The following is a 57671-nucleotide window of genomic DNA, read 5'->3' as shown; positions in this document are numbered from 1 at the left end:
GAGACCACCACCTACGCGCTGCGCGAGGGTGAGTCGACACCGGCCAAGCTGGCGATCGCCCGCGAACAGTACGGGTTCAACGACAACACCGTCGCCGATGTGCTCGACCATTGCCGGGAAGCGACCGCAACGCAGTGGAAGACCCCGGTGCCGACGCTGAGCCGGTTCATTCTCAACGTGATCGACGGAATCGTGCTGCGGTGGCTGGTCGACGACGACAGCGAGTCCGTACAGGTTCAGCTCGATCTGCTCGCCGAGATGATCAGCGCGCACGCGGAATAGGTCCGCGCACGCAGCTCAGCCGCGCGGCGCCTGTACGTGGGTGACGTCGCCCTCGCACCACCAGGGGACGTGGACGGTGCCCGAGATCGCCCCGCGCAGATGCACTTCGAGGGTTTCGTGCAGCACCAGCTCGCCGGTGACGTCCTGCGGCGACCACAGCTGACGCAGCACCACACCCAGAGGTTCCGCGGCCCAGGTACTCCGGCGGCCGGTGCCGAGCACCTCGGCGCTGACCTCCTCCGAGGCCAGTGGAAGGTCCAGCAGGGTGGCCAACGCCTCCGCGTGCGCGGTATCGCCGACGACGAGGCGTTGCGACGGGACGACCAGTCCGAAGCAGGGCTGGTCGAGGACCATGACGGTACTCGCGTCGACGACGTCGCCGGACAGTGCGCGGATCTGCTCGGGCAGATCCAGTTCGCGCGGATCGAGGGCGCCGGACGCGACCGCGGCGGCCAGCCGGGCATGGGTTCGGGCGATCACCTCGGGGGCAGGGGATTTCGACGGATCGGCCAGTGCGTCGAGCAGTTCCTCGGCCAGCTCGGCGGACATGATGTCCGGGCGCACGAGAGCGGGACGCAGGGCATCGAGGTCGGGGCCTTCGATGCCGATCGCCGCGAATACCGGCAGGAGACCGTCGAATTCGTTGTCATCAGGGTGGTGGAGCCGGCCCAGCGGGACGCCGTCGAGGTGGGCGTGGCGGTGCAGCCACCAGGCGGTGTAGCCGTCGCGATCGGCGAGCAGGGCGCGGGTGCGTGGCTCGGACAGCAGGTGGCGCAGTGCTTCCGGCCAGCGGTCTTCGTCCACCAGGTCCAGGTCGCGGACCGCGATGAGCTCACGGGGGTCATCGGAAAGGCTGTTCCACCAGGACTGTTCGTCGTCGAGGTCGTGGTCGGGGCCCGTCGGTTCCGGATCGGCGAGCACCGCGAAGCCCCAGCCGACACCGATCGCCCGCAAGGCTCGCTCGCCGTACTCGGCGACGGCGGTGTCGGCGATGGTGCCGAAGGGGGCGTTGGGCGCCAGGACCCCGGCGAGCGGGGCGCCCGGCAGCAGCAGTTCGTCGGCGGGGGTCAGTTCGCCTGTGTCGTCGGGCAGTTCGAGTAGGCCGAGCCAGTCGGGCAGTGAGCCGTGGGAGGCGAAGGGAGCCAGCTGGAGTACCGCGGCGACGGTGTCCGGGTCGGCCGGATCGTGCTCGAGCAGGTCGCGCAGGGCCGGATCGGTGAGCAGGTCGTCCGAACTCGCGCTGCGGGCCCCCAGTCGACCGAGGAGCGGGTGCGTGGCGTCCGGGTGCACCAGGCGCGCCCAGTGCACCGGCACGGCCACGGTGAGCTGATCATCGAGCACCACGGTCCGCGGCCCGGTGACCAGACGTCCGTCGGTGAGCGGCACGGCTAGGGCGCCGAATTCCTCGGCGGCCCTGGTATCGACGACGAACGGCTCCAGGGCGGCGTAGAACCGCCGCCACCACCGTGGTGCGCGTTCCAGTCCGCTCGACAGCTCGGCCACCGCGGCCGGGCCGAGCCGATGGACATCGAGGACCGCCAGCTTGTCCTGACCGGCCCGGCCGGACAGCTCCGGAATCACCAGCGGTCCGGTGATCTCGGCGAGGATCGCGGCCAATTCCGGGGTGAGATCGGGAAATACGCTCGCGCGGGTCGGCGTGCTGCACGGCGAGTCCGCCGCGGCCGGTTCGTAGGTGGGCTCTTCCGATGCGAAAGGGTCGCTGTGCGGTGCGGATTCGCCCGACGCGAAGCGGGCTCCGTCGCCGCCGGTCGCTTCGGCTTCGTCGGAGGCGAAGAGAGCAGCCAGATCTGGCAGGTCATCCGATGCGCCGCGCGCCGATCGTGTCTCGAGCCCGGGTTCGTCGGACGCGAAGAGGTCCTCGAAGTCGGGTGCGTTGTTCGGGGCGGCGTCGCCGGTTCCGAATCGCGCGGGCAGGCCAGGATTCTCGGGCGACGGGTCGGCCACGGCGGCGTCGCGCGTGGCGCACACCGGGAGCCATGGGTTGGTGCGCAGCTCGGTGATGACGGCTTCGCGCAGGATCGCGTCCGCTTCGCTGCGGGCGAAGCCGGGCGTGGGGACCAGGACGAGGCGGTCCCGAGGCGGGAGCACGCGGGCGAAATCCGCGTAGCCCGCGGCCAGTTCGGTGATGCGGGCGCCGGGGAGGAGACGGCGGCGGTCGGGCTGCATCGGGATATCAGCGACCAGGATCGCGGGGAGGGAGAGCTCCTCGTCGGATCGGGTGGGGGCGCGCAGGACATCCGGGGCAGTCGCGACGGGGCGGCCATGACGGAGTGGGAGTAGCCAGCGGGCGCGGGAAGTGCGGTACTGCCACCACGCTCGGCGTGCGCCGGACGGGAGGGTGATCGTCAGCTGGGCGAGTATGCCGGGGCGGTCGGCGGCGGACATGTTCGCGTCGAGCTCGTCCGCGGCGTCCAGTCCGTCGGCTGCGGCTGCGACGTCGGTGGCGAGGGCAGCGGGCCGGGCGGCATCGGGCCGAACGGCGGCATCGGCTCGGGTGTTGGTGGCGAGAATCTCTACCGCGCTGGTGAATTGGTCGGTATCGATGCGGATGTGCTGGAGGGCCGGTAGTTCCAGGAGGAGGTCGGGGGCCTCGGCTCGCATAGCGTCGAGGAGGGCTTCGGGGTCGATGTCGTCGCGCAGGTGTACGACGATCTCGGTGTCGGTGCCCGCGAGTGGGGTGGTCGGCACCGGCCAGGCCAGGCGCAGGACCGGGGGCGCGATAGTCGTGAGGTCGTCGGGGATGCCGATGCCGGTGTCGTGCAAGGCGTTCAGCGTGGCGACGCGGGAGAAGCGGAGGGATCCGGTCGTCGAGCGGACCTCGATCTCGTCGCCGACGGACCGCACCGCGGTGAAGCCGACACCGAAGCGGCCCACCTGGGCCGCGCCCGCCTTTCCGGAGGCACGCAGTGCCGTCAGCGCGTGCACACCGGAAACACTCAGCGGCGCGCCGGTATTCGCGACGTGCAGCCGCCCGTCCAGCACCCGCACGATCAGCTCACCCGCGACACCGGCCTTGGCCGCGGCGTCGGCAGCGTTCTGCGCGAGCTCGGTGAGCAGCCGATCCCGGTAGCCCGCGGCCACCAGATCCGCCTCGCTGGCACTGTCCTCGCGTAACCGCGTCGGCGAATCCCGCCACGCGGCGAGCACTCCGGCCCGCAGCTCGGCGGTGCCGAACGGGTCACCCGCTCCGTTCAGCGCGACACCGACGATCCGTGCTCGCTCAGATCAGGCGATTCCGCCGCTTCGCCGGATTCCGCCCCACCCGACACCGTGGCTTCGCCTACAGCGGAAGCCTCCGTGCCCGACTCCGCAGCCTCGGCGGCGGGTTCGGCCTCCGTGCCCGAGACCGCGTCGGCAGCAGTCGCTACCTCGTCCGACGCGCCCGAGGAGCCCTCGGCATCCGGAGCGGCCGGGGTCTCAGCGGTGGCTGATTCGTCGCCGACAGGGAGGTCGACCTCGGCGGCGGGTTCGGCCGAGACAGTCTCGGCGGGAACCCCGGTATCCGAGGCGATTTCGGCGGTGACGACCTCGTCGGCCGACTCCGGCAGAGCGCCCTCGGCGAGCGCGGAACGCTCCGCGACCGCGGCGGCGACCGCTTCGGCCTCAGCGGTTTCCTGCTGGTCGCCTGCCCGCTCCGCAGCGGCTTCGCCGACCTGGGTCAACGAGTCCGCGGAACTCGGCTCGGTGCCGTCCTCGGTGTCCGAGGTCGCCGGGCCAGCGGCAACCGTTTCGACCGCTACCTCCACGACCTCGATCGCCGGGTCGGCAGACGGCTCGGCGACAACCTCTACGACCGTCGTCGCGGAGTCAGCCTCGGCAGGCTCGGCCGCGACCTCATCGACCACTGATGCGGACTCTTCGACAGCCGCCTGGGGCGCAGCCTCCGATGCCGAACCTTCAGTCGTGGTCTGGGATGCACCCGCTGTTGCCGAGCCTTCGGCCGACGCCTGAGCATCTGCCTCGTTGATCGCGTTCTCGACAGCCGGGCGGACGATCTCGACGAAATCCACCGCGTGGTCGTCGAATGCCTCGTACAGCGGGGATCCGTTGCCGCTGGGGGCGACCACGTCGGAGTGGGCGCCACAGCCGTATTCGATGTGGACGACGTGGCCGTCGGCGCCCATCGCGTTGCCGCAGACGCCGAAGGACTCGCGCAGGGCGCCGGCCAGTGGCAGGTAGAAACCGCACATGCCGCAGGTGGCTGGGGCCGCCTTGGCCATCTCGGTGTCGGGGCCGAACTCGGTGAACCAGCGCTGGGCGGCGTCGGCGCGGCCTTCGAGGCTGAGCACCTGGACGCGGCCGAGGCCGACCTCACGGGCCACCTCGTCGATCACCGGGTCGCCGGTGGCGACGTAGCCGGGGACGAGGCGGGGGTCGTCGGCGGGCGTGGCGAGCAGGTCGCCGGGGCCGAGGTCGCCGGGACGCACGCGCTGGTCCCACGGGACGAAATCGGGGGCGATCAGGGCGTCGAGGGCAGGCAGCAACGCCGACTCGCTCACCGTCGCGTGGTCGGCCCCGGGGGGCGCGGCGACCACGACGGCCCACTGCCAGCCGCGGTAGCCGGGCAGGGTCGCCTCGAACCGGTGGGTGGCCGCGGTGTCGTCCTCGGCGCTCACCCCCAGATGGACTCCTACCCCGTCGGGTTCCAACGCGACGAGCGCACGACGTGCGACCTCGGCCGCGTCGGCCAGAACGGGACGCACGCCGGACTCCGAAACAGATACTGCGCTCACGGCATACATTTTGCCGTATGAAGTGCAATCGCAGTTCGTTGGCCGTCGCAGTGCTGGTCAGTGTGCTCGGCGCGGGGGCTTGTAGCGGTCCCGAGGAGCCCGGACCGACGCGGTTGCGAGTCGAGGTGATCGGCTCGTCACCGCACGATCCGCAGGCCTTCACCCAGGGTCTGGAAGTGGTCGACGGGGTCCGCTACGAGAGCACCGGAATGTGGGGCGTGTCGACCGCGCGGGCCGCCGACCAGCGCACGGGCGCCGAAACAGCGCGCGTGGACCTGCCGGGTCGCGTGTTCGGCGAGGGCATGACCAGGGCGGGCGCGATCGTCTGGCAGTTGACCTGGCAGGACGGTTTCGCCATCGCCCGCGACCCGGTCACCCTCGCCGAAACCGGTCGCGCCGACTATCAGGGTGAGGGCTGGGGATTGTGCGCACAGCCACACCGGCTGGTGATGAGCGACGGTACCGGCACGCTCACCTTCCGCGACCCGGTGACGTTCGCGCAGACCGGTTCGGTGACGTTGTCGGGCTACCGCGATCCGAAGCCGAACGAGCTGGACTGCGCGGAAGACGGCACGGTCTACGCGAACAACTACCCGACGGACGAGATTCTGCACATCGATCCCGAGACCGGCCGGATTCTCGCCGTCATCGAGGCGGGCGGACTGCTCACCCCCGCCGAACGGGCGGGCACCGATGTGCTCAACGGCATCGCTCACCTGCCCGGCACCGATCGGTTCCTGCTGACCGGCAAATACTGGCCGCGCATGTTCGAAGTGCGTTTCGTCGGGAAATAACCCCGGTGTGGTCGACATTGCCGCGGCGCGAGTGAACACGCACAGCCCGAGTGCGACAGAATTGGACTTGTGACTACGCCCCGCGATCCATCCGGTCCTGACCGTGGTCGCCGGGACGGTACTGCCGCCGACCCACACCCCGGCTACGGGCAGTACCCGCCGCGCGCACCGCGCAAGGTCTTCCCCCGGCCCGAACGGCCGCTGCCCACCGAGCCGCCGACGGTCCGGTCGAAGAGCCTGTTCCGACGCCACCGCCCCGTCGACCCCGGCGCCCCCACCACACCGGTGCCGAACGCGACACCCGCCGGACGCGCACCGGACGACTATCCGAAGAGTCGGCCGTCCTTCGGCGATCGGGGCCGACCGGCCGCACCACGCGCCGAGCATCCACACGACCGCCCGCCCGCCGCGTCACGCGACGAGCAATGGCACTCCGACCAGCCCGGGGGCGACACCGGCCCCGCGGGTACCCGTCCCTTCCCTCGCGACGAAGGCGTCGACGACCCGGTCAACCAGCGCGTCCCCCGCAAACTCACTGTCACCCGGGTAGCCGCCATGCGCAGCCGCGAACTCACCGAACGCGGCATCGCCACCTTCCAGCGTGCCGCCAAGGCCGACGGCGCCGACCAGTCCGGTCTGACCGCGCTGACCTACGCCACCATGGCGAACTTCGCGCTCGACGCCGCGATCGCCGTCGCCCTGGCCAACACCCTGTTCTTCGCCAGCGCCACCGCCGAATCCAAAACCAAGGTGGCCCTGTACCTGCTGATCACCATCGCGCCGTTCGCGCTGATCGCGCCGCTGATCGGCCCGCTGCTCGACCGGCTGCAACGCGGTCGCAGGCTGGCGCTGGCGACGACCTTCGGCCTGCGCGCGGGTTTCGCGCTGCTGTTGATCTTCAACATCGACACCTGGGGCCTGTATCCGCTCGCCCTGTGCATGATGGTCGGCTCGAAGTCCTTCGCCGTGCTCAAGAGCGCGGTGACGCCGCGCGTGCTGCCACCGGATATCGACCTGGTCCGCACCAATTCCCGGCTGACCGTGTTCGGGCTGGTCGGCGGCACCATCGGCGCGGGCGCGCTCGCCGCGCTCGCGGCCCTGATCGCCGATTCCACCGGCGCGCTGATCTTCGCCACCGGCATCGCGATCGCGGGCGCGTATCTGAGCCTGCGCATTCCGCGCTGGGTCGAGGTGACCGAGGGCGAGGTCCCCGCGACGCTGACCTATCACGGCCCCGACGCCCATACCGAGGTCATCGAACGCGGTCAGGAATCCTCGGTGCCGCCACGGAAACGACGGCAGCCACTGGGCCGAGCCGTGGTCACCGGTCTGTGGGGCAACAGTTCGATCCGCGTGCTCACCGGCTTCCTCACCTTCTACATCGCCTTCGTCGCCAAGGGTTCGGGCGGTAGTCCCACCGAGCAGGCGGCGATGCTCGGCCTGGTCGGCGCGGCGGCGGGCCTGGGCAACTTCGGCGGCAACGCGACCGGCGCCCGACTGCAACTGGGCAGGCCGTCGCCGGTGGTGCTCGGCTGCACCGGCGCATGCGCGGTGGTCGCGGTGTTCGCCGCGTTCACCGGGAATCTGTTCGGCGCCGCCGTCGCCGCGCTGGTGGCCTCGGCGGCCAGCGCGCTCGCCAAGGTCTCCCTCGACGCCGCCATCCAAGACGATCTCCCGCCGGAGTCGATCGCGTCCGGGTTCGGCCGCTCGGAGACCGTGCTGCAACTGAGCTGGGTCGTCGGCGGGGCGGCCGGTGTGCTGATGCCGATCGAATACTGGAAGGGTTTCGCCTTGATCAGCGTGATCCTGCTGGCCGGACTGCTCCAGACGTTCGTCAGCTATACCGGGCACTCACTGCTGCCGGGCCTGGGCGGCAATCGCCCCCAGCACGTCGAGCAGGAAGTGCCCAACACCCATCCGAGAGGGACAGGAGACCCCACCTGGTGAGCAAGCTCAACGCTCGAACGATCGTCGCACTGGTCGCGGCCGGACTGTTCGCGGTCGTCGCGGTGACCGCGGTGTGGGTGGGGGTGGCGGTATCGAAGGCGCCCGCGCACACCCCGCAGCTCACCGCGTACGCGCACGGCACGACCATCACTGTCGACCCGTTCATGTATTGCACGGTGCGGATGGAGAACTGCCGGTACGGCGAGACCACGCCGCTGGAGGTCCCCGCCGGTGAACCCGTACAGCTCTCGCTGCCCGACGCGGTCGCCGAATCACCCTGGCTCATCCAGCTGATCTACCAGCGCCCCAGCGGCGAACAGCTGGACCGGGTGCTCAGCTTCGCCGATTACCCGGACCGCGCCAGGGCACTCACCATCGAGTCGAAGCCGGAACCGGACCTGCGCCTGATCGGCATCGAAGTGCAGCTCCCGATCCTGGCCCGTGACATCGCCACCGGGCAGGAAAGCTACATCCCGCACGCTGCCTGGTCGATCGTCACTCCCGAGCCCGAGCCTCGCGAGTCCTGAGCCCGAAAACGAAACCGGCCCCGAACGAAATTCGTTCGGGGCCGGTTCTGTGAAACCTCAGTGATCGAGTTCGCGAGCCACGGCCCGCACGACCTCGGAAATACGCTGGGACATCTTGCGATCCGGGTACTTGCCCCGCCGCAGATCCGGCTGCACGGTGCTCTCGAGCAGCGTGATCATGTCCTCGACCAGGCCGTGCAGTTCGTCGGGCGACTTGCGCGGCCCGGCGTCCTTGCGCGCGGGCGCCTGCCCACGGTCACGATCGCGGGCGACGGTCGGCGGCGCCTCGAGCACCGTCACGCTGAGCGCCTGCGGCCCACGGCGGCCTGCGGCCATGCCGAATTCGACACGCTGTCCGGGCTTGAGTCCCTCGACGCCCTCGGGCAGCGCGGACGAGCGGACATAGACGTCCTCGCCCTCGTCTTGAGACAGGAAGCCGAAGCCCTTCTCGACGTCGTACCACTTCACCCGGCCGGTCGGCACTGCGCTCACCCGTTCATCATTCGGCACCCGAACCCTTGTGGCCCGGGTTACACAATTTTGCTTGTCGCGAAAAGAACGCGCCCCCCAACAAGGCGGGACGCGATGTGGTGCGAGTCTACCCCGGTGCCTATATCGCGAGCACATCAGTTTTACGGTTCATCGGTGACGAACTCACCAGATCCGGCCTCGCCCGGTCCGCGACGCTCCGGCGATCGCCTGCTGCACGTAGCCCTCGTCCTGTTCGGTATCGGAATTCTGGCGGTGATCGGAATCTTCGTGACGCCGATCGTGTCCGACAGCGATCCGGGGCTGTGGCTCTACGGCCTGGCGATGCTCGCACCTGCCGGGTTCCTGCTCGCGCTGGTTTTCGCGTTGTGGTCGGGCCGACGCGCGCGTTGACGCGTCAACCGAATGCCCCACCGAATATCATCCAGCCAAACATGTGACCTTCGTCACATAACGGCGCGGTCACGAAGTGAGCGCACAGCTGTCGCGCACATTCGGCACCGCGACTACCTGCGCGGACACATCAGGGCTCACCCTGAGACGACCCCGAGACCCACCGGGACCCGCCGGTTACCAAATAGTGACATTCGCCGCTGACCGTCGTACCGTTTCTCTCAGCCGGGGTAACCCCCGGAACCACCGGCCCGCCGCACCGAACCTCACCCCGCGGGTACCGGACCCCGATTGGAAACAAGGGATGAGGGCGGACCGGGAGACCTCTCAGTCCGGGCCACATGCAGGTGCGAACGAGAGGAAGAAACCCGATATGAGTGGACGCCACCGCAAGCCGACTTCCACCGGGCGCACTGCTGCCAAGGTCGCCGTCACCGGCGCGATCTTCGGCACCGCAGCCGCTGCCCTCGCAGGAAACGCCAGCGCGGCCCCTGACTCCGACTGGGATCGCCTCGCACAGTGTGAAGCCGGCGGCAACTGGGGCATCAACACCGGCAACGGTTTCCAGGGTGGGCTGCAGTTCTCGCCCTCCACCTGGACCGCACACGGCGGTGGCGAATACGCCGCCTCCGCCAACCAGGCCACCCGCGAACAGCAGATCGTGGTCGCCGAAAAGGTTCTCGCTTCCCAGGGTTGGGGCGCTTGGCCGTCCTGCTCCTCGCAGCTGGGTCTGAGCAGCGGACCGTCCGAGCGTGTCGCTCCCACGGCGCCGAGCTGGGCTCCGCAGGTCACCGTGCCGCAGGTCCAGGATCCGAGCCACGAAGTGTTCTCGGCCGTCGACCGCGCACTCACCGTCGTGCAGCAGCAGGGCATCGCCGTGCCGCAGCAGGCTCTCGACTTCGTCAACGCCGCCAAGGGTTCTCAGCTGGACCCGGCCGTCATCGACTTCTTCCAGGCGAACAAGGGTCTGCTGCCCTCCTGATCGCCCGCATACACAACAAGAGCCCGCATCCTCGAGGATGCGGGCTCTTGTTTTTCTCGTCCGAATTACACCCGGTTGATGGTGGTCTGGGGGTGTACGTACGGCAGCGTTGCGGCCGGGACGGGAAACTCGGTGTCCTCACCGAAAGGCGAGAGATTACCGGCACGGGTCGACGACAGTTCGGTCACGGCGTGCTCGCCGTCGGCCACCTCGGGCCAGCCGTTGTCGACGTAGGGTTTCTTCGATTTGTTCACCACCGGCTCATTCAAGCACACCGGCCACGGTGCCCATCAGCGGCTGGCGCCGCAGTTCCCGGCCCCGAGGCCTCGATCTTCCCTCCCTCCGGGCACTCCTTCGTCGCACCCTCCGCTCAGTCCAGATCACGGCGGCCGAGAACTGTAGGCTCGATCGGTGATCGCGACAGACTCTCTCGCCGATTGGCTCGGTGCGCGCACCGATGCCCAGCTGGTGAAATTGCTGCAGTTGCGGCCCGACCTGGCGGTGCCGCTGCCCGCGTCGATGTCGGTGCTCGCCGTGCGCGCTCAGCAGCGCGCATCGGTGTTGCGTGCCGCCGACGATCTGGACACGCTCGAGTTCGCGATCATCGAGGCACTGACGGCCAATGAGGACGCCCGCACGATCGGCGCCGAACTCACGCCGCTGACTCGCACCACCCTGCACGCGCAGCTCAAGGATCGCGTCACCAAGACCGCGGTCACCGCCGCGCTGACCCGTCTGCTCGACCGCGCCCTCGTGTGGCAGGTCGGCGACGACCTCGACCTCACACCCAGTGCCGCCGAAGCCCTTCCCTGGCCGCTGGGCGCCACGACAGCGCTCCCCGACGCCCTCACCGAGCCCGAGGTAACGGCCGCGCTGGCCAGGGTGAGCCCGCCCGAACGCGCGCTGCTGGACAAACTCGCCACCACCGGACCCCGCGGTCGCACCAGGGACGCCACCCCCGGCACCGACCCGGACCGGCCAGTGCCGCGCCTACTGGCCGCCCGGCTGCTGCACTGGATCGACGACGAGACCGTGGAGTTGCCCGTCACCGTCGGCCAGGTCCTGCGCGGCGAGCCCGTCACCGATCCGCACGCGCTCGCCCCGCCCAAACCCGCCCTCGTGAAGAACGCCGCCACCGAGGTGAACGCCGTCGGCGCGGGCGAGGTCGGCGAACTGCTGCGCGACGCGGGCGACCTGATCGACGCGCTCGGCGCGCTGCCCGCCCCCGCCCTGCGCGCGGGCGGACTCGGCGTGCGCGAATTGCGCAGACTGGCCAAGCAGACCGGCATCGACGAACAGCGCACCGGCCTGCTGCTCGAATTGCTGGCCGCCGCGAAACTGGTCGAGAAGGGCCTGCCGGAACCGACCCCCGACCTCGACTCCACCGACGACTTCTGGGCCCCGACGCCCGCCGCGGATTCCTGGCTCGACGCCCCGCCCTCGACCCGCTGGGTGACCCTCGCGCAGGCGTGGCTGGAGCTGGATCGGATGCCGTGGATGATCGGCCTGCGCGACGCCGCCGACAAGCCGATCGCGGCCCTGTCGGCGGAGCTGCGCGTGCCCCACGCGGTGCGCGACCGTGCGGCGATCCTCGGCCTGCTCGCCGAATATCCGACCGGCACCGCGGTGACCCCCGCCGACATCGGCAAGCTACTGGCCTGGCGAATGCCGCGCCGACGCAGGCACTTCCGCCTCGACGCCGTCACCGCGACCCTCGCCGAGGCGGCGGTCGTCGGCCTGCTCGGCCGTGGCGCGCTCGACTCGGCGGGCCGGGCGCTGCTGCACGGTTCTGTCGCCGACGCCGAATCGGAAATGGCCGCGGCACTGCCGAAACCGGTCGACCACGTCCTGGTCCAGGCCGACCTGACGGTGATCGCCCCCGGTCCGCTGGTACCGGAACTGCGCGCCAAGATCGCCCTGGTCGCCGATGTCGAATCAGCGGGCGCCGCAACGGTGTACCGGGTCAGCGACGCCACGGTCCGCCGCGCACTCGACGCCGGCCTCACCGCCGCCGAACTGCACGCGTTGTTCGCCACCCACTCCCGCACCCCCGTGCCGCAGTCGCTGACCTACCTCATCGACGACGTCGCCCGGCGTCACGGCCAGCTCCGGGTCGGCATGGCCCAGTCGTTCCTGCGCAGCGACGACCCGGCGCTGCTGGCCCAGGTCCTCGCCGCTCCCGTGGCCGAAACCCTGGCTCTGCGCGCCATCGCCCCCACGGTGGCGATCGCCCTGGCGCCCCTGGCCGAGATGCTCGACCAGCTCCGCAAAGCGGGCTTCGCCCCCGCGGGCGAGGATTCCGGCGGCGCCATCGTCGACCTGCGCCCCCGCGGCGCGCGGATCTCGGTCCGCCCGCTGGCTCGCAGGCCCTACCGCCCGACCCCGCCGAACGACGACCAGCTCTCCCAGCTGGTCACCGAACTCCGCGCGGGCGAACGCGCCGCGGGTGCCCGCACCGGCCGCTCGGTGCGCACCGACGGCACCCGCACCGGCACCGCGGCCACCCTCGCGCTGCTCCAACTGGCGGCGCGGGTCGGCCGACCGGTGAACATCGGCTACGTGGACGCCCAGGGCGTGGCCACCCAACGGGTGGTCGAGCCGCTCCGGGTGGGCAACGGCCAATTGGACGCGGTGGATCCGGTGAGCGGGGCCACCCGCCACTTCACCCTCCACCGCATCGCGTCGGTGGCCCTGCTCGATTAGGGCTTGGCCAGGCAGAAGGTCGTCTTCGGGTCGGGAACCGTCCGGAACTGCGTGGCGTCCGCGCCACACAGCAGTTCGTCGGTCTGCCCGTCGATCCGCTTGACCACCTTGAACGAAGCCTCGGCCGCCGTACAGTCGACCGACTCCGCGGGCCGCTTCCCCGCCTCCGCGTAGCAGCTGCCCTCGGCGAAATTCGGCGCCAAGCACAGCGTGCTCTTCGCGTCCCCGACGGTGCCGTTGAACGCGGCATTGTCGGCGGCGCAGTCCGCCCCGACCTTCACGATCCGGTAGTTCGACTTCGCCGCCGAGCAGTCACCGACCGTCGCCTTCATCGCGTCGGCAGCGTTGTCACTGACCTCCACGCACGATCCCACCGCGACAGCACCGGCCGACGACGAATCATCGGACGAGCACGAAACCACCGCACCGACCAGGGCCATCGCGGCCACCGGCCCGAGCACGATCCGCGCCAACAGCCGCTTCTCCGGGAAAATCACTGAAAACCTCACTCACCGAACGGTTCAGGGTGAACACAACCGCCGGTGACGATACCCAAGTGCCCCGCGCCCGCGCTCCCCCGTCGCGCAACCTGTCTACCATCACAAAGATGACCCTCGACGACGTCGCAGGCGAGCTGTACACCCTCGACCCCGGCGACTTCGTGTCAACCCGCGCCGAGCGCGCCGCCCAGGCCCGCGCCGACGGTGACCGCGACCTGGCCAAGGCCATCACCGCCCTGCGCAAACCCACGGTCGCGGCGTGGACGGTCAATCTGCTGGCCCGCCACGCACCACAGGAGATCGCCGCCCTGCTCGATCTGGGCGACGCCCTGCGGTCGGCCCAGCGTCAGCTCTCCGGCGACAAGCTGCGCGCCCTGGGCACCCAGCGTCAACAGGTCGTGAACGCGATGACCAAGCGCGCCGCCGAACTGGCCGCCGAGCACGATCGCCCGGCCAACGAGCAGGTGCTGCGCGAGGTCGGTCAAACCCTCACCGCGGCGCTGGCCGACCCCGATGTCGCCGACCTGGTTCGCGCCGGAGTGCTGCCAACCACCGTCACCTATGACGGCTTCGGCCCGGCCGGTCTGGTCGCGATCACCGGCGGCAAGGCCACCCCCGAGCGCGCGAGCAAACCCCGCTCGACCCCGAAGGCCACCGAAGCCGAGCGTCGCGCGCAGGCCCAGCAGGAACTCGATGACGCCGAATCCGGCCTGGCCGCCGCCCGGACCGATCGCGATGAGGCCGAAGCCGCTGCCGCGCAGGCGAAGTCCGACCTCGACGAGATCGAAACCCGCATCGCCGACCTCCGTACCGAACTCGAGCACGCGGAGCAGCAACGCCACTTCGCCCACACCGCCGAACATCGAGCGCGCGGCGAATTCACTGCTGCGCGTAGTCAGTTCGATCGCATGCTGCGCTGGGTCGAGCGCGCCCGCGCTCGGCTCACCGACGACTAGGGGTGCAGGGTGCCCGGGTAGAGGAACGCGTCGCGCGGTGGTCTGGTCCCGTCCAGCCATTCGGCCAGGAACTCGCCCAGCGGCATCGAGGTTCGGCTCTGCAGGAACTCCCGGAACTCCGGCATCGAGGCGTGTCCGTCGCGATGCGCGTTCACGAAATCCTTGATCGCGGTGAAGAACACGTCCTCACCGATCAACTTGCGCAGGGCGTGCAGGAACAGCGGCCCGCGATAGTAGACGGACGTGAATTCATCGCCCGCGCCTGGCGCGGCCAGCGCGATCTTCCAGAACCCGGGCTCGTCCAGGTTTTTCGCGATGGTCTCGCGATATTCGGTGTCCACGTCGGCCTGGTCGATCCGCTCCGGCCACAGGTAGTCGGCGGTATAGCTGGCGAAGCATTCGTTGAGACAGATGTCGGACCATTGCCGCACCGACATGGTGTCGCCCCACCATTGATGGGCCAGCTCGTGCACCACGGTGTTCAGATCGGTCCACGGCGCGTAGGTCGGCCGGGTCTGGGTCTCGAGCGAGAACGGCAGCTCCGTATCCACATAGATTCCCCCGGCCACATCGAAGGGGTAGGGGCCATAAAGATTTTCGAGGAAGTCGAGGATCTCGGGCAGCCGCTGCTCGTCTTCGCGATTGCCGTCGGATTCCGGCGCGAACGCGCTCAGCACCGGGGTTCCGTTCGCGCGCCGCTGTTCGAGGAAGGTGAAATGGTCCACCGCGACCGTGGTCAGGTAGCCGATCGTGGGCTGTCGGGTTTCCCACGTGGTGTGCAACCGACCGTCGCGCACCACGTGCTCGGTGCGATCACCGGTCGACATGACCTCCCAGTCGGCGGGCACCGTGGCGTGCAGCGTGAAAGTCGCCTTGTCCAAGGGGGTGTCGTTGAGCGGGTACCAGGTGCTCGCGCTGTGCGGCTCGCCGACGGCGAACGCACCGCCGTTGGGCGCGTGCGTCCAGCCTTCGCCCTCGGTGTCGGCGGCCTCGCCGGCGTAGTCGACGATGATCCGCATCGGCAGCCCCGGCGGCAGCGGCAGCAGTGGCGTGAGCACGAGCTCGTGCGCACCGTCGTGGGCGAATCCCGCGGGCTGACCGTTGACGGTCACCATCAGCACCTCGGGCCCGCTGTAGTCGAGGTTGAACTGCGCCAGCGGCTGGGTGACGCGACCGTCGATGCGGGCCGTGCCGCGCAGGTGGTGAGCACCGGGTTCGTAGTCGATCGACACGTCGTAGTGGGTGACGTCGTAGCCGCCGTTCCCGTCGAGCGGATAGTACGGATCACCCAGCCCCGCGGCCCCGATCAAGGCCGAATCCGCCGCTACCGGAGGAACTCCCAGCGCCACCAGCGCGAACACCACGCACAACCCGGCCGACCAGCGCATGTCGAGGACACCTTTCGTCGACCGGATCGCACGGACCGAACCATCGTCGCAGGTGCGCCGTTAGCCCAGGTCGGAGGGCAGGTGCTGTGGGTCGAGCAGCAGGCGCTTGGTCGCGGTGCGTTTCACTCGCGAAGCCAGCGCCAGGTTCTGTGTGAGCAGCCGCCATTCGACCTCGTTGATGGCGTCGCACGCCCGCCCGATCACCGCGTCGTCGCGCGTGCCCCAGGCGATCGGCATGGCGGTGACCAGCTGCCAGCGTTCGCCGACCTGGCGCGGAGCACGGTCGGTGCGCACCGCGACGGCGGGCACCCGCTCACCTCGCCGCGGCGTGTGTCCGGGCAGCGTGCGCACCTTGCGGGTGATCAAGGCCCAACTGCGCTCCGGCGCAGCGGGTTCGGCGATATCGACCAGGGCGAGCAACACGATGGCGCCCGGCTCGGCATCGCTGACGACGGCGGGGACGAGCACACCGTCGTGGTAGAGCTTCTCGATGCTGGAGCGATGCGGCGTCCACAACGCCACCCACAGCGCGATGGCCGCGATGAGCACGCACACCACCGCGAGCAGAAAACCCCACGCCTGCCCGCTCCACACCAGCGCCGCCGTGGCCGCGACGGCGAGACCGGCGACCAGCAGGGCCACCAGGCGCAACCGACGTAACGCGGTGAACGTCTCGTTCACCGCGTGAGCGTGTTCACGGTCGACCACGAATTCGAAGCGGCGCACGCCTTCCTTCCTAGCACAAGTTGTGGAGGAAATTCCTCCACTTATCTGCCGAGGGGTTCGCACACCGCACGCTACCCCCCTTTGACCTGGCGAACAGTCCTACACGCCGTCCCCGATCGGCGGACCCAGGAGGTCGTCGGCGTCGACGATGCGGTAGGCGTAGCCCTGCTCGGCGAGGAAGCGCTGCCGGTGCGCGGCGTATTCGGCGTCGAGGGTGTCGCGCGCGACCACCGAATAGAAATGCGCCTGTCCCCCATCCTGTTTCGGCCGCAACAGCCGGCCGAGGCGCTGGGCCTCTTCCTGCCGGGAACCGAAGGTGCCCGAAACCTGCACCGCCACCGAGGCTTCCGGCAGATCGATGGAGAAGTTGGCGACCTTGCTCACCACCAGCACGGGGATCTCGCCGGAGCGGAAGGCGTCGAACAGCGCCTCGCGTTCCCTGTTCTTGGTGGCGCCGGTGATGACCGGTGCGTTCAGGTCGACGCCGAGCTCGTCGAGCTGATCCAGGTACGCGCCGATCACCAGGGTCGGCGCACCCGGGTGCCGGGCCAGGATGGACTCGACCACCGGGATCTTGGTGCGCGCGGTGGAGCACAGCTTGTAGCGTTCCTCCGGCTCGGCGGTGGCGTAGGCCATCCGCTCCGCGTCGGTGAGGGTCACCCGCACCTCGACGCAGTCGGCCGGCGCGATCCAGCCCTGCGCCTCGATGTCCTTCCACGGCGCGTCGTAGCGTTTCGGGCCGATCAGTGAGAACACGTCGCCCTCGCGGCCGTCCTCACGCACGAGCGTGGCGGTGAGACCGAGCCTGCGGCGCGACTGGAGATCGGCGGTCATCCGGAAGACCGGCGCGGGCAGCAGGTGCACCTCGTCGTAGATCACCAGGCCCCAGTCGCGGCTGTCGAACAGCTCGAGGTGCTTGTACTCGCCCTTCGATTTGCGCGTGATGACCTGGTAGGTGGCGATGGTGACCGGGCGGATCTCCTTGCGCTCGCCGGAGTATTCGCCGATCTCCTCCTCGGTGAGCGTGGTCCGCGCCAGCAGCTCGCGCCGCCACTGCCTGCCCGCCACGGTATTGGTGACCAGGATCAATGTCGTCGCCTTGGCCTTGGCCATCGCGGCCGCGCCGACCATCGTCTTGCCCGCGCCACACGGCAGCACGACCACACCGGAACCGCCCGCCCAGAACGAATCGGCGGCCATCTCCTGGTAGTCGCGCAGGTGCCACTTGCCCTCGGTGTAGTCGAGGCCGATGTCGTGCGCCTCGCCGTCGACATAACCGGCGAGGTCCTCCGCGGGCCAGCCGATCTTCAACAGCATCTGCTTGATGTGGCCGCGCTCGGACGGGTGCACGATCACGGTGTCGTCGTCGATGCGGGCGCCGAGCATGGGTGCGATCTTCTTGTGCCGCAGCACCTCCGCGAGGACCGCGCGATCCAGGCTGACCAGGCACAATCCGTGCGCGGGGTGCTTGACCAGCTGCAACCGGCCGTAGCGGCCCATCGTGTCGACGATGTCGACCAGCAGTGGCTGCGGCACGGCGTACCGCGAGAAGTTCACCAGCGCGTCGACGACCTGCTCGGCATCGTGGCCCGCCGCGCGGGCGTTCCAGAGCGCCAGCGGCGTGATCCGATAGGTGTGCACATGCTCGGGGGCGCGCTCCAGCTCCGCGAACGGGGCAATGGCCTGCCGGGCGTTACCTGCCAGCTCGTGGTCGACCTCGAGCAGCAGAGTCTTGTCACTTTGCACGATCAGCGGACCGTCGGTCACACGTTGCTCCTGTGCTTATAGGCGGCGGGCGCCGCGGGTTTTCGGCCTCGTAACCTCGGATCCGAGGGGCGATACTCCGGCTTCGCCGTTACGTCTCGCCCCTCGGATCCGGGGCGGCCGAAAACGTGGTGGGCGAGTTGGGAGTCCGTAGGTGGGCTCGTCGGGTGCGGCGTTTCACTCGTGGGGGAACCCCGGATCCCGGGTGAGGAAACGTGGCTTTTGTCGATTGTACGGACCAGGACCGACATGACCTGGGCGGACGAACAAGGACAGCGATGGCCGGCCGGTCCAGCAGGTGTCGACTGGACCGCGACAAGGCGTTCCTGACCGGGGCAAACTCGGTGCATGCTTCAGACAACGGCGGTTCTCGGGGTGGCGGCGGCGGCGCTCGGCATGGTGCTGACGCCGGGGCCGAACATGATGTATCTGGTCTCGCGCACCGTCGCGCAGGGGCGTCGGGCGGGGATGATCTCGCTGATGGGGGTCGCGGCGGGCTTCGGTGTCTACCTGATGGCGGCCGCGGCGGGGATCACGGCGGTGTTCGCCGTTGTTCCCGGGTTGTATCTGACGGTGAAGCTGGCGGGGGCGGCGTATCTGCTGTGGCTGGCCTGGCAGGCGATCCGGCCGGGTGGGGTGTCGGTGTTCGCGCCCGCCGACCTGCCGCACGACCCCGCACGGCGCCTGTTCACGATGGGGTTGGCCACCAACCTGCTCAATCCGAAGATCGCGATCATGTACATGGCGCTGATCCCCCAGTTCGTCGACCCCGCTCGCGGCGCTCTCTGGTTGCAGAGTCTGTCGCTGGGAGCCATCCAGATCACGGTCGCTCTCACCGTCAACGCCATGATCGTCCTCGGCGCCGCGGGCCTGGCCACCTTCCTCGCCGCGCGCCCACTGTGGCTGCGCACCCAGCGCTACCTCATGGGCACCGCGCTCGGCACCATCGCCGTCCTGCTCGCCACCGACAAGGCCCGCCCCACCCCCACCTGAGGTGCTTGCCGCCGTCGCATCCCCACCCGGAATCGGATCTCCACCAGCGCGTGGGCCGGTCGCCGTCGCCGCGCGCCTGCGTGTCACGCTGCTTCGGAGCAGCGAGGCGGAAGGATTGCGTGGTGAGCGTAGGTGTGCTGGTGGCGGCCTTGGCCGGGCCTTCGGTCAGCGAGCTGGACTCGGCCGTGAACGCGGTGCATCGGGGCGGCGAGATGATGGGGGTCATCTCCTTCGCCGCGTCGGGGGCGCTGGTCGCGGTGCGCAAGCGACTCGATCTGTTCGGGATGGTGGTGCTGGCGTGTGCGACCGCGCTCGGCGGCGGCATCGTGCGTGACCTGCTGATCGGGCGGACTCCCCCGGCCGCGTTCACCGACCTGACCTATCTGTCCGCGTCGATAGTGACCGCGCTGGTCCTGTACTTCATCGCGCCATCGCGCCGGCTCACCAAGGGACCGCTCGAAATCGCCGACGCGATCGGGCTCGGGCTGTTCTGCGTCACCGGGACCGTGATCGCCGACTCGGCCGGGCTAGGCGCACCCACCGCCGCCCTGCTCGGCATGACGACCGCCATCGGCGGCGGGGTGATCCGCGATGTGCTCAGTGGCGAGGTGCCCACCGTCCTACGCCCGGACCAGGACCTCTACGCGATCCCGGCGCTGTTCGGCGCGGCCGCGACCGCCGCGCTGCTCTCGTTCGACCTGTACCAGGCGTGGACGGGACTACTCGCCGCCGCGGGGGCGGTGGGTTTTCGCCTGCTCGCCCGCCGCTACCAGTGGCACGCGCCGCTGGCCCGCCACGCCCGCGACTGACCAGCACGGCGATCCAGCGCGAATCAGCTGTCAGCGCACCATCATTCCGGCCCGAAGCCGACGTACCCCTTCGTCGATCGTCTCGTCGCGCTTGCTGAAGGTGAAGCGCACCAGGTGTTTCCAGTCGGCGGGATGATCGGCGAAGACACTGACCGGCACAGCGGCAACCCCGAGTCGCGCCGGGAGTTCACGGCAGAACGACAGTCCGTCCTGCGCGCCGAGCGGTCGGATGTCGGCGCAGACGAAGTAGCCGCCATCGCTGGCCGAGACGGTGAAACCGGTGTCGCGCAACGCCGCCGAGAGCCGCGTTCGCTTGTCGGCCAGACTGTCCCGCTGGGCGTGTACCCAGTCCAGCTCCGCATTGATCGCCTGCGCGACAGCAGGCTGGAACGGCCCGCCGCCGACAAAGGTGAGGAACTGTTTGGCCGTGAGCACACCGTCGAGCAGCGGCGCGGGCGCACAGGCCCACCCGATCTTCCACCCGGTGACATTGAACGTCTTCGCCGCGCTGGACACCACAACGGTGCGCTCACGCATCCCGGGCAGCGTGGAGATGCTGATGTGCTCGGTGCCGTCGTAGACGAGATGCTCGTACACCTCGTCGGTCAGCACGATCAGATCGTGTTCGACAGCCAACGCGGCGATCGCGGTGAGGTCGGCGCGGTCGAGCACGGCGCCGGTGGGGTTGTGCGGCGAATTAACCATCAGCATGCGGGTTTTCGGTGTGATCGCGGCGCGCAAACTGTCCAAGTCGAGCACGAATCGGTCACCGTCGGGCACCAGGCGCGCCGTTCGTCGCTGTGCGCCGGCGAGGGCGATCGCGGCGGCGTAGGAGTCGTAGTACGGCTCGATCAGCACCACCTCCTGGCCGGGCTCCACCAGACCGAGTACGGCGGCGCTGATGGCCTCGGTCGCGCCGACGGTCACCAGAATTTCGGTGGCCGGGTCGTAGGCGGTGCCGTAGCGGCGGGCGCGGTCATCGGCGATCGCCTGACGCAGCACCGGCATCCCGCGGCCGGGCGGGTACTGATTGAGCCCGTCGGCGATGGCCGCGCGCGCCACCTCGAGCATGCCGGCGGGTCCGTCGGTATCGGGAAAGCCTTGGCCCAGATTCACCGCGTCGTGGCGGACGGCCAGTTCGGTCATCTCGGCGAAGATGGTCGATCCGAAGGGGCGCAGGCGGGCGACGGTAGGCGGCACAGGCGGCATCTCCGCAGCGTATCCCACTATTCGCCGACGTTGCCCAGCGATAGCGAACACACATGTTTCACAAACGTTTTCCTGCGTTGACCTGCGCTATTGTGCGTTTCCCCAACCTCAGCTAGCCTCGCCGTGTTCTACCTCACACACCACTGCGTGGTGGTATATCGAAAGGGGCTCACATGGCCTCACCTCTGCTCGACTTCATCCTGCAACCGGCTGCGTCGGAGGTAGCCGGTTCGGCGCTGCGGTTCATCCACGATCACGTCGCCAGTCCGATCGTCGACTGGTTCACCGGTTCGGCGACGCCGAACAACAACATGGGTTCCTCAACGGGGGACTTCAACCTCGGATCGTCGACCGGCGATCACAACTGGGGCTCCACTTACCCGTAGCAGTCAGCGATGCACGCCAGTCCGCATCGCTACGCCGATCAGCTCAGTGCTGAGAAGTAACCGCTGATCTCGCAGGCCTCGACGGTGCTGCGAGGTCAGCGGAGGCGGGCGCCGGACAGTTTCGTCACGTTGGCGAAATCGTAAGCCGCCCAGATCTTTCCGTCTCGCACCGAGAACGCGAGCACCCGCACCGGTCGCCCGAACGGGGAGTTGGGATCGGTGAGCACCAGCCCCGATTGCCCGTTCACCGTGGCCGCGCCCAATTCCAGGCCGGGTTCTTCCTGATGCCTGCGCCAGAGACCGAGCGCCAAGCGGGCGACCTTCTCTTGTCCGGCAACAACATTCAGGGCCGTCTTGGTGGTGCCACCGGCATCCGCCGTGAACGTCGTGTCCGGATGCAGCGTCGCGGCCACCGCGGCGACATCACCGGTGGCCAGTGCGGCGAGGAACCGCTGCACCGCCTGATCGTGCACATCATCGGCGACCGGTTCCGGCGCCTTGGCCACCGCCCGGCGTGCGCGGACCGCCAACTGTCTCGCGGCATCGGCGGAGACGCCGAGGATCTCGGCGATCTCGTCGAAGGGCACGCCCAATCCCTCGTGGAGCACCAGCGCCACCCGCTGCTGCGGCGTCAACGCGTCGAGCACCACCATCGCCGCCATCCGGCTGTCCTGGTCGCGCACCACCACGTCCAAGGGATCGGGTGTGCGCGATGACGAGAACGCCGAGACGATCGGTTCCGGAAGCCACTGCCCCACATAGGTTTCGCGGCGCACGGCGGCGCTTCGCAAGTGGTCGAGGCAGATTCGGCTGACCACGGTCGTCAGCCAGGCGCGCAGATCATCGATCTCGGACTGGTGCACGCCCGCCATCCGCAGCCAGCTCTCCTGCACCGCGTCCTCGGCGTCGCCGACGCTTCCGGTGAGCCGGTAGGCGACCGAAAGCAAGTGCGTTCGATGCGATTCGAACAGGTCGGCGAGAAACGGGGAAACCATCGAATCAGATCCTACGGAGTACCCACTCGCGCTCCGCCCCACGGGTCGGCTCCGGTGATTCTGCGCACGTCATGTCGTCTGTACAACTACTACTGCCTACGCGAAGGACGGCGCTGCGTGACTACACCCGAGGTTGTGCTGGAGGGAATCGTGTTCGGCGAGTCACCACGCTGGCACGACGGTCGGCTGTGGTTCTCGGACTGGGGCGCGAACCAGGTGATCGTCCTCGACGAGGATCGTCGACCCGAGGTCGTCGCCCAGATCCCGTCGTTTCCGATGTGCATCGACTTTCTCCCCGACGGGCGATTGGTGATCGTCGACTCCGCGACGCGCAGGCTCCTGCGCCGCGACCCCGACGGATCGCTGGTGGCCTACGCCGATCTCTCACCGGTATCGGACAAGCCGTGGAACGACATCGTCATCGACGATCGGGGCAACGCCTACGTCGACAACATCGGCTTCGACTTCCCCGGTGGGGAGTTCGTGCCCGGCTTCATCGCGCGCATCACGCCTGCCGGTGAGGTGCGTCAGGTCGCCGACGGGCTCGCCTTTCCCAACGGCATGGCGATCACCCCGGACGGCGCGACGCTGATCGTGGCCGAGTCGTACGCGAATCAGCTCACCGCCTACGCCATCGCGGCCGACGGAGGGCTGCGCGATCGCCGGGTGTGGGCGGCGACTCCGGGCGATCACCCCGACGGGATCTGTCTCGATGCCGAGGGTGCGGTCTGGTACGCGGATGTGGGCAATCAGCACTGTGTGCGGGTTCGGGAAGGCGGCGAGGTGTCGGCGCGGGTCCGGCTCGACCGCGGTGCGTTCTCGTGCACGCTCAGTCGCGACGGAGATCCTCGGTTGTACGTCGTCGGGCAGAGCTGGGGTGATGCCGAAGCGACCGGCCCCACCGGACAGGTAGTCGTCTTTCCCGCCCCCGCGCCCGGCGCGGGCAGGCCGTGAAAATCCGGCGAGAATTTCGGCCTCGACTGTCAGGATGGCCGGATGTACGAGCACACGCTCACCGACGGCACCGTCTGGCTCACCCGCCCGACCGGGGCCGATATCGACCGCATCGTCGAGTGCTGTCAGGACCCCGATGTGCAGCGCTGGACCACGGTCCCCGTCCCGTACCACCGCTGCGACACCGAGGAATTCCTCGACCGGGTCGTGGCCCCCGGCTGGGCGGACAACGCGCCGGTCTGGGCGATCCGCACCGCCGGGGACGGCCGGGTCGAAGGCATGGTCGGCCTGCATACGCGCGGGCCCGGCGCCTGTGAGATCGGCTTCTGGCTCACCCCCGCGCACCGTGGGCGCGGGCTGATGTCGCGGACGATCAACCTGGTCTGCGACTTCGGTTTCGCCGCCGACGGTCTCGCCCTCGACCGGATCATGTGGCGCGCGATCGTGGGCAACATCGCCTCGGCCGCCACCGTCCGCCGCAACGGCTTCCACTACGAGGGTCTGGCGCGATCGGGCGGGGTGCAGCGCGGAGCGCGAGTCGACGAATGGGTCGCGGCGCGCCTGCCCACCGACCCCGCCGTGCCGGTCGACGGGTGGCCGACCGAGGTCGGTGCCGATGGCCGATGACGCGCGGTTCGACTGGTTCGCCGACACCATGGGCGTGCGGGCCGGCGAGCACGTGCTCGAGGTGGGGCCCGGTTCCGGCGCCTCGCTGACGCGGATCGCGGCCCGGCTGGGAAGCGGACGGATCGTCGGCGTCGACCGCTCGGCGACCGCGCTCGCGCAGGCCGAGCGCCGCTGCGCCACGGAGATCGCGGCCGGGCGGGTCCGCCTGGTCGACGGTGAGATCGGAAAGGTCAGGGCCGACCGGCTACTGGACCGACTGGACCCCGGCCGGCGATTCGATCTGATCTTCGCCGTCAACGTCAACCTGTTCTGGACCGGCCCCGCCACCGCCGCCTGGTCGACGATCCGCGCATGCCTCGCCCCCACCGGCCGCATCTGGCTCTGCTACGGCTACGGCACTCCCCACAGCCCCACCCCGCCCACCGGGAAACTCACCGAACGCTTCGCCGCCGCCGGCTACCGGTGCACAACGGTCACCACCGACACCCTCCTGGCCGCCCGAGCTACACCACTGCACTGACGATCGAGTTGGCTCCACTCACGGAAACCCCACCGGGGGAATGCTTGCGCCATGATCGATCGCCCTGCGGCGAAGGAGCCCTCGTGCACTCGCGTCGCGCGCGTTCGGCGTCGGCGAAACCCTGCGGTGAACGGTCAGGTCGGGCGGTTGGTGGCTCGTCGGGCCGTTCCCCGGTGCGCGGAGATCGTGGTGGGGTCTTCGGGCCAGGCGTGTTTGGGGTAGCGGCCGCGTAGGTCGGCGCGGACCTGGGGCCAGCCGTTCTTCCAGAAGGAGGCCAGGTCGGCGGTGACGGCGACGGGGCGCTGAGCCGGGGACAGCAGGTGCAGCAGGATCCGGGCGCGGCCGTCGGCGAGGGTGGGCGGGTCGGTCCAGCCGAAGACCTCCTGGACCTTGACGGCGAGGATCGGCTGATCGGCGGAGTAGTCGAGGCGGACGCGGCTGCCGGAGGGGACTTCCAGGCGTTCGGGGGCCAGTTCGTCCAGGCGCGCGGCGGCGGGCCACGGGAGCAGGCGGCGCAGCGCGGTGCCCGCGTCGACGCGGGCGAGGTCGGAACGGCGGCGGGCGGTGGACAGTTCGGGGCCGAGCCAGGTGTCGAGGTCGGCGAGGAGTGCGTCGTCGTCGACGGCGGGCCATGGCGCGCCGAGGGTGCGATGCAGGAAGCCGAGACGGTGACGCAGGCTCCGCGCGTCATCGCTCCAGCGCAGCAGGCTCACCCCTTCCGACTGAAGTCCTTGCCGCACAGCCTGTTCCACCAGCGCCTTCGGAGGCTGACGTAACGGCTTCTCCGACAGGATGATCGCGCCCAATCGCTCCACCCGCCGAGCCACCACATCACCGCCGTCCCACCGCACCTCATCGGCCACGACCACCAACCCCGGCGCGGCTTCCCGAGCGAGATCCTCATCGGCGACGGCCGCCAACCGAATTCGCCCCTCGGCCCGCCCCGGATCACGATCGGCGACCGCCACCGCGAGCCACTCCGCCGCCGCCAGTCCCGACCCCGGCGGCAGCGTCATCGCGGTGCCGCCCGCCATGAGATAGGTGGACGCCCCGCTCGCCCGACGCCGAGCCAACCGCTCCGGCTGCGCCAGCGCGATCAACAGCGCCGCGACATCCGTTCCGGAGCCGCCACTGTCGTTCCTGACATCACCGGCGACACCATCACCCGGCCGACCGGCCACCGCGCCCGAGTTCGACCCACCTGACGAGACATCGACCCGCGGCCCGCCGGAGCTCGACCCCGCACGCCGACCCGCCCCCCGCGAGACGTCAGCCGGTGTGCCGCCGGCAACCGGTTGGCCGGGCTCGTCGCCCGATGACGTGTTCGTGATGAGTCGTGTCAGGCGCTGGACTTCGCGGGTCCAGCGGGGTGGGCGTTCGATGCGAAGGGTACGCAAGGCTGCCGCCGCGTCGGCGGTGCCGGCGAGGGAGTCGTCGTCCATCAGGACGACCATTTCCGCGGCGGCTTTCGCACCGACGCGGGCGGCGCCGTCGAGGAGCGCGCGGGCGAGGCGGGGGTGAAGGCCCAGGTCGGCCATGGCCTTGCCGCGCGGGGTGATGTGGTCGGCATCGTCGAGGGCGCCGAGGGCGCGCAGGACGGTGCGGGCGGCCGCGAGGCCACCTTCGGGCGGGGCGTCCCACCAGGCGAGGCCGGTGCCGTCGGGGGTGCCCCAGCAGGCCAATTCCAGCGCGAGGCGGGTGAGTTCGGCGGTGCGGATCTCGGGTTCGGGATAGGCGGGCAGGGTTTGGTGTTCGTATTCGGGCCAGCACCGCCACGCGTGGCCGGGTGCTTCGCGGCCCGCGCGGCCCGTTCGCTGTTCGGCCACGGCAGCCGAAACACGCACTGTCGCAAGGCCGGAGAGTCCGCGCCGGTGATCGACACGGGAGACACGGGACAGGCCGGAGTCGACGACAGCGCGCACGCCGGGAACGGTCAGGCTGGATTCGGCTACGGCAGTGGACAACACGACTCGCCGCCGCGATCCCGGCCGGAGTGCGAGGTCTTGGGCCGCGCCCGCGAGTCTGCCGTGCAGCGGGACCACGTCGACCCCGTCGAGATCGCGCAAGAGCCCCGCCGTCCGGTTGATCTCGCCGACACCGGGCAGGAAGACGAGCACATCACCGTCGATGGTGGCCAGCGCCGTGCGGGTAGCCCGCGCGACCTGCGCTTCGATCCGCTCGCGGGGCAGGGCGGGCAGGTAGTCGACCTCGACCGGATAGGTCCGCCCGTGTACTTCCAGAACCGGGGCACGCGCACTTCCGGGCCCGGTCTCCCCGGTGCCGAGCAGCTGTGCCAGACGATCCGCGGCCACCGTCGCCGACGTTGCCAGCACCCGCAGATCCGGTCGCAACCCCGACCGCGCGTCGAGCAACAGCGCCAACAGCAGATCAGCGTCCAGATGCCGCTCGTGACATTCGTCGAGCACCACCGTGCCGACCCCCGCCAACTCCGGATCGCTCTGCAACCGTCGCACCAACAACCCCGAGGTCACCACTTCGATCCGCGTCCGCGCGCCGACCTTCCGATCCCCGCGGACCGCGTACCCCACGGTCTCCCCCACCCGCTCCCCCAGCAATGCCGCCATCCGCGCCGCCGCCGCCCGCGCCGCCAACCGCCGCGGCTCGGCCACCACGATCCGCCCCGCCGACCCGGCCGCCAGCGCCAACGGCACCAACGTGGTCTTGCCGGTGCCCGGCGGCGCGACCAGCACCGCGACACCGCGCTCGGCCAGCGTCGAAGTGATCCGGTCCAGCGCCGGTCGCACCGGAAGGTCAGGCAGTTCGGGAAGCTTCATCACCGACCAGTCTGCCGGAAAGGTATTTCCCGATCCGCGATCGCTGGTTACCCTGCGGGAGATGAGCATCGAGTTCGCGTTGACCACGCTTGTCATCGTCGCCACGCCGGGTACCGGCGTTCTGTTCACCCTGGCGGCGGGGCTTTCCCGAGGGACGAGGGCGAGTGTGATCGCCGCCTTCGGGTGCACGTTGGGGATCGTTCCGCACATGATCGCGGCGGTCACGGGCCTGGCCGCACTGTTGAACACCAGCGCGGTCGCGTTCCAGACATTGAAGTACCTGGGTGTCGCGTATCTGCTGTACATGGCGTGGAATACGTTGCGGGACAAGGGCGCACTGGCGATTCCGGAGGAGCGCGTCGCGGTGCGACCCTCGGCGCGGCAGGTCGTCACCTCGGCGGTGTTGCTCAATATCCTGAACCCGAAGCTGACGATCTTCTTCTTCGCGTTCCTGCCGCAGTTCGTGCCGACCGGCGCACCGAACGCGCTGGGCCGCATGCTCGAGCTCAGCGGGCTGTTCATGCTGGCCACGTTCGTGGTGTTCGCGGGCTACGGGGCAGTCGCCGCAGCGATGCGCACCTATGTGCTGTCGCGGCCGGTGGTGGTCCGGTGGATGCGGCGGGTGTTCGGCGTCTCCTTCGTCGCCCTCGCGGGACGCCTCGCGGTACAGAACCAGTAGACACAGCAGTGCGGGCCCCGGAATCCGAGGCCCGCACTGTCGATCGAGGTGTTACCCGCGGCGGGTGGCCACCGCGTCGGCCAAACGGTCGAGCTGGGTGGCGGTGGTGTTCCAGTCGATGCACGCGTCGGTGATGGACTGGCCGTAGGTCAGGTCGTCGGCCTTGCCGAGGGTCAGGTCCTGGCGGCCCGCGACGAGGAACGACTCCAGCATCACGCCGACCACGCCCTGCTCGCCGGCGGCGATCCGGTCGGCGATGTCGGTGACGACGTCGACCTGCTTGTTGTGGTCCTTGTTGCTGTTGCCGTGGCTGGCGTCGACGACCAGGCGCTGGGCCAGCGACGACTTCTCCAGGCGCAGCTTGGCCTCGGCGCAGGACGCGGCGTCGAAGTTGGTGCCGTTGCTGCCGCCGCGCAGGATGACGTGGCAGTCGGGGTTGCCCGAGGTGCGGATCAGCGCGGAGCGGCCGTCGAGGTCGGTGCCGGGGAAGACATGGCTGGCGGCGGCGGCGCGCACACCGTCGACCGCGACCTGCACGTCACCGTCGGTGCCGTTCTTGATGCCGACCGGCATCGACAGCGCCGAGGACAGCTGCCGGTGCACCTGGCTGGCGGCGGTGCGGGCACCGATCGCGCCGTAGGAGACCAGGTCGGCGATGTACTGCGGGGTGATCGGGTCGAGGAACTCGCACGCGACCGGCAGGCCGAGGGCGGTGATGTCGACGAGCACCTTGCGGCCGATGCCGAGGCCGGTGTTCACGTCGAACGAGCCGTCCAGGTGCGGATCGTTGATCAGACCCTTCCAGCCCAGCGTGGTGCGCGGCTTCTCGAAGTACACGCGCATCACGATGTGCAGCCGGTCGCTCAGCTCGGCGGCCTTCTCGGCCAGCTTGCGGGCGTATTCCAGCGCGGCGGCGGGGTCGTGCACCGAACACGGGCCGACGATCACCATGAGGCGGTCGTCGTCGCCGTTGAGCACGTCGACGGTGGCCTTGCGGCCCGAACGCACGGTGTCGGCGAGCGCGTCGGTGATCTGGTGAACCATGCGGACCTCGGCGGGCGAGCGCAGAGGGCTCACGCTGAGGGTGCGCTGGTCGTCGAGGTCAGAATGCCGCGAGTCGACATCGGCTGCGGTGGTCATGAGATGTGGGTCCTTTGCGTTAGGAGGCCGACCCACGGAAATCGCTACCGTCGAGCCGGGCGTTATCCGGCTCGAGGTGGAGGAAGTCAGCGCGCAGGGTCGCAGACCGGCCCACCCAGGGCCGGATAGCTAAACCAGAAATATGCGCGCTGCATGCCGTGGACTGTACCACCGGTAAAACGCCGAAAGGTGAGCCATGGTTGCCCGAAGTGTGGACCGTCACATCGCGCCCCTCCGCGGAACCGACGCGAAAGTCCTTGACCTCTACCTTGCTCGAGCTTCTAGCGTCGGGGGTCGAGGAAAGGAAAACGACTGTGACAACACTTGTTACGGGCGCGACCGGCAACACCGGCCGCCAGGTGGTACGCGAACTCGTCGGCCGTGGCGAGAAGGTCAGGGCGGTGACCCGCGATGCCGACGCCGCCCGCGCGCTCCTCGGCCCGGCGGTGGAACTGTTCACCGGGACCCACACCGCGCCGTCGACGCTCGACGATGCGTGGCACGGCGTCGAGCGGTTGCATGTGACGGTGACCGATGGGCTCGCCGACGTGGGCGCCGAGCTGATCGGTCAGGCGGTCGACGCGGGCGTGCGGCGCATCAGCGTCGTCTGGGGTGGCGGGGTCGGCCCGGTCGAGCAGGCGATCGCGGAGTCCGGCGTGGAGTGGACGCGGCTCGAGCCGCAGGAGTTCATGTCGAACACGCTGACCTGGCTCGCGACGATCCGGGCCGACGGCGTCGTGCGGGAGCCGTACGCCCATCCGAGCGCGCTGGTGCACGAGGCCGATATCGGCGCGGTGGCCGCCGTCGCGCTACTGGAAGACGGGCACGCGGGCCGCGCGTACAACCTCACCGGTCCACAGGCGCTCACACCGCCGGAGCGGCTGGCGATGCTGGGGCAGGCGGCGGGCCGCGAGATCACCTTCGCCACGATCACCCACCAGGAAGCGGTCGACAGGCTGATCGCGACGGGTGTCTCGAAGGCCGACGCCGACTACGTGATCGGCTGGTACGCCGAGTCGAGTCCCGAGTCGTACACGGTCGACCCGACGGTGGAACAGGTGCTCGGCCGACCCGCGCGCACCTTCGCGCAGTGGGCGGCCGAGCACGGGCACCTGTTCGGTTGATCAGCTCCACTGACCGGGGACGTAGTCACCGGCCGGGGTGTGGGCGATGGCGTTGAGCCGGTTCCAGGCGTTGATCATCGCGATGGCGGCGATCAGGCCCGCGATCTGGTCGTCGTCGTAGTGCTTGCGCACCTGGTCGAAGGTGTCGTCGGAGACGTGACCGCCGTCGGCGGTGCGGGTCGCTTCCTCGGTGAGGGCGAGGGCGGCCCGCTCCGCCTCGGTGAAGACGTTGGCCTCCCGCCAGGCGGCGACCAGGTTGATCCGCACCGCGGTTTCGCCCGCGTGGGCGGCGTCCTTGGTGTGCATGTCGACGCAGAAGCTGCAGCCGTTGATCTGCGAAGCCCGGATCTTCACCAGTTCATAGGTGGCCTTGGGCAGCGGTGAATCGTCGATGACCTTGCCCGCCATGACCATTCGCTTGCTGAAGCTCGCGGTGATGGCGTTGCCGTAGAGGTTGAAGCGCGCTTCCATGATGACTCCTTCGTCGTGGGGGTTCACAGAGACGACGAGGCAGCCGTTCGCGGTGTGACATCAGCGCATGTGACGCCGATCACCGAATCAGATCAGGCCGCAGAGCTTCTCGGAGAGCTCCCACAATTCGGCCGCGACCTTGCGATCCTTCGCCGAGCGCGCACTGCCCGCGCGGGCGGGGTTGCCGCGCAGCCCGAGGAAACCGTCGGGGCCGTAGAACGCGCCGGGCACCACGTCGGCGGTGGCGGCGAACAGCGTGGGCAGCGCACCCTCTTCGGCGGTGGGGGCGAGCGTGCGGTTGCCCAGCCACATGATCGCGTCCTGGATGGACTCGGTGTGCGACATGAGTTCGGTCGCGGCGTAACCGGGATGCGCGGCCACCGAGATCACCGCGGCGCCCTCACCCGCCAGGCGACGCTGGAGTTCGTAGGCGAACATCAGGTTGGCCAGCTTGGACTGGCCGTAGGCGAGCCAGCGGTCGTAGCGGCGCTGCTCCCAGTTGGGGTCGGCCAGATCGATCTTGCCGATGCGGTGCGCGACGCTCGACACCGTCACCACGCGATCGGTGACGCGGTCGAGCAACAGGTTGGTGAGCGCGAAGTGGCCGAGATGGTTGGTGCCGAACTGCATTTCGAAACCGTCGGCCGTACGACGCAGCGGCAACGCCATGACACCGGCATTGTTGATCAGCACGTCCACGCGCTGGATCGAATCGGCGAAGGCGCGCACCGAGTTCAGGTTCGCCAGGTCGAGTTCACGGACTTCGGTCGCACCGCGCAGCCCCGCGGCCACCCGCTCGGCCTTGGCGGTGTCGCGACAGGCCAGGATCACGCGCGCACCCGCCTCGGACAGCGCCCGGGCGGTGGCGGCGCCCAGACCGCTGTTGGCACCGGTGACGATGATCGTGCGGCCGGTCTGCTCCGGCAGGTTCGCGGTAGTCCACTTGCTCACTGGTGAAAGTCTAACGACGCTGGGGAAATGCGCGAATCGGCAAGGGCCGGTGCGGGGTTCGCCCAGCGTCACGTGTCGCCATCAGGACTGCGCGAGGATCTCGGCGTCGGTCATCGCGGCGACTTCCAGATACATGCCGGCGACCGCGTCCAGCCTGCCGGTGTCACCGGATTCCGCTTCCCGCCGCAACATTCGTGCCGCGAGACCTTCGATGGTGCGGGCGGTGAACAGGTCGGCGACGATGGTGTCGGGGGCATCGAGCCATTCGCGGATGCGGGCCACCGCGGTGGTGGCGAGCACCGAGTCGCCGCCCAGGGCGAAGAAGTCGTCGGTGACACCGATCTGCTCGGTGACCAGCACCTCGGCGATCACCGCGACGAGCGCGCGCTCGAGATCGGTGCGCGGCGCGACGAATTCCTCGGTGCCCTCGCCCTTGTCGAGAACCGCGCGGATGGCCTTGCGGTCCGGCTTGGCGTTCGAGGTGAGCGGCAGTTCGGCCAGCAGTTCGAGCCGGGTGGGCACCATGTAGACCGGGACCAGCTCGGCGGTCGCGGCGAGCACCGTGTCGACCTCGAGGACCGTGCCCGGGGTCGGCACCACCAGCGCGACCAGTTTCGGCGCGGCCGTTCCGACCACCGCGGCGACCGCGTGGCGAACACCGGGCACGGCGCGCAGTGCGCTCTCCACCTCACCCAGTTCCACCCGGTAGCCCCGGATCTTGACCTGGTGGTCGGCGCGGCCGAGGAATTCCAGGCCGCCGTCGGGCAGGTAGCGGGCCAGGTCGCCGGTGCGGTACCAGCGCAGACCCTCGTGGGTGACGAAGCGGTCGGCGGTACGTTCCGGGTCGCCGCGATACCCGGTGGCCACACCGTCCCCACCGATCCACAGCTCGCCGCTGACCCAATCGGGGCAGTCGTTGCCCGCCGGGCCGACGACGCGGCACTGCACGTTGCGCAACGGGGTGCCGTAGGGGACGGCGGCCCATTCGACGGGGACCCGCGCGTCGACGACCTCGCAGATGGTGGAGTGGATCGCGGTTTCGGTGGCGCCGCCGAGCCCGGCGAAACGGCTGTTCGGGGCCACCGCGGCGAGACGCGCGGGGAGGGCGACGTCAACCCAGTCACCGCCGAGGATGACCGTGCGCAGTGAGGCAAGGGGCTCGGCGCGCGGGTCGGCGAGCTGCGACGACCCCGGCGCGGCGGTGAGCAGCATGTCGAGCAGGCTCGGTACGCAGTTGAGCAGCGAAATCTGGTGGCGGCGAACGAGCTCGACCCAGACGGCGGGGTCGGTGCGCTGCGCGTCGTCGACGGTGACCACCGCACCACCGGCGGCGAGCAGGCCGAAGATGTCGTAGACGGAGAGGTCGAATTCGAGGGCCGAGAGGGCCAGCGCCCGGTCGGCGGGGCCGAGGTCGAAGCGCTCGTTGAGGTCGTCGATGGTGTTCATCGCGGCGCGATGCGGCACCTCGACGCCCTTGGGCTTGCCGGTGGAGCCGGAGGTGAACAGCACGTAGGCGATGTTCTCCGGATCGCCGAAGAGGGGGCGCGCCAACGGTTCCGCGTGCGCGCGAGCCTCGGCGAGGTCGATCGCGCGGGCATCGGGAATCTGCGTACCGCCGATCGTGAGCACGGCGACAGCGTCTGCGGTGCTGAGGATTTCGGCGCGACGAGCGGCAGGCTGATCGAACCCGATCGGCACGTACACCGCACCCGCCGCGAGCACACCGAGCACCGCGACGATCTGGTCGGGACCCTTCGGAAGCTGTACCGCGACCGAATCACCGGGCGTCACACCGGCTTCCCGCAACGCGCCGGCCACCGCCAGCGCGTCGAGGGCCAGCTCGCCATAGGTCAGCTGCCCGGTCGGCTCCCACAGCACGGCGGGCGCGGACGGATTCGTCGCCGCGTTCGCGAAGAACCCGGTGTGCAGCAGCCCGCCGCTCACCGGACCCGCGGTGGAGTTCACGCGCGCACGAGTAGCGGCCTGCTCCACCGGAATTCGCACACCGGCCTCGGCCTGCCACCCCGCTCCCCCGGTGAACCGAGTGCGCCCGGCCGAAACCGCGGCTGCGCCAGCGGGCACCACCGGCAAAATCTCCTCGGCCCGAGCGGGCTCGACCGCTGTCGGCTGCGCATCGCGCGACTCCGCTGCCTCGGCGAGCTCGGAAGGCCGGCCGCCGAGACGTTCGATCGCTTCGATGTAGCGGGCGAACATGGCATCGACCACGCCCTCGGGGAACGCGGATTCACGAATGTCCCAGTTCAGCAGCAGACCGCCGCGGACCTCGGTGATCTGGGCGTCGAGGAGGACCTGCGGGCCCTGGGAGATGATCCAGACGGGGTCGCCGAAGGTATCGGTGACGGTGTCGGGGAAGAGTTCGCCGAGGTTGAGGGCGCTGGTGTAGACGATGGGAGCCAGGACCGGTTCGCCGCGGTGACGGCCGAGGTCGCGCAGGACTTCCAGACCCGAGTACGCGGAGTGCGCGCCCGCTTCGTGGAGGCGTTGCTGCAGGGCGCGGGCACGGTCGGCGACGGTGGCGGGCGCGGTGACATCGACTTCCAGCAGGACCGAGGAGGTGAAGTCACCGACGACACCGTCGACCTGCGGGTGCACCGGTTCACGATGGAACAGCGGCAGATTCAGCAGGAAGCGGCGCTGGGCCGACCAGCCGCCGATGGTTTCGGCGAACACCGAGGCCAGGGCCATCGCCGGGGTGATGCCGCGGGCGTGGGCGGCGTCGAAGACCTGCGCCTTGGACTGCGGGGAGAGCCAGCGGTGCAGACGGATCGTCCGGTTGGGTTCCGAGATGTGCTGGGCCAGTGGCAGTTCCGGCGCACCCGGCAGCTCGCTCAGGCGATCCTGCCACCAGGCACGGTCACGGGCCCGCTCGTCGGCGATGGCGCTCGCGCCCTGCCCGTGCTCGGCCAGGTACTGACGGAAGGTGTAGTCCTGCGGCGGAAGCTGTTCGCCGTGGTAGAGCCGGGCGAGGTCGGTGATGAGGATGCGGTAGCTCATCGCGTCGGCGGCGAGCATGTCGACATCGAGGTGCAGGCGGGTGCGACCGTCGGCGAGGCGGGTGAGCGCGATATCGATCACCTGACCGTCCTCCACCGCCATCCGCTGATGCGTCCGCGCGCTGCGCAACTGCGCCAGCCGCCGCTCGGCTTCGTCGGCGGAGGCCTCCCGCAGATCGGTCACGCCGAACACCGCGCGACCGGGCCGGTCGAGAGTCTGCTGGGTGCCGTCGGGCAGGAATCGGGTGCGCAGCATGGGGTGGCGCGACAGCAGTTGCTCGACCGCCCGCTCGAGCCGCTCGGGATACACATCGGCACCGTCGAATTCGACGTAGAGATGCGCCGCGACACCGCCGAGTTCCTGCGCGTCGGAGCGCCCGATCCAGTAGGCGTGCTGCATGGGCGCGAGCGCGAACGGCGTGCCGTCGTCGGGAACGATCAGGGGTTCGCTCGCGGACGCGTCGACCTCGCGTGCGGCGTCCCCGGCGGCCGAGTCGACGGCGTCCGGCACACCGCCGCCTCCCGCGAGGTCCTCGGGGTCCGCCCCGTTGAGGAGGGCGTGCCAGGCGTCGACCGTGGGGTGGGCGGCCAGCAGGGCGAAGTTCACGGCGATGCCGCGTTTGCGCCAGGCGCCCGCGAGCTTCATCGTGCGGATGGAGTCGAGGCCGAGCTGGATCAGGTCGTCCGCCTCGGCGACGGCATCGGCGGTGATGTCGAGATGGCGGGCGATCGCGGCACGGATCTCGGCGCGGTCGATTCCGGCGCCGCCTGCGGGTGCTGTCTCCATCTGCCGATCACTCCTTGCTCGCCGCCCAGCCGGGACGGATTCGGTACTGCCCGGCGGCAGCCTACTCCATTGAGATAGGGTTGCCTAACCTTTGCAAGTGTAGCGAGACTCGAGTGAGGCAGTACGTGACGTCGACATCGGCAACCGGCCACCGCGAGGGCTACGTCCCATTTCCCGAAGCCGCCGCGCGGGAATACCGGGCGGCGGGCTATTGGACCGGGCGAACGCTCGGCGACCTCCTGCGCGACACCACGCGGACCCAGCCACAGCGACCCGCGGTGCTCAGCGACGCCGGCGCGCAGACCTACGCCGAACTCGATGCCGCCGCCGACCGGATGGCGCACGGACTGCTGGCCCTCGGCATCAATCCCGGCGACCGCGTGATCGTGCAACTGCCGAACATCCCCGAGTTCGCGACGGCCCTGTTCGGTGTGCTGCGCGCGGGGATCATCCCCGTCCTCACCCTGCCCGCGCACCGCCGCGCCGAGATCGAGCACCTGGCCGCGCTGTCGGAAGCGGTCGCCTATCTCATCCCCGACCGCCTCGGCGACTTCGACTACCGCGAGCTGGCCACCACCGTGCAGCAGGCGGTTCCGAGCCTGCGCCACGTCCTGGTAGCAGGCGATCCGGACACGGGGGGCGGCACTACATCCGGGTTCGTCGCCCTGGATTCGGTTGCTCGCGACGGTGATTCGCTGCCCGAGATCGACCCGTCCGACATCGCGGTGATGCTGGTCTCCGGCGGCACCACCGGCCTGCCGAAGCTGATCGCGCGCACCCACGACGACTACGTCTACAACGCGACCGCCAGCGCGCAGGTCTGCGAGCTCACCCCCGACGACGTCTACCTCACGACACTGCCCGCGGCGCACAACTTTCCGCTGGCCTGCCCCGGCATCCTCGGCACCGTCGCGACCGGCGGCGCCATCGCCTTCACCCTCGACCCGAGCCCCGAGGCGGCCTTCGCCGCGATCGAGAAGCACCGGGTGAGCGTCACCGGCGTCGTGCCGCCGCTGGCCCAATTGTGGAGTGCGGCCGTGGATTGGGAAGACGCCGAGCTGAGCTCGTTGCGCTTGCTCCAGGTGGGCGGCGCGCGACTGGCCGAGGTGAACGCCCGCGATGTCGAGCCCGCGCTGGGGTGCACCCTGCAGCAGGTGTTCGGGATGGCCGAGGGGCTACTCAACTACACCCGTCTCGACGATGACAAAGAGCTGGTGTACACCACCCAGGGCCGCCCGCTCTCCCCCGCCGACGAACTGCGCGTCGTCGACGCCGAGGGCAACGATGTCGCCCAGGGCGAAGAGGGCGAACTGCTCACCCGCGGCCCCTACACGCTGCGCGGGTATTACCGTGCGCCCGAGCACAATGCGCGCGCCTTCACTCCCGACGGCTTCTACCGCAGCGGCGACCTCGTCCGCCGGCTGCCCAGCGGCCACCTCGTCGTGAGCGGCCGGATCAAGGACGTGATCAACCGCGGCGGCGAGAACATCTCCTGCGATGAACTCGAGGAGCACCTGCTCGCCCACCCCGCCGTCCGCCATGCCGCCGCGGTCGGCCTGCCCGATGCCTCGCTGGGCGAAAAGGCCTGTGTGGTCCTGGTAGTCACCGGCGAGCTGCCCGCCCTCGGCGAGATCAAGTCCTTCCTCACCGAGCGCGGTCTGGCCACCTACAAGCTCCCGGACCTGGTCCGGCAGGCGGACGCTCTGCCGATCACCGCGGTCGGCAAGATCGACAAGAAGGCCCTGCGCGCCCTGCACGGCTGACGCCCGACACCGGATACGCGAAACGGCGGCCCACCCCGCGAAGGGTGGGCCGCCGTTCGATTCCGAGACTCAAGCCTTGTAGGCCTTGACCACGTAAGGCGCCACGCTGCCCAGCTTCTCGCAGGTCTCCTCGAACTCACGCTCGGGACGCGACTGCCCCACGATCCCGGCACCGGCGCGCAACCACGCACCCGCACCGGTCTGGTAGATCGCCCGCAGCACCAGCGTCGCCTCGAGCGCGCCGGTCGGCGAAACGCAGACCACCGCACCGGAATACAGCCCACGCGGATCGTGATCGTTGCGGAACACCGAGTCGACGCCCGCGCGCTTGGGAATGCCGGAGGCGGTCACCGACGGGAACAGCACCTCGAGCGCGTCCCACGCGGTGCGGTCGGCGGCCAGGGTGCCACGCACGGTGGACGCCAGGTGCTGCACACTGCCGCGCTCGCGCACGGCCATGAAATCGGAGACCGCGGACGTGCCAGGCACGGCCACCTCCGCGATCTCGGCGAAGGAGGTCTGCACCGAGATCGCGTGCTCCACGATCTCCTTCGGGTCGGCGAGCAGATCGGCGCGGGCGGCATCGTCGGCCTCGGCGCCGAGCCCGAACGCCCGCGTACCCGCCAGCGGTTCGGTGGTGACGACGCGATCGTCGTCGACCGAGGCCACCAGCTCGGGGCTGAACCCGGCCGCTTCGAGTCCACCCAGCCGCAGCAGGAACGAGCGGGCGGGCGTGTTGTTGGCCCGGCCGAGGCGATAGGTCGCCGGCACGTCCACCGGGAACGGCAGCTCGACCTTGCGCGACAGAATCACCTTCTGGTAGCTGCCGGAACGGATTTCGGCGACCGCCGTGGCCACGCGCTCCTGGTAGTTCGTCGGGTCGGATCGCACGTCGACCGGCGTCGGGGCAGGCAGGTCGATACCTTGCGAGCCGGCGATCAGATCGTGGATGTCGCACGCCTCACTCGGGGTGGCGCCGCTGATCCGCACGCCGGTGGCGTCGATGCGCACCTCGATCCGCGGAATCATCAGGTGCGCCAACGAGGTCAGCGGATTGAGATAGTGCGTCGCCGACAGCGAGTAGGCGCAGAATTCGAAGCCGATCCAGCCGTAGGCACTGCGGCCGTCGAGCGGTAGGCCCGCCAGCGCGGTGTCGATGGCGGTGGCGGGGCTGCCGGTCCAGGCGCGAGCGGTGGTCTCACCACCCCAGACGGTGCGCAGCTCACCGGCGTCGAGTTCGACGCTGCCGAGCGGATCGGCGGCGAACACCCACACCCCGGGCTGTTCGTACATCACGTACTCACCGAATCGATCCGAGACGGCCAGACGTGACATCGCTGCCGCCGGGTCGGTCACATACTCCACCCGTACGGGTTGTTCCGTCGACGACAACGATCCTCCAAGGTAAAGCTGACCTAACTTTGCTCGGTTAGGTTAGCATTACCTCGCCGTTTGGCCAGACTCATCCTGGGTATTCTTCGCCACTCCCGCTCCACACCGAGCAAACCTCCAGCACCGCGCTCGCGCCGCATATCCACCGCGGCGCGCGCGCCGCGCAACGCGCTGTGGCCCAAGTTCGATGCGCCGAACCAGATCTGCGGCTTGAATGGAGCAATGATCGACAAAGGTGGGCGGCGCGGCCCGCAGGCAGACTCGGTGGTCGCCCTGGTCGACGCGGCCTCCGGCGTCGAACGCGAAGTGATCGGCGACTGGATCGCCCAGGGCGGCCTCGGCGGGGAGATCGGCTCCACAGCCCCGGTGACCCAGCTCGACCTCGACGCCAAAGCCATCACCAAGCGCCTCGTCGGCAGGACCGACGACCCGCTGGTGGTGCCCGTCCGAGTGCTGTGGCTGCCGCCCGAACGCGACGGCGTGCGCCGGGTGACCTTCGCCGACCTGGCGATGCTCACCAACCCGCGCAAACCCAACCGGCTGGTCCAGCGCAGGCTGCTGCGCACCGAACCCGACCGCCACCGCGTGCTCGTCGGCGCGCCCGCCCGGCTCAGCGCGCTGCGCACCAACAATCCCGAGGCCGCGGCGCTGTTGCGCGCGGGCTCGGCGGATCCGTTCGCGCGCGCGGTCGTGCGCGCCGCCGTGGTGGCGCTCGAACGCGCCGAACGCACCGTCATCGGCGATCGGTACAAGGTGCCCCAGCTGGTGGCCGAGGAGATCCTCGACTCCCCCGAATTCCAGCGCAAGCTCGACTACATCGCCGACGAGATCGGCTCCGAACCCGACCAGGTCTATCGCAACGCGGAGAAGGCGCTGCGCGAACTGGTCGCCGCGCAGAGCCGGCTGGTCTCGGACCTGTTCACCCAGGCGATGCGACCGGTGCACGCCTCGACCTGGAAGGTCGACACCGATCTGCGCGGTCTCGACGCGTTGCGCAAGCTCAACCGCAAGCACCCACTGGTGTTCCTGCCCTCGCACCGCTCCTACGTCGACGCGTTCGTCCTGGGTGACGTGCTGGCGCGCAACGACTTTCCGCCCAACCATGTGATCGGCGGCGCGAACCTCAACTTCTGGCCGATGGGACCGATCGCGCGGCGCACGGGCACGGTGTTCATCCGGCGCAGCTTCGGCGACGACGAGGTCTACAAGGCGGTCGTCGAGGAGTACTTCGCCTACCTGCTGGCCAAGCGATTCAATATGGAGTGGTACTTCGAGGGCGGTCGCACCAGGACGGGCAAACTCCGCCCGCCGCGCTACGGGCTGCTCAATTACCTGGCCGCCGCGGTCCGTTCGCGACGGATCGACGATGTGATGCTGGTGCCGGTCTCGATCACCTACGAACGACTCAACGAGCTCGGCGCGATCGCCAGCGAACAGGCCGGTGGCAAGAAGAAGCCGGAGGGCATCGGGTGGCTCGCGAGATATGTTCGCAGCCAGCAACACTCGGCCGGACGCGTGTATGTGCGCTTCGGCGAGGCAATTTCGGCACGCGAGCGGCTGGGAGTGCACGGCGATCCACTCGATCGGCGGCCGGTGACCATTCCGCTGCGCGACACCGAGACCGGTTCGGCCAGCGTTCCCGACGAGAAGACGCTGGCCGACGCCGAGCACAAAGCGGTGCAGCGCTTGGCTTTCGACGTCGCGGTCGGCATCAACGAGGTCACCCCGATCACCGTCAACGCGCTGGTCACCCTGGCGCTGCTCGGCGTGCACGAGCGCGCGCTCACGCTCGGCCAGGTGCGCACTGTGCTGGATCCGGTGCTCGGCTACATCGTCGGCCGTGGACTGCCCAGCGGCGAACTCACCACGCTGCGCGATGAACAGGGCCTGCGGGTGGTGCTCGAGCAGCTCGCGCTGGCGGGCGTGGTCACCGTGTATCGCGTTGGGCTGGAACCGGTCTACGCGATCGAACCGGGCGCGCACCTCGAGGCGGCGTTCTACCGCAACAGCGCGGTGCACTGGTTCGTCAACCGCGCCATCCTCGAGCTGGCCGCCCTGACCGCCGTGGAGCAACCGGGTGACGACCCGCTGCGGTCGGCGTGGAAGGCGGCGTTCGCGCTGCGCGATCTGCTCAAGTTCGAATTCTTCTTCCCGGAGCGGAAGGAGTTCGCCGATCAGATCATCGAGGAAGTGCGGATCATCGTGCCCGAGTGGGACGAGCACACCCCCGACGACCGGCTGGATCGCCAATTCCTCGGCGCTGTCACCGAATCCGGGTTCGTGATGGCCCATCGGGTGTTGCGCTCGTTCTTCGACGCGCAACTGGTGGTGGCCGAGCGGCTGGTGGCCCGCGCTGCCGACGCGACGATCGATCGCAAGGAGTTCATCGACGAATGCGTGGCGGTGGGCAAGCAGATGCTGTTGCAGCAGCGGTTGCACAGCCCGGAATCGGTGTCGTCGGAACTGTTCACCAGTGCCTGGAAACTGGCCGACAACCACGGCCTCATCGCGCCCGCCGCCGCGGGCGCCGAGGCCGAATTGATCGACAAGCGCCAGGAATTCGCCGACCAGCTGCGTGATCTCGGAGAGCGCATCGCCCGGGCGGCCTCGCTCGATCCGTCGAACAGGAACACGAACTGATGAGCTCACTCGCCGAAGCCGTGGCCGCGATCCGCTCGGGCCCGCAGGGCGCGCAGGTCGCCGCGGTGTTCGATTTCGGTGGCACCGTCGTCGACGGTCTGCCACGACGTGGACTGGCGCGCAAAGTGTTGCGTCGTGGCGACGATCGCCTGGCCACCCTGCTCGGCGGCATCCAGCGCGGCGGCAACGACGGAGACTACGGACGCTTCCTGCACGCCGTGGAACAGACCTGGGCGGGCGCCTCGGAATCCGAGCTCGAACAGCTGGGCCGCAAGGCTTTCGCCAAGGAGATCTACGGGCGAATGTTCCCTGAGGCGTGGCAGCTCGTCCGCGCGCACCAATTGGCCGGGCACACTGTGATTCTGGTCAGCGAGCTCACCCGATTCCAGGTGCGGCCCGTGGCCGAGCGGCTCGGCATCGACAACGTGCTGTGCACCGAACTCGCCGTCGAGCACGGCGTTCTCACGGGCCAGACGGCGGGCGACCCGCTGTGGCGCGGCGGAAAGTCCACGGCAGTAGCCGAATTCGCCGCGAACCTCGACATCGGCTATGTCTATTCCGACAGCGTGACCGACCTGCCCCTCCTCGAACTCGCCGCCCGGCCGACCGTGATCGACCCGGACCCGGCGCTGGCCGCGATCGCCGTCGGCAAAGACTGGCCCACCCTGACTTTTCGCCTGCGCCGCGCCCCGCGCCCAGTCGACTACCTGCGCACCGTCGTCGGCTTCGCCGGACTCATCGGCGGGGCGCTGATCGGCGTACTTCGCAAGTCCTACACCGGCAAACGCCAGACGATGGCCGACGCGCTCATGCACGACGCCACCACCGCCACCCTGCGCGCGATCGACGTCCAACTGCGCGTGGTCGGAGCCGAGAACGCCCGCGCGCCCAGGCCCGCGGTGTTCCTGTTCAACCACCAGAGCCAGTTCGACGTGATCATCGTGCCGAAGGTCCTCGACGGCGCGGTGACCGGCATCGGCAAGAAGGAACTCGCCAACCACCCCCTGTTCGGCCCGCTGATGCGGTTCGTCGGGGTCACCTTCATCGATCGCACCGATACCGAGCGCGCGAAAGCCGCACTCGCCCCCGTGGTCTCGACCCTGCGCGACGGGCTCTCCATCGCGGTCGCGCCAGAGGGAACGCGCTCGTTCACCCCCGGCGTCGGGCAGTTCAAGAAGGGCGCCTTCCATATCGCCATCCAGGCGGGCGTGCCGGTGATTCCGGTGGTGGTCCGCAACGCGGGCGAGATCGCCTGGCGGGATTCACCGATCGCCCGCTCCGGCATCGTCGACGTCGCGGTACTACCGCCGATCGACGTCTCCGGCTGGGACCCGGCCGACATGGACGCCGAGGTAGAAGGCGTTCGGCAGCTGTTCGAGACCACCCTGCTGAACTGGCCGGAACCCGACTGAGATCCGGCCGGGCGCGGTGGTGCGCCCGGCCGGACTCCCTCAGCTCTCGAACAATTGCTGCCCGAGGTAGTTCCCGGCCGCGGGGACGCCGGGCGGGATCGCGAACACGGCCGAGCCCACCGGTGTCGTCCATTCGTTCAGCGCGTCGAACTCCGCCAGCCGCTGCTGCACAGGCAGAAACTGGGCGTCGACGTCGCGCTGGTAGGCAACGAACAGCAGTCCCGAATTCGACAGCTGCCCCGGGGCGGGCGCCTCGTCGTAGTTGAAACCGCGCCGCAGGAACCGCTCACCGTCGTGGGTGTGCCTGGCGCGGGCGACATGCGACGACGGCGGGATCACCGGGATGCCGTTACGGTCGACCGCCGCGAGATCGGGTTCGTCGTTCTCGGCGGTGCCGGTGAGCGGCGCACCGGTGGTGACCCTTCGGCCGACGGTCAGTTCTCGACCGTCGGCATCGAGTTCGTCCCAGCTGTCCAGATCCATGGCGATCCGGCGCAGCACCAGCGAGGTGCCGCCGGTCAACCACGGCGTCGACGCTCCGTCGTCCCACACCAGACGATCGAAATCGACCGTGCGCGGGGCGATATTGACGGTGCCGTCGACCTGGCCCATGAGGTTGCGCATGGTCTGGCCACGTGGCGCGTCCCGGAAGCCGCGCTGCACCCACCGCACCGTCACCAGCGACTTCACATGCTTGGACAGCACCCGCACCGCGTGCGCGACCGTCGTCGCTTCCCCAGCGCAGACCTGGAGTACCAGGTCCGCGCCGGTGTAGGCAGGCTCCAGCCGGTCGACGGGAAACGGCGGTAGCTGCCGCAGCCAGCTCGGTCGTCGTGCGGTGAGACCGGTGACGGTGAACAACTCCGGGCCGAAACCGGCCGTGACTGTGAGCCGGGCAGGCCGGGCCGCGAGTTCCGGTTCCGTGTCGGCCAGCGCCGGAATGCCCTGGGTGAGCCGCGACGCGTCGTCGGTCCAGATCCTGAGCAGGCCGATGACGTCCTCGCGTCCGACGCCGGGCGCGAGGTCGAAACCGGCGAAGGCCACGTGACCGGGTGGCATCGTCTCGATGCCGGCCTGGTGGGTGCCGTAGAACGGAACAACGTCGCGCCCGACGTCGGGTTCTCGTTCCCGATCCCGGAGACCGGCCGCGCCCCAGCCGATTCCGGCCGCGCCGACGACGCCCGCCGCCGCTCCCCCGCCGAGCAACCGGCGGCGGGAGAGCCCGGCATGCGGATCAGCCACCGTGCGTCGGGTTCTCGGCGCCCGGCGTGTAATTCTCCTTGCCGCCGGCGAAATCGCGCACCTGGGCGCTGACGACGGTGCTCGAGCCGTCGGAGAAGGTCAGGGTGAGCGAGGTTTCCGCGCCGGTACGCAATGGCTGCTTCAGATCCATGAACATCAGATGCTCGGCGCCGGGCTTCAGTGTCACCTCACCGTGCGCCGGGATGGTGATGCCGCCTTCCTTGGGACGCATGGTCTTGGCCCCGGTGCTGTCGGGCACGACCTCGTGGATCTCGACCCGGTCCGAGGCCGGGCTGGTCGCGGCGACCAGGGTGACCGGCGCGTCCCCGGTGTTGCGCAGGTTGCCGAAGGCGGCGGACATGCCGGAGTCGGCGGCTTTGATCCACTGGTCGCTCATCGTGATCCGGTCACCCGCCGATGCGGTGGCGGCGGGTGCGGGTTCGGAACCCGAGCAGGCGGTGGCGAAGAAGGCGAGGACGGACAGTGCGGTCGCGGCGCCGAGACGGCGGGCAGCGCGGGGTGAACGCAGGTGGGTACGCGTGTACGCGGACATGGAGAACTCCGATCATCGGGTGAGGTGGGCCCCGGACCGGTCTGTAGGCACAGCGAATCATCCACCGGGACGGTGGGATTCAGCGGCGTCGAGCTACGCCGGTACGGGGGTGAGTGCGGTCGCGCCCCTGCGGGGGCGGACCACGTAGCCCGATATCCGGTCGCAGGAGGAGTTGCCGGACTACCGCGCGCTCGTCGGCGGCGGGTAGCCGGACCGGACGCGCGGGAGGGCACACGACCCCGGCCACCACGAGAACCAGCTGACGCACGCTGGTGATCGCCCGGCGTACACCGACTTCGGCGGCGCGAATCGCGATCGCGCCGACCGGGATCGCGACCAGGTGCGCAAGCGCCATCGCGGCCGAAAGGCGATGGTGCTGGACATGTCCCAGCGACATCGCGGTGTGCCCGACGCACTGGCCGACAGCCAGCACCGCCATGGTCGACACCGGACTGTTCCCGCGCGGCAGCGCGGAGACCACGACACCGATCAGGGCGCAGGCGGCGAACAGCAGAGCCATCGACGAGCCGGCGGGAAGGGCGGTAGCGCCACCGAGTCCGTGCGCGAGCACGGCGACCGCACCGGACGCGGCACCCACCGCCGCGCCGCGTAAGCGCGCGGTGTGATCCGTCGGTGAACGCACCCAGCCATGCTACGACTACGTGTCGTAGATATCGGGATCAGGGCGTATGACCGGGATCTCATCGGCGCCGCACCCGAATTCCGAAGAAAGACTTGACCTTAACCATTGTTTGGGTTTGATGATGGTCTCACCACCGAATGAGGGAGAACATCATGACCACCACCACCGCCCCCGCCACCTACACCGTTCCCGCACTGAACCGGCCCGTGGCCGTGCTGGGCGCCGCTGCCGCCGCCGTGGTGCTGAACCTGATCGTCTGGGCCATCGGCGCCGCCGCGGGCGGAACGTTCACCACGATCGCCGACGGCAAGGTCACCGATGCCGCACCCGGCGGCGTGATCATGATGTCGGCGGTGCCGGTGCTGATCGGGCTGACCGTCGCCGTGCTGCTGTCCTACGTGTGGACCGGCGTGCTGCGGACCGCCGCCGTGGTCGGATCGGTGCTGTCGATCGCGACCATCGGGCTGACCGTGGCCGCCGACTTCGACACCGCCTCCACCATCGCCCTGTCGGTGATGCACGTGGTGCTGGTGCCGGTCATGGTGATCGCGCTGGAAGGTGTGCGCCGCAGCATCACCGCGAAGTGACCCGAACACACAGCGAAGGCCCCGCCGAGAAAACGGCGGGGCCTTTCGCGTGTCGAGTTCTAGACCGAGCGGCCGAACAGCAGCTTCCACGGCATGAGCGCCGATTCGAGCTGCACCTTCAGGCTCATCTTCGACGCGCCGATGGTGCGCTCCTCGAAGCGGATCGGCACCTCGGCAATCGTGTAGCCCTTCTTGATCGCACGGTAGTTCATCTCGACCTGGAACGAATAGCCGTTGCTACGGATCGAGGCCACGTCGATCGCGCGCAGGGTGTCGGCCTTCCAGGCCTTGAAACCGGCGGTCGCGTCCTTCACGCCGAGGCGCAGGATCAGGTTCACGTAGAAGTTGGCCCAGGCCGACAGGGCCTTGCGGTACCACTTCCACTCCGCGGCGGTGGAGCCACCGGGCACGTAGCGCGACCCCAGCGCCACGCCGACATCGTCGGAGCTCAGCTTCTCGAGCATCGACGGGATCACTTCGGCGGGGTGCGACAGATCTGCGTCCATCTGGATCACCACGTCGGCGCCCTCGTCGAGCGCCGCGGTGATGCCCGCGATGTAGGCGCGGCCGAGGCCGTCCTTCTCGGTGCGGTGCAGCACGCTCACGACATTCGGCAGCTCAGCGGCCAGTTTGTCGGCGACGTCACCCGTGCCGTCGGGTGAATTGTCGTCTACTACCAGCACGTGCAGATCGGACACCGGCAGAGCCGTCAGCCGCTCCACCGCCACCGGCAGATTTTCCCGCTCGTTGTAGGTCGGCACAACAACGGTAACCCTCAAGGGTCGCCCTCCCTGCTCACCTGGATAGCCCCGCGGCCCAGGATGCGGGCACGGGGCATGTCATCGATTCGTTATGACGGTACTCGATGGTCCTGACGCTTTCCTGAGTGGCCGTGCGGGCGCTCACCACAAACGACCCGCGTGGACCAGCGCGTCGATGATCAATCCGATGCCGAACACGACGAAGAGCACCCTGATGACCGGCGGCCCGAACCGGGTGATGCCCCGCACGAGCAGGCGGTATACCCGCCGCGCGCGCGGTGTCCGCCGCATGGCCACCGCGAGCACGACCAGCGGCAGGACCAGGGCGATCGCGCAGTACCCGACCACGATCACCGGCCACACCACCGGCAGCGGGCGCTGCGCGGACAGCAGCGCGAGGGCCGCGAGGTAGGGCACCGAGGTCGGCACCTTCGCCAGACCCAGCGTGAAGCCGATCACGCCCATCAGCCACGGACGCTTGCGCACCGGCTCGACCCAGCGACCACCGGTGGGCGCGGTGGTGTCCACCGGCAGCACGGCGACCGCGATCAGCACCAGACCGATCACCAGCTCGCCCCAGTACCGCAGCGTCGGGGTCAACTCGAAGTCGAGGAGCCGGACCAGGAAGTCGATGCCGAGCACGGTGCACACGCCGAAGACCACGGAGATCGCGAAAACGCCGCCGAGGAAGCTGAGCACACCCGTCATCGGCGAGCGCCGGGTCAGCCTGGCGTCGGCGACCACGGCCGTGGTGATCGCCACCAGCAGCACGTCGAGCGCGTCGAGCAGAGCGAACCCGAGCAGGGCCAACAGTCGATACCCATCCATGACGTGGCTGACCCTACTCGCCGGTCATATTTCGATCGCCGACCCGTCAGTCACACCAGCACCACCCGAACGTCGCGACGAAAGTCCGTGACCTGCGCGGTCGCGAAATCGATCCTGCCATCTGGACTGGACTCCCCCGCAAACCGCGCTCGGTGGTTACGCTTTTCAGCACCGGCCGTGCCGGGATCCGCGATCGTGAAGGGGCAGACATCGTGGCAGAAATGTCATTCGACCCGTCAGCGCTCGACGCTTATCAGCGTGCGGCAGCTCGGGTTTCCGAACTTCTTGGCACAGCGGCCACCGATACGACGACCGCGGCCGGGGTCGACCTGTCCGGGCTCGGCGTGCTCGGGCGTGAATTCGCCGCCGCCTGGACACAGGCCGCGGGCGACCACGCGTCGACGCTGAGCACGGCGGGCAACCTGGTCACCGCCTATCAGGACATCTTGAATCGCTTCGGCGCCAGCGTGACCGGGATCGACACCGGGCTGGCGGGCGATCTGCGGGCAGCCGAGGGAGAGGTGGCGTGATGCGTTCCAAGTCGCTGGTCACCGAGACCACGGTCAGCACGATCACTCCCGCCGAGGCCGAGGCGAAGATCGAGCCGGTGATCGCGCTGCTCGAAGTGCCGTTGCTCGAATTGCGGAGATCGCTGGGCAGCAACACTTCCGCCGATCCCGACGCGTCCGTGGTCGCCGCGCTGACGTCGGCGTCCGCCGCGACCACGGCTACCGAAGACCCGCATCGACTCGGGCTGTACGCGCTCGAGTCGACCGAGACCGCGGCACCGGCAACGCCCGCGCTGCGGCAGACCGCCACCGAGGTCTCGGCCGCGGCCGATCGTGGGACCAGTTTGAGCTCGCTGCTCGGGCAGGCATATTCGACACAGTCGACCGCGGCCGCCAAGGTCGACGCGATCATCGCCGACTTCCGGGCCAAGGCGAAGAAGGCCGCGCCCGCGGTGAACGAGAACAACCTGGACGCCATCGTCGAGCTGGCCGAAGAGGCCATCTCGGAAGCGGTCGGGGTGGTGGGCAACGCCAGCACCGAGATGGACCAGTACACCCGGGACACCAAGGGGCTCACCAGCGATCTCGGCGGGACCAACGGGGTGACCGTCCCCACCGGCGCGACGGAGGTGGCGCCCGGGGTCTACGTGCTCGGCACCGGCGGGTCCGATACCTCGTCGTGGGACGACTCCTCCTGGGATGACGACGACGACAACATCGATCCGGCGACAGCGGCGCAGATCGCGTTGCAAGAGGCCTTGATCGACGGTGGGGTGTCGTTGGGAACCGCGGCGATCGATGCCGGTGTCACCTTCGGGACGCATCTGATCGACAAGATCGCCGAAGTCGCGATGCACGGAATCGACAAGGGCTCCGAGTTGGCGACGACCGGAATCGACACTCTCGCCGCGAATGCCACCGGCACCGAGGGCGCCACCTCCACCACCCCCGCGGGCACCGCACCCACCTCGCCGTCGACCAATGGCGGTGGCACCGGCACGAACACCTTGTTCGGCGGATTGGGCGGCGGCACCAGCACCGGGGGTGGCACCAGCACCGGCGCCGGCGCCAACACCGGCGCCGGGGCGAACAACGACAGTGGCGCGTCGGCGAAGCCGGACAGCCCCGCGCCGTCCGCGCCGTTCCAGTCGAACCAGGCGCCGAAAACCGAACAGCCCCAACAGGCGCCGAGCACACCGGCGCCCGCCCAGCAGCCGATGCAAGGCGGGGTGGTTCCGCCCAGCAGTCGTCCGCAGCAGGATCAGGAGACCGAAAAGCCCTCCGCCGCACCTAAACACGGTCAACCGGGAGTCGTCCCGGCGCCGGCGTAGGACCCCCGGATGGAGAATCCGTTCGGTGCCTACTTCACGTCGCCGGACGCTACGCCGCCCGGTCGCCGTCGCCCGCAGGGCAAACGGCGACGCAGGCGGCGACGCGAGGCCGAGCCGCAGACGATCGGCACGAACCCCGAGACCTGGCCGCCACCCGACCCGGAACCGTTCGACGACAACGACCCGTTCCAGCCCGCACCCGTCCAGCCGGTGTATCGAAACCCCGCCGACGACGACGGGTTCACCGGCGACTGGAACGACTGGAACGACGGCGACGCGCCGGTCGAGACGCAGCGCGGCGACGATGTCGACTGGAACGACTGGGCCACCGCCACCGCCACCGAACAGAGCGGGGACCACGTCGAGATGCCGGTGTTGCCGCGCCTCAAGGACTTCGGCGGCGGCGGCCAGATCGCGCGGCGCCCCCGCAAGAACTTCGACGACGAACGCTACGACGACAGCGGCGGCCGGGCGAAAGCCGCCGCCGCGATCAAGGGTGTGGTCGGCGCGCTCGCCTTCGTCGTCGTGCTCGGCGTGGCCGCCACGATCTTTCTCGGTCCCGCCGACAAGACGAGCACCACCACCCAGGCCGCCGTCCCCGGCTCGCGGGCGACCACGTCCACCGTGGTGCCCCCGCTACCCGCCCACGCCCTGTCCGGCTGCGAGTCCTTCCGCACTCCCTCGATCACCATCAGCGCCGAGCGCGGCGACACCGCCAGCCCCGAGGGCGCCATCCTCGGCTTCGAATACAGCTACTACGTCGACCGCGACGCCGCCAAGGCCCGATCCTTCGTCACCGACAACGCCCACGTGGGCGATGCCTCCGCCCTGGCCGAAGGCATCGGCTCGCTACCCCTCGACGTCAGATACTGCGTCCACATCACCAAGGCCGACGCCGCGGACCCCACCCTCTGGAACGTCACCATCCACCAGAAATGGCCAGGCGACGCCACCACCGAGAAAATCAACCAGGTCATGCGCACCACCGAGGTAGCCCCGGGCCGCCACCGCATCACCAGCATCGACCACCGCACCTGAGCACCTCCTCGAACGCAAAAGTCCCCCGCACCGGATCGGTGTGGGGGACTTTGTCGTGTTGCGACCCTGACGGGACTCGAACCCGCGACCTCCGCCGTGACAGGGCGGCGCGCTAACCAACTGCGCTACAGGGCCTTGCTTGTTACGTGGGGGGATATTACCCGGTGGGTCGCGGTTTCGGTAACCGAACAGGTCAGGTGGTGGATCGGGTGTTGACATTGACGTCAACGTCAACAATGCTGTGACGGTGACCACAAGCGAGGCGCAGGAGCGGGCCAGGTCGGCGCGCAAGGACAGCGCGGGGCCGCGCCGGGGCGAGTTGCTGGACGCGGCGGCGCGGTGTTTCGCCGAGTGGGGGTACGACCAGACCTCGGTGGAGACCATCACCACGCGGGCGCGGGTCTCCCGGGCGACGTTCTACGCGTACTTCTCGTCGAAGGACGAGGTATTCGGGGCGATCACCGAGCGGGTGTGCGCGCAGTTCCTGGCCGCGCAACTCGTGGTGGACGTCGAGGTGAGCACGGCCGCCGAGGTCATCGGGGCCACCACGCGGGCATTCGCCGAAGCCGTGTTCGCCAACGGCGCGCTGGTGGCGCTGATCGAGCACCGGGCGGGGATCGATCCCGCGATCGGCGCGCAGTGGTCGCAGGTGCGCACTCGTCTGCGCAAGCGGTTCACGGCGTTTCTCGAACGCGCGGAGGTGCGCGGCGGGATCGATCCGTGTGCCCCGCCGTCGCGGATCGTCGAGACCCTCGCCGACGCGCTGCTGATCGGCGCCTCCCGGCTCGCCGGAGCCGACCCCGACCGGCACGAACAGTTCATCACCGACCACATCGCCATCGCCGAACGACTGATCGGCTTCACCAGCTAGACCCGCACCGGAACGGATGGGCCCATGACCGTCGAACCACCTACCGTCGCCCCGCCCGCGCTCGACACGGCGCTCGCACAGATCCGACAGCTCCAGTCCGCGGCGTGGCCCGCACAGGTTCCGCGCACGGTGGAATATCCGATCGCCTCGATGGCCGTCGTCGACTACCTGCGGCACTGGGCCGCGCTACGACCGGAAGTCACCGCGATCGCGTACTACGGCCGCGACCTCAGCTACGCCGAATACGACGAGCTCTCCGACCGTTTCGCCGGTTGGCTGCTCGCGAACGGCGCGCAGGCGGGCGATCGGATCGGGGTCTATCTCAGCAATTGCCCACAGTTCCTCGTCGCCATGCTCGGCATCCTGAAGATCGGCGCGGTGCACGTGCCGATCAATCCCCTGTTCCGCGCCCATGAACTGCGCCACGAACTGCTCGACGCGGGCGTGACGATCCTGCTCGCCCAGGACAATCTGGCCCCGCTGGTCGACGAAGTGCGCGCGGACACCCCGGTGCGCCTGGTCGCGCTCACCGCGCTGTCCGACATGTTCGTCGCCGAACCCGCTGTCACCGCACCCTTCGACACCACCCCGGCCGACACCGACTGGCACCGGATCATCGAAAGCCCACGCGCCCCGGCCCAACCCACCGATCCGGACGCACTCGCCGCCCTGAACTACACCGGCGGAACCACCGGCATGCCGAAGGGCTGCGAGCACACCCAGCGGCACATGGTCTACACCGCCGCGACCGCCACCGTGGCCAACGGCTTCCGGGTGGGCGAACGCCCGCTCGTCGCGCTGAACTTCCTGCCGGTGTTCTGGATCGCCGGCGAGGACTTCGGGATCCTGTTCCCGCTGGTCAACGGCGGCACAGCGGTGCTGATGAACCGGTGGGACGCCACGACCGCACTGCGCCTGCTCGCCCGCTACCGGGTCACCTCGATGATCGGGATGATCGACAACTACGTGGAGATGATGGACCACCCGGCATTCGACCCGGCCGAACTCGCCGCGCTGGAGAACACGACGGGCGTCTCGTTCGTGGTGAAGCTCGACACCGAAATCCGCGCCCGCTGGCGCGCCGCCACCGGACTCACCCTGCGCGAGACCAGCTACGGGATGACCGAGACGCACACCGCCGACACCTTCACCCTCGGGCTCCAGGACGACGATTACGACCTGTGCAGCGAGCCGGTGTTCTGCGGCCTACCGGTTCCCGGTACCGACATCCTCATCGTCGACGAGAACGGCGCACCGGTCCCGATCGGCACCGAAGGTCAGATCATCGTGCGCAGCCCTTCGATCCTCACCCGGTACTACCGCAATCCCGAATCCACCGCGGCGACGGTGCGGGAGGGCTGGTTGCGGACCGGTGACGTCGGCAAGCTGAACGAGCGTGGCGCACTGCACTATCTGGCGCGTGACAAGGAGATGATCAAGGTCAACGGCATGAGCGTGTTCCCCTCCGAGGTCGAATCCCTGCTGATGCTGCACCCGCAGGTACAGACGGTCGGCGTGGTGCCCAAGCCCGATGCCGCGCGCGGGCAGGTACCGCTCGCCTTCGTCGTGCTGATTCCCGAATCCTCGCTCGCACCCGCCGAATTGCGGAGCTGGGCACAGCAGAACATGGCCACCTACAAGGTCCCCGAGATCGAGATTCTCGACGAACTGCCGATGACGGCGACCGGCAAGATCCGCAAGGGCGACCTGTTCACCATGACCGAGCGCATCGCCGCCACCGAATCCGAGGACATCCAGTGAAGCTGCTCATCGCCAACCGCGGCGAGATCGCCCTGCGCGTCCTGCGCACCGCCGCCGAACTCGGCATCGACACCGTGGCGGTGTACGCCGAGGACGACGCCGACAATCCCGATGTACACGCGGCGGGCGAGGCGATCCGGCTGGCGGGCACCGGCGCGACGCCCTACCTCGACCACGCCGCGATCCTGGCCGCCGCCAAGGAATCCGGCGCCGACTACCTGCATCCCGGCTACGGATTCCTCAGCGAGAACGCCGAATTCGCCCGCGCGTGCGCGGCCGGCGGCGTCACGTTCGTCGGCCCCGATCCCGCGGTGCTCGACTTGTTCGGCGACAAGTCCTCGGCCCGCGCGACCGCCGTGGCCGCCGGTGTTCCCGTCCTGCCCGCGACCGAGGGACCGACCACCGTCGAGCAGGTCCACGCGTTCTTCGACACACATCCCGGCGCGATCATGATCAAGGCGCTGGCCGGTGGCGGCGGCCGTGGCATGCGGGTGGTGCGGGCCGCCGAGGAGATCGACGACGCGTACCGGCAGTGCGCCGCGGAAGCGCGGCTCGGTTTCGGCAATCCGGCGGTGTTCGCCGAGACGCTGTTCGACAACGCCCGGCACATCGAAGTACAGATCGTCGCCACCGGCGGCACGGCGCTGGCGCTGGGTGATCGCGATTGCAGCGTCCAGCGCAGGCATCAGAAGCTGCTCGAAATCGCGCCCGCGCAGGGTCTTTCGGACACTCAGCGCAGAGAACTCCACGCGGCGGCGGCCCGGCTGTGCGCCCACGTGGGCTATCGCGGGCTGGCCACCGTCGAGTTCCTGGTCTCCGACCGCGAATTCGTGTTCCTCGAGGTGAATCCGCGAATCCAGGTGGAGCACACCGTGACCGAGGAGGTGACCGGCGTGGATCTGGTCGCCGTGCAGCTCGCGATCGCCCAGGGCACGCCCTTCGACGCGCTGGGATTGCCGAGTGGAATCGTCTCCACCGGAACGGGATCCACCGGTGATCCGGCCACCGCCGACGGCATCGCGATCCAGGCCAGGGTCAACATGGAAACGATGACGGCCGACGGTTCGACGGTGCCGACCGCGGGCACCCTGACCACCTTCGCACCGCCGACCGGCCCCGGCGTGCGGGTCGACACCTTCGGCCGCTCCGGGCTGACCCCGAGCCCGCGCTACGACTCGCTGCTGGCCAAGGTGATCACCCGCACCCGGGGGCAGTCCTTCCCCGCCGCCGCCCGCAAGGCCGCGACGGCACTCGCCGAGTTCACCGTGACCGGCATCGGTACGAACATCTCGTTCCTGCGAGAGATACTCGCCGACAGCACCTTCCAGTCAGGGCTCGCCACCACCGGCTTTCTCACCGAGCGGCTGACCGACCTGGCGGCGGCAGCACAGACCGATCAGCCCGAGATCGCGGTCACCGCGATCGAGCTGTATCCGGGGCAGGAGGCCGTGCGCGCTCAGCTCGCCGGCACGGTGGTCGAGGTGACCGACGAGGGTGCCGACGTCGGCGCAGGCGGTCAGCTCGCCGTGCTCGAGGCGATGAAGATGCAGCATGTGGTCACCGCGCCCGATGCCGCCAGGACCGTCCGGGTGCTGGTCCGCCCCGGCCAGGTCGTCGCACCGGGCGATCCGCTGGTCATCATCACCCGTACCGGCGCGGACGAGACCGGCGGCGCGCACACCGATCTGGATCCCGACCGCGCTCGCGCCGATGTCGACGAGATCCGTGCCAGGCACCTCGTGACGCTGGACGAGTCCCGCCCGGCGGCCGTGGCCAAACGGCACGGGCTCGGTCGCCGCACCGCCAGGGAGAACATCGCCGACCTGGTCGACGCGGGCAGCTTCGTCGAGTACGGCGCGCTCGCGTTCGCCGCGCAGCGCAGCAGGCGCACCGAAGCGGACCTGATCGCCAACACCCCCGCCGACGGCCTGGTCACCGGCTTGGCGACCATCGGCGCCGACCGCTTCGACGATGCCGAGGCGGTGGTGATCTCCTACGACTACACCGTGCTCGCCGGCACCCAGGGCAAGAACAACCACGCCAAGACCGACCGCGCCTTCGAACTGGCCGACCGTAAGCGGATTCCGGTGGTGCTGTTCGCCGAGGGCGGCGGCGGCAGGCCGGGCGACACCGACTGGACCGGCATGGGCCTGGACGTGACGACCTTCCGCGCACTCGGCGCTCTACGCGGCAAGGTGCCGCTGGTGACGATCGTGTCGGGTCGCTGCTTCGCGGGCAACGCCGCCCTGGCCGGTGTCTGCGACGTGATCATCGCGACGCCGGACGCCAATATCGGCATGGGCGGACCGGCGATGATCGAGGGCGGCGGGCTCGGCGCCTACCGCCCGGAGGACATCGGCCCGGTCGACGTGCAGCGACGCAACGGCGTGGTCGATCTGGTCGCCCGCGACGAGGCGCACGCTGTGGCGCTGGCCAAGCAGTACCTCGGCTATTTCCAGGGCAGGGTCGACGATTTCGAGGCACCGGATCCACGGCTGGCCCGGCACGTGGTGCCGGAGAACCGGTTGCGCGCCTACGACATCCATCGCGCCATCGACGCGATCGTCGACGTGGGCTCGGCGCTCGAGCTGCGGCCGGACTACGGGGTCGGCGTCGTCACCGCGCTGGTCCGGGTACACGGCGAACCGTTCGGCTTGATCGCCAACAGCAGCCACCATCTGGGCGGCGCGATCGATGCCGAGGCCGCCGACAAGATGGGCGAGTTCCTCACGCTGTGCCAATCGTTCGGACTGCCGGTCGTCTCGCTATGTGACACACCGGGTTTCATGGTCGGACCGGAAGCGGAGAAGACCGCGACGGTGCGCCGGTTCAGCAAGCTGTTCGTGCTCGGCGCGCAACTGAGCGTGCCGTTCGGCACCGTCATCCTGCGCAAGGGCTACGGACTCGGCGCGATGGCGATGGCGGCAGGCCACTTCCACGCGCCGCAGTTCACCGTCGCGTGGCCCACCGGCGAGATCGGGCCCATGGGGCTGGAGGGCGCCGTTCGCCTCGGCTTCAGTAAAGAGCTCGCCGCCGTGGCGGATCCGGACGAGCGCGAGACGCTGTTCCAGCAATTGCTCGCCATGGGCTACCAGCAGGGCAAGGCGCTCACCGCTGCCACGGGTTTCGAACTCGACGATGTGATCGACCCGGCCGACACCCGCACCTGGATCGCCACCCTCGTCAATAGCCGGGCGCGCGCAGGATCCTGAGCACCAGATCGGCGTTGATGTCGCCGAGCTCCTCCGGGGTGAACTCACCGCCCGGCCGGTACCACCGGCAGATGTCGATCCCCAGCGACATCATCGCCAGCACGGCGACGCGGGGATCGGCGACGGTGAACACGCCGCGCTCGATCCCCGCGCGCACCTCCGCGACCGCGGCCTGCCTGATCCGGCGGCGGATCTCGGCGACGATGTCGTGGTGCTCGGGGGCCAGGTGCCTGCTCTCGTACTGGGCGATCCGCGCCCGCCGATAGCTGCGCGCATGCAGGATGCTGAACGCGGTGACCAGCGCCCGGATCCGGTCCACCGGCTCGTCATGGGGCGCCACCGCGGCCTCGATGATCGTCAGGGTGTTGTCGACGGCGTGCTCGACCAGCCGGAAGAGCAGGTCCTCCTTCGAGGCGAAATACACATACATCGCGGCCGGGCTCAACCCCGCGGCCGCGGTGATATCCCGCGTGCGGGTGGCCTCGAAACCCTTGTCGGAGAACAGCACTACCGCGGCGTCGAGCAAGCGCTGTGCGGTGTCGCCCAGCCCGGTGACCGGATCGGCCAGCGGGTCGTCATCGAGTAGCTCGCTCACCTGACTCACCTGATACCCCTTCGCTCTTTCTGTGATTGACATTACATTCCCGGTGGATCAAGCTAAGCAAGCGCTCACTCACTTGAAGTTGACGTCAACTTTCAATAGATTCAACCCTGCGGATTCACCGAGGAGTCACCGATGATCGAACCCGGCCAGCGGACAAGCACCGACAACCCGCCGACCTTGCCCGACACCGCACCGTCGTCGGCCGCCACCACCCGCGCCCACCGCAAGCTGCTCGCCGCGGGCCTGGTCGGCAGCTCGATCGAGTGGTACGACTTCTTCCTCTACGGCACCGCCGCCGCGCTGGTGTTCCCCCACGTGTTCTTCCCCGACGCCTCGGCGCTGATGGGCACCCTGCTCTCGTTCAGCACCTTCTGGGCGGGCTTCGTCGCACGACCCCTCGGCGGCCTGCTCGCCGGGCACTTCGGCGACCGGTACGGCCGCAAGCCCGTGGTCGTCGTCTGCCTGCTGGCCATGGGCCTGGCCACCTTCGCGATCGGCTGTCTGCCGAGCACCGGCACGATCGGGGTGCTCGCGCCCGTGCTGCTGGTGACGCTGCGCTTCGTGCAGGGCATCGCCTGCGGCGGTCAGTGGGGCGGGATCGTGCTACTGCTCACCGAATCGGCGGGCCCGAAGAAGCGCGGGTTCGCGGGCACCTTCGGGCAGATGGGTGTGCCGCTGGGCCTGATCATGGGCAATCTGGTGTTCCTGGCCGCCACGGCGGCACTGTCGACCGACGCCTTCCTCAGCTGGGGCTGGCGCGTGCCGTTCCTGGCCAGCGCGCTGCTGTTCCCGGTGGTGCTCTACATCCACACCAAGGTCGAGGACTCCCCCGAATTCCGCGAGTTGCAGGCCGAGACCGCGAAGA

At 69.4% G+C, this 57671-nt stretch carries 48 protein-coding genes, 1 tRNA gene and 1 pseudogene (2 of these 50 running past the window's edge); 27 read left to right on the top strand and 23 right to left on the bottom strand.

Features of this window, described 5'->3' with window-relative positions:
- Nucleotides 1-282 carry the 3' end of a TetR/AcrR family transcriptional regulator gene (locus tag ACFVJ5_RS13210; protein ID WP_379220194.1) on the top strand. 345 nt of this gene lie to the left of the window's left edge, so only the last 282 of its 627 coding nucleotides appear in the window; the start codon falls outside the window, past its left edge; the stop codon is at nt 280-282.
- A gap of 15 nt (nt 283-297) precedes the next feature.
- Here the strand turns inward: ACFVJ5_RS13210 and ACFVJ5_RS13205 are convergent, their stop codons facing one another.
- Both ACFVJ5_RS13205 and ACFVJ5_RS13200 read right to left on the bottom strand, forming a co-directional pair.
- Complete coding sequence (locus ACFVJ5_RS13205; RefSeq protein WP_379220193.1) at nt 298-3450, bottom strand: sacsin N-terminal ATP-binding-like domain-containing protein; 3153 nt, start codon at nt 3448-3450, stop codon at nt 298-300.
- Between the two features lie 829 nt (nt 3451-4279).
- A pseudogene (locus tag ACFVJ5_RS13200) lies at nt 4280-5045 on the bottom strand (DUF3027 domain-containing protein); the annotation flags it as partial.
- An 8-nt stretch (nt 5046-5053) separates the two neighbouring features.
- Between ACFVJ5_RS13200 and ACFVJ5_RS13195 the strand changes: the two are divergent.
- The 3 genes from ACFVJ5_RS13195 to ACFVJ5_RS13185 all read left to right on the top strand — a co-directional run bounded on the left by ACFVJ5_RS13195 (nt 5054) and on the right by ACFVJ5_RS13185 (nt 8304).
- Nucleotides 5054-5830, top strand: a complete 777-nt coding sequence (locus ACFVJ5_RS13195) for a glutaminyl-peptide cyclotransferase (protein WP_379220192.1) — start codon at nt 5054-5056, stop codon at nt 5828-5830.
- 69 nt (nt 5831-5899) lie between these two features.
- Nucleotides 5900-7777 (top strand): MFS transporter, encoded by a 1878-nt coding sequence (locus ACFVJ5_RS13190; RefSeq protein ID WP_379220191.1) that lies wholly within the window; start codon nt 5900-5902, stop codon nt 7775-7777.
- The gene (locus ACFVJ5_RS13185; protein WP_378990510.1) at nt 7774-8304 is read left to right on the top strand and encodes a DUF2771 domain-containing protein; all 531 of its coding nucleotides are present in this window, start codon (nt 7774-7776) and stop codon (nt 8302-8304) included. Before ACFVJ5_RS13190 ends, ACFVJ5_RS13185 begins: the two co-directional genes overlap by 4 nt.
- A 57-nt stretch (nt 8305-8361) precedes the next feature.
- On the opposite strand, the gene ACFVJ5_RS13180 is transcribed toward ACFVJ5_RS13185, so the two are convergent.
- Nucleotides 8362-8787 carry a cold-shock protein gene (locus ACFVJ5_RS13180; RefSeq protein ID WP_358071059.1) on the bottom strand — a complete coding sequence of 142 codons (426 nt, stop codon included), beginning with the start codon at nt 8785-8787 and terminating at the stop codon, nt 8362-8364.
- 162 nt (nt 8788-8949) lie between these two features.
- Here ACFVJ5_RS13180 and ACFVJ5_RS13175 point away from each other — a divergent pair, with 162 nt between their 5' ends.
- Together ACFVJ5_RS13175 and ACFVJ5_RS13170 are read left to right on the top strand one after the other, a co-directional pair.
- Entirely contained in the window at nt 8950-9186 is a 237-nt protein-coding gene (locus ACFVJ5_RS13175) for a hypothetical protein (RefSeq protein WP_379220190.1), read from the top strand.
- 373 nt (nt 9187-9559) lie between these two features.
- Nucleotides 9560-10168 carry a transglycosylase family protein gene (locus tag ACFVJ5_RS13170; protein WP_379220189.1) on the top strand — a complete coding sequence of 203 codons (609 nt, stop codon included), beginning with the start codon at nt 9560-9562 and terminating at the stop codon, nt 10166-10168.
- Nucleotides 10169-10233: 65 nt separating this feature from the next.
- Here ACFVJ5_RS13170 and ACFVJ5_RS13165 read toward each other — a convergent pair whose 3' ends face one another.
- Nucleotides 10234-10425, bottom strand: a complete 192-nt coding sequence (locus tag ACFVJ5_RS13165; RefSeq protein WP_056818634.1) for a hypothetical protein — start codon at nt 10423-10425, stop codon at nt 10234-10236.
- Between the two features lie 154 nt (nt 10426-10579).
- Between ACFVJ5_RS13165 and ACFVJ5_RS13160 the strand changes: the two genes are divergently transcribed.
- The gene (locus tag ACFVJ5_RS13160; RefSeq protein WP_379220188.1) at nt 10580-12871 is read left to right on the top strand and encodes a helicase-associated domain-containing protein; all 2292 of its coding nucleotides are present in this window, start codon (nt 10580-10582) and stop codon (nt 12869-12871) included.
- Here ACFVJ5_RS13160 and ACFVJ5_RS13155 read toward each other — a convergent pair.
- On the bottom strand, nt 12868-13380 hold the full coding sequence (locus tag ACFVJ5_RS13155) for a hypothetical protein (protein ID WP_379220187.1): 513 nt from the start codon (nt 13378-13380) through the stop codon (nt 12868-12870). The genes ACFVJ5_RS13160 and ACFVJ5_RS13155 overlap by 4 nt on opposite strands.
- 98 nt (nt 13381-13478) lie before the next feature.
- Between ACFVJ5_RS13155 and ACFVJ5_RS13150 the strand changes: the two genes are divergently transcribed.
- Entirely contained in the window at nt 13479-14327 is an 849-nt protein-coding gene (locus tag ACFVJ5_RS13150) for a hypothetical protein (RefSeq protein WP_379220186.1), read from the top strand.
- On the opposite strand, the gene ACFVJ5_RS13145 is transcribed toward ACFVJ5_RS13150, so the two are convergent.
- The 3 genes from ACFVJ5_RS13145 to ACFVJ5_RS13135 form a co-directional block, all read right to left on the bottom strand.
- On the bottom strand, nt 14324-15715 hold the full coding sequence (locus tag ACFVJ5_RS13145) for a M1 family metallopeptidase (RefSeq protein WP_379220185.1): 1392 nt from the start codon (nt 15713-15715) through the stop codon (nt 14324-14326). The genes ACFVJ5_RS13150 and ACFVJ5_RS13145 overlap by 4 nt on opposite strands.
- A gap of 60 nt (nt 15716-15775) precedes the next feature.
- The gene (locus tag ACFVJ5_RS13140) at nt 15776-16441 is read right to left on the bottom strand and encodes a DUF3239 domain-containing protein (protein ID WP_379220184.1); all 666 of its coding nucleotides are present in this window, start codon (nt 16439-16441) and stop codon (nt 15776-15778) included.
- A 99-nt stretch (nt 16442-16540) separates the two neighbouring features.
- Complete coding sequence (locus ACFVJ5_RS13135; protein ID WP_101464529.1) at nt 16541-18208, bottom strand: DNA repair helicase XPB; 1668 nt, start codon at nt 18206-18208, stop codon at nt 16541-16543.
- Nucleotides 18209-18553: 345 nt separating this feature from the next.
- On the opposite strand from ACFVJ5_RS13135, the gene ACFVJ5_RS13130 reads away from it, so the two are divergent.
- Together ACFVJ5_RS13130 and ACFVJ5_RS13125 are read left to right on the top strand one after the other, a co-directional pair.
- Nucleotides 18554-19198 carry a LysE family translocator gene (locus ACFVJ5_RS13130; protein WP_379220183.1) on the top strand — a complete coding sequence of 215 codons (645 nt, stop codon included), beginning with the start codon at nt 18554-18556 and terminating at the stop codon, nt 19196-19198.
- Between the two features lie 212 nt (nt 19199-19410).
- On the top strand, nt 19411-20007 hold the full coding sequence (locus tag ACFVJ5_RS13125; RefSeq protein ID WP_379220634.1) for a trimeric intracellular cation channel family protein: 597 nt from the start codon (nt 19411-19413) through the stop codon (nt 20005-20007).
- Between the two features lie 30 nt (nt 20008-20037).
- Here ACFVJ5_RS13125 and ACFVJ5_RS13120 read toward each other — a convergent pair whose 3' ends face one another.
- Entirely contained in the window at nt 20038-21216 is a 1179-nt protein-coding gene (locus ACFVJ5_RS13120; protein ID WP_379220182.1) for a pyridoxal phosphate-dependent aminotransferase, read from the bottom strand.
- 173 nt (nt 21217-21389) lie between these two features.
- Between ACFVJ5_RS13120 and ACFVJ5_RS13115 the strand changes: the two genes are divergently transcribed.
- Complete coding sequence (locus tag ACFVJ5_RS13115; protein ID WP_379220181.1) at nt 21390-21602, top strand: hypothetical protein; 213 nt, start codon at nt 21390-21392, stop codon at nt 21600-21602.
- Nucleotides 21603-21697: 95 nt separating this feature from the next.
- Here the strand turns inward: ACFVJ5_RS13115 and sigJ are convergent, their stop codons facing one another.
- The gene (gene sigJ, locus ACFVJ5_RS13110) at nt 21698-22597 is read right to left on the bottom strand and encodes an RNA polymerase sigma factor SigJ (RefSeq protein ID WP_379220180.1); all 900 of its coding nucleotides are present in this window, start codon (nt 22595-22597) and stop codon (nt 21698-21700) included.
- A gap of 117 nt (nt 22598-22714) precedes the next feature.
- Between sigJ and ACFVJ5_RS13105 the strand changes: the two genes are divergently transcribed.
- The 3 genes from ACFVJ5_RS13105 to ACFVJ5_RS13095 are packed head-to-tail and all read left to right on the top strand — an operon-like array spanning nt 22715 to nt 24698.
- A complete protein-coding gene (locus tag ACFVJ5_RS13105; RefSeq protein WP_379220179.1) occupies nt 22715-23551 on the top strand; it encodes an SMP-30/gluconolactonase/LRE family protein in 837 nt (278 codons plus the stop codon).
- A 42-nt stretch (nt 23552-23593) separates the two neighbouring features.
- Nucleotides 23594-24178: a GNAT family N-acetyltransferase gene (locus ACFVJ5_RS13100; RefSeq protein WP_379220178.1), complete on the top strand. Its 585-nt coding sequence runs from the start codon at nt 23594-23596 to the stop codon at nt 24176-24178.
- Nucleotides 24168-24698, top strand: coding sequence for an SAM-dependent methyltransferase (locus ACFVJ5_RS13095; RefSeq protein ID WP_379220177.1), 531 nt, complete (start codon nt 24168-24170; stop codon nt 24696-24698). Before ACFVJ5_RS13100 ends, ACFVJ5_RS13095 begins: the two co-directional genes overlap by 11 nt.
- 134 nt (nt 24699-24832) lie before the next feature.
- Here the strand turns inward: ACFVJ5_RS13095 and ACFVJ5_RS13090 are convergent, their stop codons facing one another.
- On the bottom strand, nt 24833-27493 hold the full coding sequence (locus ACFVJ5_RS13090) for an ATP-dependent RNA helicase (protein ID WP_379220176.1): 2661 nt from the start codon (nt 27491-27493) through the stop codon (nt 24833-24835).
- Nucleotides 27494-27554: 61 nt separating this feature from the next.
- On the opposite strand from ACFVJ5_RS13090, the gene ACFVJ5_RS13085 reads away from it, so the two are divergent.
- On the top strand, nt 27555-28172 hold the full coding sequence (locus ACFVJ5_RS13085; RefSeq protein WP_379220175.1) for a LysE family translocator: 618 nt from the start codon (nt 27555-27557) through the stop codon (nt 28170-28172).
- 51 nt (nt 28173-28223) lie between these two features.
- On the opposite strand, the gene ACFVJ5_RS13080 is transcribed toward ACFVJ5_RS13085, so the two are convergent.
- Nucleotides 28224-29312 (bottom strand): 3-deoxy-7-phosphoheptulonate synthase, encoded by a 1089-nt coding sequence (locus ACFVJ5_RS13080; RefSeq protein ID WP_379220174.1) that lies wholly within the window; start codon nt 29310-29312, stop codon nt 28224-28226.
- A 314-nt stretch (nt 29313-29626) separates the two neighbouring features.
- Here ACFVJ5_RS13080 and ACFVJ5_RS13075 point away from each other — a divergent pair, with 314 nt between their 5' ends.
- Entirely contained in the window at nt 29627-30436 is an 810-nt protein-coding gene (locus ACFVJ5_RS13075) for an NAD(P)H-binding protein (protein ID WP_379220173.1), read from the top strand.
- On the opposite strand, the gene ACFVJ5_RS13070 is transcribed toward ACFVJ5_RS13075, so the two are convergent.
- The 3 genes from ACFVJ5_RS13070 to ACFVJ5_RS13060 all read right to left on the bottom strand — a co-directional run bounded on the left by ACFVJ5_RS13070 (nt 30437) and on the right by ACFVJ5_RS13060 (nt 35659).
- Nucleotides 30437-30907 carry a carboxymuconolactone decarboxylase family protein gene (locus tag ACFVJ5_RS13070; protein WP_379220172.1) on the bottom strand — a complete coding sequence of 157 codons (471 nt, stop codon included), beginning with the start codon at nt 30905-30907 and terminating at the stop codon, nt 30437-30439. It lies immediately after the preceding gene.
- An 87-nt stretch (nt 30908-30994) separates the two neighbouring features.
- Nucleotides 30995-31858, bottom strand: a complete 864-nt coding sequence (locus tag ACFVJ5_RS13065; protein WP_379220171.1) for an oxidoreductase — start codon at nt 31856-31858, stop codon at nt 30995-30997.
- A gap of 81 nt (nt 31859-31939) precedes the next feature.
- Nucleotides 31940-35659 carry an amino acid adenylation domain-containing protein gene (locus ACFVJ5_RS13060; RefSeq protein ID WP_379220170.1) on the bottom strand — a complete coding sequence of 1240 codons (3720 nt, stop codon included), beginning with the start codon at nt 35657-35659 and terminating at the stop codon, nt 31940-31942.
- A gap of 125 nt (nt 35660-35784) precedes the next feature.
- Here ACFVJ5_RS13060 and ACFVJ5_RS13055 point away from each other — a divergent pair, with 125 nt between their 5' ends.
- On the top strand, nt 35785-37422 hold the full coding sequence (locus ACFVJ5_RS13055; RefSeq protein ID WP_379220169.1) for a (2,3-dihydroxybenzoyl)adenylate synthase: 1638 nt from the start codon (nt 35785-35787) through the stop codon (nt 37420-37422).
- A 69-nt stretch (nt 37423-37491) separates the two neighbouring features.
- Here the strand turns inward: ACFVJ5_RS13055 and ACFVJ5_RS13050 are convergent, their stop codons facing one another.
- Complete coding sequence (locus ACFVJ5_RS13050; RefSeq protein WP_379220168.1) at nt 37492-38787, bottom strand: salicylate synthase; 1296 nt, start codon at nt 38785-38787, stop codon at nt 37492-37494.
- Between the two features lie 249 nt (nt 38788-39036).
- On the opposite strand from ACFVJ5_RS13050, the gene ACFVJ5_RS13045 reads away from it, so the two are divergent.
- Both ACFVJ5_RS13045 and ACFVJ5_RS13040 read left to right on the top strand, forming a co-directional pair.
- Nucleotides 39037-41454 carry a glycerol-3-phosphate 1-O-acyltransferase gene (locus ACFVJ5_RS13045; RefSeq protein ID WP_379220167.1) on the top strand — a complete coding sequence of 806 codons (2418 nt, stop codon included), beginning with the start codon at nt 39037-39039 and terminating at the stop codon, nt 41452-41454.
- Nucleotides 41454-42866 carry an HAD-IB family hydrolase gene (locus ACFVJ5_RS13040; RefSeq protein ID WP_379220166.1) on the top strand — a complete coding sequence of 471 codons (1413 nt, stop codon included), beginning with the start codon at nt 41454-41456 and terminating at the stop codon, nt 42864-42866. Before ACFVJ5_RS13045 ends, ACFVJ5_RS13040 begins: the two co-directional genes overlap by 1 nt.
- Nucleotides 42867-42905: 39 nt before the next feature.
- Here the strand turns inward: ACFVJ5_RS13040 and ACFVJ5_RS13035 are convergent, their stop codons facing one another.
- From ACFVJ5_RS13035 to ACFVJ5_RS13025, 3 genes are all read right to left on the bottom strand, one after another.
- Nucleotides 42906-44108 carry a Dyp-type peroxidase gene (locus ACFVJ5_RS13035; protein ID WP_379220165.1) on the bottom strand — a complete coding sequence of 401 codons (1203 nt, stop codon included), beginning with the start codon at nt 44106-44108 and terminating at the stop codon, nt 42906-42908.
- Nucleotides 44101-44661: a copper chaperone PCu(A)C gene (locus tag ACFVJ5_RS13030; RefSeq protein WP_379220164.1), complete on the bottom strand. Its 561-nt coding sequence runs from the start codon at nt 44659-44661 to the stop codon at nt 44101-44103. Before ACFVJ5_RS13030 ends, ACFVJ5_RS13035 begins: the two co-directional genes overlap by 8 nt.
- Nucleotides 44662-44740: 79 nt before the next feature.
- Complete coding sequence (locus tag ACFVJ5_RS13025; RefSeq protein WP_379220163.1) at nt 44741-45304, bottom strand: hypothetical protein; 564 nt, start codon at nt 45302-45304, stop codon at nt 44741-44743.
- Nucleotides 45305-45456: 152 nt separating this feature from the next.
- On the opposite strand from ACFVJ5_RS13025, the gene ACFVJ5_RS13020 reads away from it, so the two are divergent.
- Complete coding sequence (locus ACFVJ5_RS13020; RefSeq protein ID WP_379220162.1) at nt 45457-45891, top strand: DUF6069 family protein; 435 nt, start codon at nt 45457-45459, stop codon at nt 45889-45891.
- 59 nt (nt 45892-45950) lie between these two features.
- On the opposite strand, the gene ACFVJ5_RS13015 is transcribed toward ACFVJ5_RS13020, so the two are convergent.
- Nucleotides 45951-46670: a polyprenol monophosphomannose synthase gene (locus ACFVJ5_RS13015; RefSeq protein ID WP_378913959.1), complete on the bottom strand. Its 720-nt coding sequence runs from the start codon at nt 46668-46670 to the stop codon at nt 45951-45953.
- Between the two features lie 123 nt (nt 46671-46793).
- Nucleotides 46794-47480, bottom strand: coding sequence for a GAP family protein (locus tag ACFVJ5_RS13010; protein WP_379220161.1), 687 nt, complete (start codon nt 47478-47480; stop codon nt 46794-46796).
- A gap of 212 nt (nt 47481-47692) precedes the next feature.
- On the opposite strand from ACFVJ5_RS13010, the gene ACFVJ5_RS13005 reads away from it, so the two are divergent.
- From ACFVJ5_RS13005 to ACFVJ5_RS12995, 3 genes are read left to right on the top strand one after another with little or no spacing between them, the layout of a single operon-like run.
- Nucleotides 47693-48010 carry a hypothetical protein gene (locus ACFVJ5_RS13005; protein ID WP_358070999.1) on the top strand — a complete coding sequence of 106 codons (318 nt, stop codon included), beginning with the start codon at nt 47693-47695 and terminating at the stop codon, nt 48008-48010.
- Nucleotides 48010-49320, top strand: a complete 1311-nt coding sequence (locus ACFVJ5_RS13000; RefSeq protein ID WP_379220160.1) for a hypothetical protein — start codon at nt 48010-48012, stop codon at nt 49318-49320. Before ACFVJ5_RS13005 ends, ACFVJ5_RS13000 begins: the two co-directional genes overlap by 1 nt.
- A gap of 9 nt (nt 49321-49329) precedes the next feature.
- On the top strand, nt 49330-50358 hold the full coding sequence (locus tag ACFVJ5_RS12995) for a hypothetical protein (protein WP_379220159.1): 1029 nt from the start codon (nt 49330-49332) through the stop codon (nt 50356-50358).
- A 61-nt stretch (nt 50359-50419) separates the two neighbouring features.
- On the opposite strand, the gene ACFVJ5_RS12990 is transcribed toward ACFVJ5_RS12995, so the two are convergent.
- Nucleotides 50420-50493 (bottom strand) — tRNA-Asp (locus ACFVJ5_RS12990).
- Between the two features lie 106 nt (nt 50494-50599).
- On the opposite strand from ACFVJ5_RS12990, the gene ACFVJ5_RS12985 reads away from it, so the two are divergent.
- From ACFVJ5_RS12985 to ACFVJ5_RS12975, 3 genes are read left to right on the top strand one after another with little or no spacing between them, the layout of a single operon-like run.
- Nucleotides 50600-51229, top strand: a complete 630-nt coding sequence (locus ACFVJ5_RS12985; protein WP_379220158.1) for a TetR/AcrR family transcriptional regulator — start codon at nt 50600-50602, stop codon at nt 51227-51229.
- Nucleotides 51230-51253: 24 nt separating this feature from the next.
- Nucleotides 51254-52990 (top strand): AMP-binding protein, encoded by a 1737-nt coding sequence (locus ACFVJ5_RS12980; protein ID WP_379220157.1) that lies wholly within the window; start codon nt 51254-51256, stop codon nt 52988-52990.
- Nucleotides 52987-56202 carry a carboxyl transferase domain-containing protein gene (locus ACFVJ5_RS12975; protein ID WP_379220156.1) on the top strand — a complete coding sequence of 1072 codons (3216 nt, stop codon included), beginning with the start codon at nt 52987-52989 and terminating at the stop codon, nt 56200-56202. Before ACFVJ5_RS12980 ends, ACFVJ5_RS12975 begins: the two co-directional genes overlap by 4 nt.
- On the opposite strand, the gene ACFVJ5_RS12970 is transcribed toward ACFVJ5_RS12975, so the two are convergent.
- A complete protein-coding gene (locus tag ACFVJ5_RS12970) occupies nt 56174-56797 on the bottom strand; it encodes a TetR/AcrR family transcriptional regulator (protein WP_379220155.1) in 624 nt (207 codons plus the stop codon). The genes ACFVJ5_RS12975 and ACFVJ5_RS12970 overlap by 29 nt on opposite strands.
- 141 nt (nt 56798-56938) lie before the next feature.
- On the opposite strand from ACFVJ5_RS12970, the gene ACFVJ5_RS12965 reads away from it, so the two are divergent.
- Nucleotides 56939-57671: the 5' portion of an MFS transporter gene (locus ACFVJ5_RS12965; RefSeq protein ID WP_379220154.1), read on the top strand. Its footprint extends 665 nt past the window's final position; only the first 733 of its 1398 coding nucleotides appear in the window; the start codon lies at nt 56939-56941; its stop codon lies off the right edge, out of view.

Origin of the sequence: Nocardia sp. NPDC127606 (assembly GCF_042671725.1) — a bacterium.
Lineage (GTDB): Bacteria > Actinomycetota > Actinomycetes > Mycobacteriales > Mycobacteriaceae > Nocardia.
Note: the sequence above shows the minus strand (reverse complement) of the source record. Positions and strands in the feature narration are given on the sequence as shown.

Coding starts and splice junctions, on each gene's coding strand:
- ACFVJ5_RS13115 (WP_379220181.1), top strand. CDS start 21,390: ATGGCCTCACCTCTGCTCGACTTCATCCTGCAACCGGCTGCGTCGGAG.
- ACFVJ5_RS13150 (WP_379220186.1), top strand. CDS start 13,479: ATGACCCTCGACGACGTCGCAGGCGAGCTGTACACCCTCGACCCCGGC.
- ACFVJ5_RS13095 (WP_379220177.1), top strand. CDS start 24,168: ATGGCCGATGACGCGCGGTTCGACTGGTTCGCCGACACCATGGGCGTG.
- ACFVJ5_RS13045 (WP_379220167.1), top strand. CDS start 39,037: ATGATCGACAAAGGTGGGCGGCGCGGCCCGCAGGCAGACTCGGTGGTC.
- ACFVJ5_RS12995 (WP_379220159.1), top strand. CDS start 49,330: ATGGAGAATCCGTTCGGTGCCTACTTCACGTCGCCGGACGCTACGCCG.
- ACFVJ5_RS13020 (WP_379220162.1), top strand. CDS start 45,457: ATGACCACCACCACCGCCCCCGCCACCTACACCGTTCCCGCACTGAAC.
- ACFVJ5_RS13030 (WP_379220164.1), bottom strand. CDS start 44,661: ATGTCCGCGTACACGCGTACCCACCTGCGTTCACCCCGCGCTGCCCGC.
- ACFVJ5_RS13040 (WP_379220166.1), top strand. CDS start 41,454: ATGAGCTCACTCGCCGAAGCCGTGGCCGCGATCCGCTCGGGCCCGCAG.
- ACFVJ5_RS13085 (WP_379220175.1), top strand. CDS start 27,555: ATGAGCATCGAGTTCGCGTTGACCACGCTTGTCATCGTCGCCACGCCG.
- ACFVJ5_RS12980 (WP_379220157.1), top strand. CDS start 51,254: ATGACCGTCGAACCACCTACCGTCGCCCCGCCCGCGCTCGACACGGCG.
- ACFVJ5_RS13145 (WP_379220185.1), bottom strand. CDS start 15,715: ATGCGCTGGTCGGCCGGGTTGTGCGTGGTGTTCGCGCTGGTGGCGCTG.
- ACFVJ5_RS13090 (WP_379220176.1), bottom strand. CDS start 27,493: ATGAAGCTTCCCGAACTGCCTGACCTTCCGGTGCGACCGGCGCTGGAC.
- ACFVJ5_RS13125 (WP_379220634.1), top strand. CDS start 19,411: ATGATGGGGGTCATCTCCTTCGCCGCGTCGGGGGCGCTGGTCGCGGTG.
- ACFVJ5_RS13080 (WP_379220174.1), bottom strand. CDS start 29,312: ATGACCACCGCAGCCGATGTCGACTCGCGGCATTCTGACCTCGACGAC.
- ACFVJ5_RS13100 (WP_379220178.1), top strand. CDS start 23,594: ATGTACGAGCACACGCTCACCGACGGCACCGTCTGGCTCACCCGCCCG.
- ACFVJ5_RS13170 (WP_379220189.1), top strand. CDS start 9,560: ATGAGTGGACGCCACCGCAAGCCGACTTCCACCGGGCGCACTGCTGCC.
- ACFVJ5_RS13010 (WP_379220161.1), bottom strand. CDS start 47,480: ATGGATGGGTATCGACTGTTGGCCCTGCTCGGGTTCGCTCTGCTCGAC.
- ACFVJ5_RS13195 (WP_379220192.1), top strand. CDS start 5,054: ATGAAGTGCAATCGCAGTTCGTTGGCCGTCGCAGTGCTGGTCAGTGTG.
- ACFVJ5_RS13060 (WP_379220170.1), bottom strand. CDS start 35,659: ATGGAGACAGCACCCGCAGGCGGCGCCGGAATCGACCGCGCCGAGATC.
- ACFVJ5_RS13000 (WP_379220160.1), top strand. CDS start 48,010: ATGCGTTCCAAGTCGCTGGTCACCGAGACCACGGTCAGCACGATCACT.
- ACFVJ5_RS13070 (WP_379220172.1), bottom strand. CDS start 30,907: ATGGAAGCGCGCTTCAACCTCTACGGCAACGCCATCACCGCGAGCTTC.
- ACFVJ5_RS13120 (WP_379220182.1), bottom strand. CDS start 21,216: ATGCCGCCTGTGCCGCCTACCGTCGCCCGCCTGCGCCCCTTCGGATCG.
- sigJ (WP_379220180.1), bottom strand. CDS start 22,597: ATGGTTTCCCCGTTTCTCGCCGACCTGTTCGAATCGCATCGAACGCAC.
- ACFVJ5_RS13130 (WP_379220183.1), top strand. CDS start 18,554: ATGCTTCAGACAACGGCGGTTCTCGGGGTGGCGGCGGCGGCGCTCGGC.